Raw genomic sequence first — 57671 nt, forward strand, 5'->3', positions numbered from 1 at the left:
GCCAGTTGCTCAGCAGCGTGCCGATATCGCCAAGGGCGAACGGGGCTTCGAGCAGCAGCTGGCGATCGGTCTTGGTCGGTGCGATCAGCAGCCAGAGCAGCGGCACGACGAAGAACAGCGCGAAGACGATGAGGATCAGCACGCCGAAGGCGCGGCCGAGCCAGGCGCCGGGCGTGAGGTCGCGCATGCGGGTGCCGACGATTTCGGAGTTAGGCGCGCTCAAACAGGCCACCCTTGAAGACGAAGTAGATGGAGAGAGCGACGGCGACGGCCAGCAGCACCAGCGAGATCGCCGCCGAACCGTTGAAATCGTTCTGTTTGAAGGCGTAGAGGAAGGCGAGCTGGTTCAGCGAATAGTCCTGCCCGACCACGCCACGACTGGCCTGCGCTAGGACGCGCGGCTCGACGAAGAGCTGGGTGCCGCCGGCAAAGCTCATGATCACCATGTAGGCGATCCACTTGCGCATCAGCGGGATCTGGATCGACCAGGCAATCCGCACCGGCCCGGCGCCATCGACGCGGGCGGCCTCGATGACGTCCTTCGAGATGTTGTTGAGCGCGCCATACATGATGACGATCCAGCCGCCGGCGCCGGTCCAGAAGGCGATCACCGCGAGGACGACCGGCAGGCGGCTGGCGTCAACGGCGCCGACGAAGCTCTCGATGCCCAATGCCTGCAGCAGCCACGACACCGGGCTGACCGTGGGGTCGAGGACGAACAGCCAGAGCATGACGCTCGAGGCGCCGGCCAGCGCGCCCGGGATGTAATAGACGAAGCGCATGGTGCCGGAGAACCAGCGCAAGCCAATCGAGTGGACGAGGATGGCGAGGGTCACCACCAGCACGACCAGCAGCACCAGCCAGACGATGATGAAGATGCCGACATGCTCGACCGCCGGCCAGAACCGGTAGTCCTTGAACACTTTGAGGAAGTTGTCGAAGCCGACAAAGGCGCCCTTCTTGGTGAAGGCGAGATAGATGGCGTAGAGCGCCGGCAGGATGCCGAAGGCGATGAGGAACAGCGTGTAGGGGGTGGCGAACAGCACGCCGATACGTCCCTGCGCGCGCTCGACGCTCATGCCCTTTTTCGGGCGCTCGAGGGCGACAGCAGCAGTGGCAGCGCTATTGTCGATCGTGCTCACTTGGCGGCTCCAGGCACTAGACGGACAAGGCCGGGGGCACTTTACGCGCCCCCGGCGAACTCAGGTTTCAGGATCACTCGACGGTGTAGCCGACGACCTGCGCTTCGTTCTTCATTTCCTGCTGCCAGTCGGCCGACAGGTCGGTCATGGTCTTGCCGGCCGCGAGGCCGGGGGTGACGATCTTGGCCCAGGCGGTTTCGGGCGAGAAGTTGGGGTAGCCCCAGCCGTTCCAGACGCTCGAGGCGGCAGCCTGGATGGCGGCCTTGAAGTCGCCGGCATAAAAGCCGCTCGCCGCCTGCGCATCGAGCCAGGCATCGGCCGCCGCCTGGTAGGCCGGCAGGCCGCCGGTCCCCGCGACCTTGGTGTCAGAAGTGACGAACTTGAGGAAGGTCTTCACCGCCTCGGGGTTCTGGGTGTGGCTCGAGGCGTACCAGACGCCGCCACCAACGTTACCGGTGACCGCGGCGCCGTCGGCCCATTTCAGCGGCGGCGCGGCGACCCAGTCGCCGGCCTTGGCGTTGACGCCACCCGGGTTCTGAAACAGCGCGCCCGAGTACCAGGCCGGGCCAGGGATGGCGACGAGGTTGGCGGCGCTGGCGACGAAGCTGGCGCCGAACACGCTGTCGAGCGTCAGGGTCTTGTTGGCCACCATGTGGTCGATGAGGTTGGAGACCTTCACCGCATTCGGCGCTGAGGTGTCGGACTTGAAGGTCTCGCCCTCGAGCTGGAAGATCGGCGCCTCGCCGCTCCAATAGTAGATATAGGGACCCTGGAAGGCGTCGCCGAAGCCGCCGAGGAAATAGCCCGGATGCTCGGCGGCGAGCTTGTCGCCCAGCGCCTGGTACTCTTCCCAGGTGGTGGGGGCGGCGTAGCCGAACTGGTCCAGGAGGGTCTTGTTGTACCAGAACAGCACCGGCGCGAGGTCGTTACGGAGGCCATAGACCTTGCCGTCGACGGTCACCGGGTCGAGCGCGCCGGGGGTGAAGCCATCGAGGAAGGCCTGGTCGAGGAAGCCCTCGTTCAGCACCTGGGCGAAGGCCTGCGCGCCGTTGTTCTCGCGGGCGGCCCAGGCGGCATCGTTGTTCTGGGTCGAGAAGACCACGTCCGGCCAGCCTTCATTGGCCTGGTCGGCGAGGCTGATCTTGGTCTGGAAGGTGCCCGAGGCGCCCGACGAGCCGTCGTCGAGCACCAGATTGACCGGCACTTCCGGATGGGCGGCGATGAACGCCTCGACCGCCGGCTGGCGGGTGGCGTCGGCCCAGACGGTGATGGCACCGTCCTGGGCAAGGGCAGCGCCGGCGACGAGGATCGCCGAGAGCGCCACAGTGGTGCGCAGAAGATTCATAACGAGGTCTCCTCCCTGGATGACTTTGGGGTCGTTAGCTGTTGGCTTCAGGCCGCGCGCTGCGCCTTGGCGACGCGCGGATTGAACGGGGCTTCGCCGAGCTCGGAGCGCGGCAACAGGTTGGGGCGGGCCCACTCGCGGCGGGCGGTTTCGTTCAGCACCAGGCCATGGCCGGGGCGATCCGGGGCGTAGGCCCAACCGTCCTTGATCTCGACCGGCTGGTCGACCAGGTGGTCGAAATTCTGGAACGAGTATTCGAGCCACTGCACTTCGGGCAGGGCGCAGGCGGCATGGATGCCGACCTCGAGGAAGGTGTTGCCGAGGCTGACCGGAATGCCGCGGTCGGCGGCGAGCCAGCCGATGCGCATCACGTCGGTGACCTGGCCGTGCACGTTGAGGATGTCGGTGGCGTCCTGTTCCATCAGCAGGCGCTTGCCGTGGGCATCGAGATATTCGCCCGAGTTGATCAGCGTCCAGTTGGCCGCGTCCTTCAGCATCCTGAGGCCGGCATAATCGTTGCGCAGGATCGGATCCTCGACCCAGAGCAGCTCGTGGCCGGCATCGCGGATGGCGGTGAGCTTGACCAAGGCTTCCTTGGCGCCCCAGGCCTCGTTGCTATCGATCATCACCAGGGCGTCCTTGCGGACCACCTGCTTGAGGATCTTCAGGCGGTTGAGGTCCCAGTCGAAATCCGGGTTGCCGACCTTGATCTTGAAGGCGCGGTAGCCAATCGCGTCGGCATGGGCGAAGAAACGGGCGAACTCGTCGTCCGAAAGGTGGTAGTCGAGGCCCGAGGCATAGGCCTCGACCTTGTCGCGCCGGCTGCCGAGCAGCTGGTGCAATGGCAGGTTCACCTGTTTGGCCGTGAGATCCCACAGCGCGACCTGCAGCGCCTCATGGAAGGGCAGGGTGTAGGCACGCTGGTTGCCGCCACGCGGCCGGCCGACACGATGCACCAGCCCAGCCGGCGGCTGGCCTTCGAGACCGGGCCAGGCTTCCGAGCGGAACACCCGCTCGATCTCGGCCTGATCCGGCAGCGGATAAAACAATGTCTGGATAAACCCCAGCCCGACCGCGCCGGTATCGGCAATCAGTTCGAGCGCCGCTATGTTCACATCGTCGGCGCGGACCTGGCTGTCGCCGATAACGCGGTCGCGGGCAAACTGGAAACGGGTGATGCGGAATTCGGAAATGCGCATAGGCTGGCGATCTCTGATCGACTAACATGAACATCTGATATATCAGACGGTGACGCTAATAGACCAATGAAAGCGGGCGCACAAGTGGCTGTGAATGAGGGTGCCGATATCGGCCTGGCCGAGGCGCAGCCGGGCGGACGGCTGAGCGATCTGGCCTATACGCGGATCCTGGAAAACCTGTTCGACCGGCGGTTGCCGGCTGGGGCCTTCGTGTCGCAGAACGATCTGGTGAAGCTGCTCGGCATCCCGGTGGCGCCGCTGCGCGATGCGCTGAGGACCCTCGAGGTCGAGGGCATCCTCACCATCCACCCGCGCTCCGGCATCCAGTTCGTCAAGCCCGGGCTCGAGCTCACCAAATCGACCTATCAGTTCCGCACCATCATCGAGCGGGCGGCGGTGCGAGCCTTCGCCGAGCAGGGCGACGAGGACCTGATCCGCGAACTGGGCGACCGGCACCGCACCGTGTCCCGCCACATCGAGACGTCAGGCCTCACGGCGGAGACGATGGAGGAGCTCGAGGCGCTGGAGACGCTGCTCCACAACTCGATCATCGCGATCCTCAGGAACGCGCTGATCGAGACCAGCTACCGACGAATGCACACCTATCTCAAGCTGGTGCGGCTCGACCGCAAACTCACCGCGCCGCTGGCGCAGCGCTCGATCCGCGAGCATCTCGAGATCATCGAAGCGTCCGAAGCGCGCGACCCCGACCGCGCCGAAGCGGCGCTGGTGGCGCATTTCAACGCGGCACTGCAGCGGCATCTCGGGATGTTTGTTTAGGGGTGGCTTAGCCGCGACAGACGGCCCCCTCCCATCCTCCCCCATGAAGGGGGAGGTGCCCCGCCGGTGTGTTTTGCATGATCTAAGACAGAGCCTCGACTCTTCACCTCCCCCTTCATGGGGGAGGCCGGGAGGGGGCCGTCCCTATCAGTCGGGTTCAGGCCGCAAACGTCCTATGCGTCGAGCCCTGGAAATGCGCTTCCATCGCCGCTATGGCGCCGGCGACGTCGCGCTGCTCGAGCGCGGTGATGACGCGCATGTGCTCGTCGACGGTATCGACCAGGTAGCCGCGGAAGCCGGGGCGGCGGTGGACGCGTTGCGCCATGCGGATGTTTTCCTGCAGGCGCTCGTGCGTATCGAGGATAGCGCGGTTACCGAGCGAGGCGACGATCTCGCGGTGCATGCGGCCGTCGAGTTCGAGGAACGGGGTCTGTGCCGCCTCGAACGGGCTGCCATCGGTGAGGCTGATGCGGCACTTCTCGTGGTTGAGGCGCATGCCGGCGAGCCAGGCGTCGGAGACGGTGTCGCCGAAGCTTTTGAGCGCGAAAATCTCGATCATGATGCGGAACTGGTAGTTCTCGCGGATGAACGCCACCTCCGGGTAGACGATCTTGATGCCGGCGCGCGGCTTGATCTCGACCAGCCCGAATTCCTCCAGCAGCACCAGCGTTTCGCGCAGCGGCGACAGCGACAGCCCGAGCAGCTCGCAGAGTTCGGATTGGGTCACCACCATGCCGGCTTCGAGCGTGCCGTCATTCATCGCCTTGCGGAAGCGGCGGTACCCTTCGTTGTCGTTTCGGACGTCAGACATGTTCACCGGTGAATTGGTCGAGAGGCGTGTTCGCACTTTAGTATATCAACAGGCGATTTGGAAATCTCAGCAAAACGCCAGAGAACACAGGTTTCTGCGGAGCTTGCAAGCTACCAGATCACGCCTACGGGGCGTGTTGGAGGGCGTTCTGGACGAGTCGGTACCTTGACTTGAGATATCATTGCCGCTCAATAATATCTCAACGGAGGGGTCGCATGAAGCTGGTGATGGTGTCGCGGTCGACGGGCAGGGGCTGCTAGGTGGCCGCGGTCGAGCTCAAAAACGTGCGCAAGTCGTTCGGAACGGTCGACGTCATCAAGGGCGTGGACCTGACCATCGACAAGGGCGAGTTCGTGGTGTTCGTCGGCGCCTCGGGCTCGGGCAAATCGACGCTGCTCAGGATGATCGCCGGGCTCGAGACGGTGAGCGATGGCGATATCCTGATCGACGGCAAGGACGTCACCTTTGCCGAGCCGTCGGAGCGGGGCATCGCCATGGTGTTCCAGTCCTACGCGCTCTACCCGCACATGAACGTCTACGACAACATCGCCTTCAACCTGAAGCTGGCGCGCTTCGGCAAGGACGAGATCGACAAGCGGGTCAAGGAAGCCGCGCGGATTTTGCGGCTCAATGAGCTGCTCAGCCGTTCGCCGGCGCAGCTGTCGGGCGGCCAACGCCAGCGTGTCGCCATCGGCCGCGCCATCGTGCGCAACCCCAAGGTGTTCCTGTTCGACGAGCCACTGTCGAACCTCGATGCGGCGTTGCGCGTGCAGATGCGGCTCGAGATCGAGCGGCTGCACCGCGAGCTCGGCACCACGATGATCTACGTGACGCATGACCAGGTGGAGGCGATGACCCTCGCCGACCGGATCGTGGCGCTCGATAATGGCCGTATCCAGCAGGTCGGGCCGCCGCTCGATCTCTATGCACGCCCCAACAACCTGTTCGTTGCCGGCTTTATCGGCTCGCCCAAGATGAACCTGTTGCCGGCCAAGGTGCTGAGCGCCGCCGACGGCAAGGCGACGATGGGGCTCGACACCAGCAGCGGAACCAAGGTCGACCTTACGACCCGCGGCGCCAGCATCGGTGACGCGGTGACGCTCGGGGTGCGGCCGGAGACGCTGGAAGTGGTGGCCGCCGGGGCCGCGGTGCCCGCCGGGCTGACCGCGCTGCCGGCGCGGGTCGAGTCGGTCGAGCGGCTCGGCAACATCACATACGCCTATCTCGATGGAGGAACGCCGGAGGTGATCACCGTGCAGGTGATGGGCCATTCCGATCTCCAGCCGGGGCAGGAGGTCCAGGTCGGGCTGCGGTCCGACCAGGTGCACGTGTTCGACGCAGCGGGCGCCGTCATGGCGTCGGCCGTCGGCAGATAAATCCGGCGCGAAAGCCGGACTATACAGGAGGAGAGACTATGCTTCGTATAAGGACCGCCGCGCTTGCCGGCGGCGTCGCGTTGAGCCTGATGGCCGGCGCCGCGATGGCCCAGGATGCGGTGACGCTGAACGTCTGGTCGGACACGCCGCGCCTCACCATGTTCGATCTCTATGACAAGACGCACGACAACGTGATGCTCAACGTCACCACCGTGGCGCCGGCCGACCTGATCGCCAAGATCCAGCTGGCTTTGCAGGCGAAGAGCGAAATCCCCGACGTGATCTTCATGTCGGATATCGGGTACACCGCGCAGCTCTCGACCCGCCGCTCGAACTACCTGCTCGATCTCACCGACAAGGTGCCGCAGGCGCTGCAGGACGAGTTCTACCCGAACGGCAACTCGCCCTGCCATGTGAACGGCAAGCTGCTCTGCATGCGCAACGACCTGGCGCACATGATCGTCTGGTACGACAAGCCGGCGATGGAAGCGCTCGGCAAGGCCGTGCCGACCACCTGGGAAGAATTCCAGAAGCTCGGTGAAGAGCTGGCGCCGCAGGGCCTCAGCCTCGGCACCGGCGTCGAGGCGTTTCCGCTCTACTCCATGCTGGTCTCCGATGGCTGCGACATGGTGATGCCGGTCGAAGGCAAGGAAGACACCGTCAAGATCGATCTCACCACCGACAAGTGCCTGAAGCCGGCGCGCATGGTCGATGCGATGCTGGCCAATGGCAGCCTGACCAAGGTCGGGCCGTTCGAGCCGGATTTCGTGGCGCTCGCCAAGGGCGGCAAGATTCCGCTGATGATCGGGCCGACCTGGTTCGGCGAATACGTGATCAAGCCGACCTATGAATGGCCGGCCGGCAAGCTCGCCGCGGCGCTGCCGCTGAAGTGGGACGACCAGAGCCAGCCGCTGACCTGGAGCTGGGGCGGTGGCACCTATGGCGCCTGGAAGGACACGGCGCATCCGGCCGAGGCGGTCGACCTCGTCACCTGGATGTCGACCGACATCGCCAACCAGACCGCCGCGGTGACGCTGCCGGGGCACCGGCCGTCGGCCGAAGCCTGGGGCGCGCGCCTCGCCGCTGACGCGTATTACGCCGATCCGAACGTCTTCAAGGTGGAAGCCGATGCGGCGGCGTTCAGCCATCCCGGCTATGTGAGCCTCCGCTTCTCGGTCAGCGACGCGATCGCCAAGGTGGTGGTGCAGCCGCTTTCGAGCGGCGGCACGGTGGAAGGCGCCCTGCCGGCGCTGCAGACCGAGCTGACCAACCTCGCCAAGCTCAACGGCTACCAGGTCGAATAACGAACAGACCGGACGCGTCCTGACGGGCGCGTCCGGTTCATGACGCGGGGCAGCAATGAGCGCTACGGCAATGGCATCGGATGTGAGGGCGGCGACGAGCGATCGCGCCCGCAAGGAAAAGCAGAAGGCACGGCGCGATACGCGCATGTCGTATCTGCTGCTGGCGCCTTACCTGCTGCTGCTGATGATGTTCGGGCTGTTTCCCATCGCCTATGCCTTCGGGCTCAGCTTCTTTGACACCATCGAAATGGTGTTCTGGGGCGTCACCAACTACCAGTTCGTGTTCGACGATTTCCGCGTGCCGGCGAGCGTCGTCAATGTGCTGGCCTTCGTCGCCATCTGGGTGACCATCACCATGATCGGCGTCGCGGCGCTGTCGCTGATGCTGGACAGCATCAATCGCAAGACCGCCAATACGCTCAGGACCATCTACTTCCTCCCCGGCGCCGTCACTTCATCGGCCATCGTGGTGCTGTGGCTGTTCGTGCTCGACCCCTCGGTCAGCCCGTTCCAGCCGGTGCTGCACAGCTTGGGCTGGGGCACGCGCGCCGACGTGATCTCGGGCATCGGGCTCGCCGGGGTGTTCGCCGTGATGGCGTATTTCTCGGCTTCGGGCGGCTGGATCGTGGTGTTCGGCGGGGCGCTGTCGAGCCTCCCCACCGAGGTGATGGAGGCGGCGCGCATCGATGGCGCCAACCGCTTCCAGCTCGCCACCCGCATCAAGCTGCCGATGATCTGGCGCTCCCTGGTGCTGATGGGAATCCTGAGTTTTGCCGGCGGCCTGCAGCTCTTCGTCGAGCCGCAACTGATGGGGCTGGCCGGGCCGCAATTCGCGCAGAACGACTGGTCGCTGAACCAGATGGCATTCCAGTACGCCTTCCGGATGGGCGATTTCGGCGCCTCGGCGGCGCTCAGTTCGCTGCTGGTCGGCTCGTCCATCGTCATCGCGCTGGTGATCGTTTTCGCCACCAAATTCTACAAGATCGATTGAGGGCGGAATGAGCAGCAGAACCGCACCGATGCGCCTCAACCTCGGCCGTTTCGTCGTCTTTGCAACGCTGGCCTTCGCGGTGTGCTTTTACGGCATTCCGCTGCTCTGGCTGTTCATCGCCGGCACCCGCTCGGAAGCGTCGCTGCTCACCGATCCGCCGTTTGCGCTGGGCACCTGGGAAGCGTTCAGCCGCACCTGGACCAATCTCACCACCTACAACAACTTCCAGATCCTGACCTGGGCCGGCAATTCGCTGATCTATTCGGTGGGCGGCGTGCTGCTGTCGCTGATCGCCTCGATCCCCGGCGGCTATGCGCTGGCGCAGTCGGAGTTCCCGGGCCGCAAGCTCATCCTGACGCTGACGCTGATCGCCATGATCACGCCGTCGACCGCCGTGGTGCTGCCGATCTTTCTCGAGCTGAACCTCCTCGGCCTCAGCAACACCTATGCCGGGCTGATCCTCGCGAGCGGCTTTTTCCCGTTCGGCGTCTATCTCACCTATGTCTACTTCTCGACCTCGCTGCCCAAAGGCGTGATGGATTCCGCCCGGGTCGATGGCGCCAACCGGTTCCAGCTGTTCACCCGCATCGCGCTGCCGCTGGCCCGGCCGATCATCGCGCTGGTGGCGTTCTTCAGCTTCCTCGCCATCTGGTCGAACTACTTCCTCGCCTTCGTGCTGCTCAGCGACGACAAGCTCTACAACCTGCCGGTGGGGCTGACGGCGCTGGTGAGCGGCTCAGGCGCGCTCAGCAACCTGCCGTCCAACGATGTGCCGATCAAGAAGCCGGAGGTGGTGCTCGCCGCCATCCTCGTGGTGCTGCCGGTGCTGCTGATTTTCATGGCCGCGCAGCGGTTCGTACGCTCCGGCATGCTGTCGGGCGCGGAAAAGGGTTAGCGGCCAGGTCCTGCCTGGGCTGGCCGCCAAGCATCTATTTAGGAGGATTGAATGAAGATCACGGGGTTCACGGCATGGCTGGTCGAGCACGAGCCGGGACCGAAATTCATCTGGCGCGACGGCATTCCCGGTTCGCACGGTGACATTCCGCGTGGCTCCAAGCCGCATAAGGCGGTGATCCGCATGGAGACCGATGCCGGAATCGACGGCGTCATCGAGATGGGCCGCGGCGAGGCGGTGATCGACCTAGTGCGCCGCCGCTACCACGAGTTCATCGGCGAGAACCCGCTGCTCACCGAACGGATGTGGCGGCTGATCTGGGAGATCGACCGGATCGAGGAGATCCACATGCGGCACCTCGGCATGCTCGACATGCTGTGCTGGGACGTCAAATCGCAGCACGCCAAGATGCCGATCTACCAGATGCTGGGCGGCGACAACCGGGTGGTGCCGGCCTACGCCTCGACAGTCACCTGGCCGACGATGGACGAGTACGAGCGCTACATCAAAATGAGCCGCGATGTCGGCTTCAAGGCGTTCAAGCTGCATGCCTGGGGCGGCCCGGTGAAGCGCGACATTGAGCTCTGCAAGAACCTTCGCAAGTGGGTCGGGCCCGATGCGGACCTGATGTTCGACGGCTCGGCCGGCTGGGACTATGTCAACGCGCTGGAGTTCGGCAAGGCGATCCAGGATCTCGGCTTCCTCTGGTACGAGGAGCCGATGCGCGAGTTCCATCTCGGGGCCTACACCAAGCTCTGCGAGAAGCTCGATATCCCGATCCTCGCCGCCGAAACCTCGGACGGCGTACATGGCAACATGGCGACCTGGATCGAGAACAAGGCGCTCGACATGACGCGCGTCTCGACCTTCTACAAGGGCGGTTACACCGGCTCGATGAAGGTGGCGCATCTGAGCGAAAGCCACGGCATGCGGGCCCAGGTGCATGGCATGGGGCTGGAGAACGCGCAGATCTGCGCCGCCATCTCGAACAACGACTATTATGAGCAGCTCGTGATGAACGAGGAGCAGATCAAGGGCCTCGACAAGCTCGGGCCGCTCGCGATCGTCGATGGCGACCTGACGGTCAGCGACGAGCCGGGCATCGGTTACGAGTTCGACTTCAAGAAACTCGACGAGACGGCCCTGACGAAGGTCTCAGTCAGCGAACGGTTGACGCCGCGTGGGGCTGAGGTACCATGGCACTGATATATCAGATTACGTAACTGAGCTATCATTGGGAGGAGAGACTTATGACGGCCAAGTTCGATAGACGATCAGTCCTGAAGCTGGGCGGCGGTATGCTGGCCGCTTCGGCGCTGCTGCCGCACCAGGCGTTCGCCCAGCAGACGGCGATCAACTACTGGCACACCTTCACCAGCCAGTCGGAAGCTGCAGGGTTGCAGGCGGTGCTCGACCTGTTCAAGGCCGCGCATCCCGACGTTGCAGTGACGCCCGAGAACATCCCCAATCCCGAGTTCATGGCCAAGATCACCGCGGCCGTGGTCGGCGGCAGCCGCCCGAACGTGACGATGGTTTCGTCCGAGCGCTTCGAGGACCTGCTCGCCATGGGCGCGCTCAGCGACATGACCGACCGCATTGCCGGCTGGGAGCGGCGTGGCGACTTCGACGACAAGCGTTTCGCCTCGATCACCAAGGACGGCAAGACCTATGGCGTGCCGGGCTTCACGTTCGTGGACTGGGGCTACTATCGCAAGGACTGGTTCGATGAAGCCGGCCTTGCCGCGCCGACCACCTATGACGAGTTCCGCGATGCGGCGATCAAGCTGACCGACGCGTCCAAGGGCCGTTTCGGTTTCGGCTTGCGAGGCGGCCCCGGCGGCCAGAATTTCGTGGTCAACGTCATCGAAGCGTTCGGCTCGCCGGTGAAGAAGGAAGACGGCACCATCGGGCTCGACCGCGATATCGTCGTCAAGGCGCTCGACTGGTATGCGGGGCTGCTGGTCAAGGACAAGGCCGTGCCGCCGAGCGCCGCCAATGATGGCTTCCAGCAGGTCATCAGCGGCTTCCAGACCGGGCAGACCGCGATGATCTGGCACCACACCGGCTCGTATCAGGACATTGCGAGCAAGCTGAAGCCGGGCGTCGAATTCGGCACCTTCGCGATGCCGGCTGGCCCGGCAACCCGGGTGGCGCGCCTCGCCTACGCCTATAACTGCATCACCAACGACGAAAACGCCGACGCCGCCTGGGAATGGATCAAGTTCTGGGGCGAGCCGGATGCCGCCGTCGCTTTCCTCGAGAAGACCGGCTACATGCCGGCCTCGACCGTCGCGGCGCAGGACCAGCGCATCGTGGGCAACCCGATGTACAAGGCCGCCGCGGATACGCTCGGCTTCGGCATCCCGCAGCCGAGCTTCCCGGGTGCGGCCGGCTGGGCGCAGAACACCGTGCTGCCGGCGCTGCAGCAGATCCTGATCGGCCAGGCGACGCCCGACCAGGCTGCCGATCAGATCATCGAGGGGCTGGCTGCGGCCATCGCCTGATCCCTGGCGGCCGGTGCAAGCCGGCCGCCTTCTCCCCCGACCCGATCAACGCCAAGTCTAAGTTGTCGCGCTTCCGAACCGGAAAAGTCTGCAACTTTTCCTGGAAGCCCTCCAAGGAGCCCCGATGAGCCGAGGCCGTGCCATGGCTGCCCTGCCGCCACCGCGCTCCACCTGGGACGCGATCAATCCGCTGCGGCTGCTCGGCGAGCTCTCCGAGACGCGCTACTGGATGTATCTGCTGCTGCTGCCCAGTGCGCTGCTGATCACCGCAATCGTGCTGTTCCCCACCGTTTACGGCTTCCAGCTGAGCTTTACCGAGATGCGGCTCAACCGGCCGGCTGGCAACGGCGCGTTCGTCGGGCTCAAGCACTACCAGCGCATGCTGGCCGACCCGATCTTCTGGCTGTCGCTGCGCAACACCGCAGTGTGGGTGACCTTCTCGATCCTCATCGAGTTCGTTGTCGGCCTCGTCGCCGCGCTGGCGCTCAACCGCAACCTGTGGGGCGGCAAGGTGCTGGCGGTGCTGATCCTCGTGCCCTACTTCCTGCCCAACGTGGTGGCGGGCAACATGTGGGCCCTGATGCTCGACAGCCGGGTCGGCGTCATCAACGACATTCTCGTCAATATCGGCCTTCTCCAGGAATACAAGGCGTGGTTTGCCGACCCCAACACGGCGATGGCAACGGCGATCTTCGTCGAGGCCTGGCATAGTTTTCCGTTTTTCACGCTGCTGATCATGGCGGGCCTCAAGGGCATCCCAACCGATCTCTACAAGGCGGCCGATATCGATGGGGCAGGAGCGTTTGCGCAACTGCGGCTGATCACACTGCCAATGCTGCGCACCATCATTGCGGCGGCGGTGATCCTGCGCGTCATCGGCCTCGTCAACTCACCGGATCTGCTGCTGATCCTGACCCAGGGCGGGCCCGGACGGTCGACGCAGGTGCTGTCGCTCTATGCGTTCCAGAACGCCTATTCGGATTTCAACTTCGGCTATGCGGGCGCGCTGTCGGTGGTGATGTTCGTACTGCTGATGCTGTTTGCCTGGGCCTATATCCGGCTCAGCAAGGTCAACCAGGACTAGCGCCATGGCCCAGACCCGCTCCGGCTCCAACCTCATCTGGAACATCCTCAGCTACGCGGTGCTGATCCTGCTCGCCGTGCTCAGTATCGGTCCGCTGCTCTGGATGCTGCTGACCTCGTTCAAGGTCGAGGACGACATCGTGACCCGCACGATGGTGTATCTCCCCACCCGCTTCACGCTCGAGAACTACATCAAGCTGTGGAACCAGTCGGGCTATCCGGTCCTGGTGATCAACAGCCTCGTCACCACCACGCTGACGGTGGCGATCTGCCTGTTCACCGGCACCATCGCCTCATACGCCTTCTCGCGCTTCAACTTCCCCGGCCGCACGCCGCTGATGCTGGGCTACCTCGTGGTGCGCATGTTTCCGGCGGTGCTGATGATCATCCCGCTGTTCATCGTGATGCGGAACCTCGGCCTGTTCGACACCAGCCTCGGCCTCGCCGTCGCCTATACAAGCTTCCTCCTGCCGCTGTTCGTCTGGATGCTGAAGGGCTTTTTCGACGCGGCGCCGACGGAACTCGAAAGTGCGGCACGGATCGACGGCTCGACCCGCATCGGCGCGATGTTCCGCATCGTCATCCCGATCGCGCGGAATGGGCTCGTCGCCACCTGTGTGTTCGTGGCGATCGCCGCATGGAACGAGTATCTGTTCGCCCTGATGCTCACGTCCAGCACCGGCTCGCGCACCTGGCCGGTCGGGTTGCAGCTGATGGTCGGCGAGTTCCAACTGCCCTGGGGCATGCTGGCCGCCGGCGGCATCATTTCCATCATTCCAGTGATTGTGCTGTTCGCCCTCGTGCAGCGCGTCATGGTTGCCGGCATCACCGCCGGCGCAGTCAAGGGTTAGTGCCGATGGCCACTCTGTCGATCAAAGGCGTGCGCAAGAGTTTTGGCGCGGTCGAGGTGCTGAACAATATCGACATCGAGGTCGAGGACGGCGGCTTCCTGGTGTTGCTGGGCCCATCGGGGTGCGGAAAATCGACGCTCCTGGCGATCATTGCCGGGCTCGAGCCGAGCTCGGGCGGCGACATCCTGATCGGCGACAAGAACGTCAACGACGTGCACCCCAAGGACCGCAACATCGCCATGGTGTTCCAGTCCTACGCGCTCTACCCGACCATGCCGGTGCGCCGGAACATCGGCTTCGGGCTCGAGATGCGGAAGGTCGACGCGAAGGAGCGTGAGGCGGCGGTGCAGCGGGCGGCGGAGCTGTTGCAGATCGAGCACCTGCTCGACCGCAAACCGGGGCAGCTTTCGGGCGGGCAGCGGCAGCGCGTCGCCATGGGGCGGGCGATCGTCCGCAACCCCGACCTGTTCCTGTTCGACGAGCCGCTGAGCAACCTCGATGCGAAGCTCCGGGTCGAGATGCGGACCGAGATCAAGCGGCTGCACGACCGGCTCGGCACCACCACGGTCTATGTGACGCACGACCAGGTCGAGGCGCTGACGCTCGGCACCAAGGTGGCGGTGATGAAGGGCGGGGTGATCCAGCAGCTCGCCGACCCCGAGACCATCTATGACCGGCCGGCCAACATGTTCGTCGCCGGCTTCATCGGCTCGCCGACAATGAATTTTCTCACGGGCATGCTGGAGCACGGCGATGGCGGGCTGGTGCTGCGCCACGCCGCCGGGTCTCTCGCACTCGTCGGGCTGGAGCAGGACGTGGCGGCGTTTGTCGGTCGTGAAGTGGTCGCGGGCATCCGGCCGGAGACACTCAACGCCGGGCAGGGCGCGGCGGGACTTCAAGGCATCGTCGATGTGGTCGAGCCGACCGGCCCGGACACCATGGTGATCGTCAGCGTCGGCGGGCAGCTGCTTACGGCGCGGCTCGGGCCCAAGGTGCGGCCGAAGCCGGGCGATACGCTCAACCTCAGCGTCGACACCGCCGCCATCAACCTCTTCGACCCCGTAACGGGCAACCGGATCTAGCCAGCATGAGCAGCGCCTCCAGCACGCCGTCGATCGAGGCGGCCGATATCCTCCCCTTGCCCGAATGGGCGCTGCTGCAACGGCAGATCTTCGCAGTGCTGAACGAGGCGGCGATCGAGTTCGCCGACCGCTACACCCGGCCTGACGGGACGCTGATCTGGCGCGATCGCTGGCCGGGCATGGATGGCTCGGACGACCCCTATGAGGGGTTCATGAACATGCCGCTGTTCTACGCGCTGGGCGGCTCGGATGAGGTGTACAAGCGCTCGCGCACCATCTGGGACGGCATCACTTGGCAGTGGACCGAGTACGGGCAGATCCATCGCGAGTACGACGCCTATTACGACTGGATGCACCACGGCGAGAGCAACCTGTTCTTCTATTTCTTCGGTCTCGCGGATCCGGCCGTGCCCAAGGACCGCCAACGCACCCGGCGCTTCGCCGGCTTCTACAATGGCGAGGATGCCGAGGCTGAGAACTGGGATGCGGAGCGCAAGCTGATCCGCTCACCGATATCAGGCAGCCGTGGCCCGCGCTTCACGCAGACGGCAGAGGATTGGTCGACGCATCGCGAAATCCTCGATGACTACCTGCCGCCCTTCGAGGATCTGCCGGGGATCGACAAATACGGCCTGAAGACGCCGTGGTCGGACGATGCGACCTATGCCGAAATCCTCACCCGCATCAACCTGCGGCAGTCGCGTGGCGACGTGCCGCTCAACCTCGGCGCCACCTCGCTGATGACGCATGCTTTCGCCTATACCGGCGAGGAGAAATACCGGGCCTGGGTGCTCGATTATCTCGCGGCCTGGGAAGAGCGTACGGCGCGCAATGGCGGAATCACGCCCGACAATATCGGGCTCTCAGGCGAGATCGGCGAATATAACGACGGCAAGTGGTGGGGCGGCTATTACGGCTGGCGCTGGCCGCATGGCTCGTTCTCACTGCTCGAGCCGCTTTGTGTCTCTGGCGTCAACGCGGCGGTCCTCACCGGAGACATGGCACATCTGAAGCTGGCGCGTTCGCAGCTCGACATGCTGTGGGGGCTCAGGCGCGAGGAGGGTGGCCAGCAGCTGGTGCCGAACCGGCACTATGACGAAGGCTGGCGCGACTATCGCCGCTTCCACCCGATGTACGGGGTATACCTGTGGAACGTCTCGATGGCTGAGGAGGACGCCGAGCGGGCCGAGCGCGGCTGGGCCGGTGACCTGTTCGACGCGGTGAACCCGGCCTATCACGGCTATGGCAAGACCAATGGCGGCCATATGGGCTTCAACGGCAATACCGCGCAGTGGTTCAGGTTCATGCGCGGCAACGACCCGGGCTATCCCGAGGCGGTGCTGAAGGCCGACCTCCAGACCATCACTGAGCAGATCGCCAACTATCGCAAGGCCGAGAATGATCCCGAGACGATGGATCACTACCGGGAGTCGATGACCATCCATATGTGGCAGCAGCTGACGCCGATGGTGGTGGAAGCGCTGACGCAGCTGACGCTGGGCGGGCCGATGCACGTCTATCACGGCGGGCTGCAGGTGGCGCGGTTCCGCTATTTCGACGCAGCCGGCAAACGCCCGGGCTTGCCGCAAGGCGTCGCGGCTTTGGTCGATGGGCTCTCACACGACGGCGCGACGCTGACGCTGGTCAACACCGACGCCGTGCATGCGGCCGAGGTGGTGATCCAGGGCGGGGTGTTCGGGGAACACGACATTACGTCTGTGCAGCTCGGCGATGCCGCGCCGGTGGCGGTCGGCGGGCGGTGGCTTACCGTGAAGCTCGCAGCCGGCGCGACGGCGCGGCTGACGCTGGGCATGCGGCGGTTCGCCAATGCGCCGAGCTATGACACGCCGTGGGTGCGGGCGGCGGATGGGCCGGCGCCGTTGCTGGAGCGGGAGGAGTAGCGCCAGCAACATCGTGCGCGCTGCACACCCCACCCCATCCCTCCCCGTCAAGGGGAGGGTGCCCGCTGGTGGCCATGGCGGGATCCAGCCACAAACTGGATGCCACCTCCCCCTTGACGGGGGAGGCAAGCGAAGCTTGGGAGCGAGAGCGACCTAGCGTAGCTCGGAGGGGGTGCGCGGAGGCACGGTGTTTGTCGGGACGGTGCTACCCCCGCCGCTGCGCCAGGTAGATATGATCGCACGCCAGCACCGTCTCACCACGCTGGTTGAGCACCCGCACCTGCTCGGTCACCCGTCCGTATTGCGGGCGCTTCGGATCGTCGTCCAGCGCCGCAATGGTCAGCTCGGTGTGGATGGTATCGCCGATGAATACCGGCTTGGGGAAGCGCAGGCGTTCGTAGCCGTAGGTGAAGGCGAGCGGGTTGATTTCGGTGGCGGTGAGGCCGATGCCGATGGCGAAGGTCATGGTGCCGTGGGCGATGCGCTGGCCGAATTCCGAGCCTTTCATGAACTCGGCGTCCATGTGGTGCGGGAAGAAATCGCCGGTATGGCCGGCGTGGACGACGAAGTCGGTCTCGGTGATGGTGCGGCCGCTGGTCTTCCTGATCTCGCCGACGACATAGTCCTCGAAGTGGCGCGGCCGCTCCATCAGAAACTCTCCCGAAACAGCCGATCGAGATCGGCGAGGATGGTCGCGGGCGCCTCACCCGCCAGCAGGCCGGCATTGAGCCGCTGCGATGCGGCGTCCTGGAACGCCATGTAGCCATTGTGGCGCGGGCGGACATAGGCGCCCTCGAGGGTTTTGCGGGTGCCGCGATAGAAGTTGCCGGCGGCGGCGTTCATCGCATCGTCTTCCCAGGCCGTGGCATGGCCGGGCTGGCCGCCGGAGCCGGCATAGAGGGTGCGCTGCACCTCCGCAGAGGCGACCCAGTAGGCGTAGTCGATGGCGGCTGCCTTGTTCTCGGAGAAGGCGGAGACGGCGATGCCGGTGCCGCCGAGGGCCGACCCTTTGGCGCCGGGCAGCGGGATATCGGCAAAGGTCAGCTGCTGCGGGCGGAAACCCGGCACGGCGTAGCTGACATAGCCGTAGCCGAGCGGCATCAGCGCCACCTGCGCATCCGGACGCGCCATCGCCTCGGAGGCGGCGATGGGGTCCATGGAGAAGTCGGCGGGGTCGAGGTGTTGCGCAACTTCGGCCAGCATCTCGATGGCGCGGATGCCGGTAGCCGTGTCGACCAGCGGGCCGTTCTCGACTGCGCAGGGATGGCCAAGATTGGCGGTCAGGGTGAAGAAGCTCATCATCGAGTGCGGCGGCAGCAGCGGGAAGACGACGCGTCCGGCCTTGGCCAGCGCCACGACATCGTCCCAGTGCTGCGGCGCATCGATAAGGTCGGCGCGATAGGCCATGACCTGCGTTGCGGCATCGATCGGGAACGCCCATTGGTGCCCGGCATACTCGTAGCTCGGGTAGGACGCGCCGACCGAGCCTTCGGCCAGCGCCTGCCGCTCGGCCTCGCGGCCGGGCACATCGAGCGGGGCGAGGCAACCTTCCTCGACGACCTGGCCGACATGCGGGTGATCGATGACGATCATATCGTACTGGCGCGCCAGTTCCTCGACCGGGAACGACTCGAAATCCTGGAGGCTCCGCTTGTCCCATTCGATGGTGACGCCGGTTTTCTCGGCCCAGGCTCTGGCGGTCGCCACCATCGGATCATAGCCACGCGGATGGCTCCAGGTCATGCCCCTGAGGATAGTCACAGGCCGAACTCCTTGCGGATTTTGTCGCTTTGCTCGCCGATCAGCGGTGCGGCGCGATGCGTCTGGGTGCGCTGGCCGTCGATGCGGAGCGGCGAGCGGGTCGTGAGAATGGAGACGCCGTCGTCGCGCGTGACGGTCTGCAGCATGTCGAGCGCCTTGAACCCTTCGCTCTCCATGAGCTCGGGCCATTCGAGCACCTTGGCGCACCAGATATCGGCGGGCTCCAGCACGGCGAGCCATTCGGTGGTGGTGTGGGTCGCCAGCCGTTCGGCGATGATGCGTTTGATCTCGTCGCGGGCGCTGAACCAGCTTTTGGGATCGGCCGCGAAGGCGTCGAGCGCCGGCAGTTCGAGCAGGTCGCGGATCTTGCCGAGCGGCGTCATGGCGAGGGCGAGCCAGCCATCGGCGGTCGGGTAGACGCCGTAAGGCGCGGAGAGATAGGCGTGGGCCGAGCGGAAGCCGGAGCGCTTCGGGGTGCGACGGCCATCGTTGAGGTGAGTGGTCAGCACCTCGAACTGGAAATCGACCAGCGCTTCGAGGAGGCTGGTTTCGACGTGTGCGCCTTGTCCGGTGCGCCCTTTCTTCACCAGCGAGGCGAGGATGCCCTGCGCCACCGCGGCGCCGGCCAGCATGTCGGCGATGGCGAGGCCGAACGGCACCGGACCCTGATCGTGATCGCCATTGAGCCACATGACGCCGGAACGGGCCTGCGCCAAGAGGTCCTGGCCGGGACGCTGCACCCACGGTCCCTCGTCGCCATAACCTGTTATGGAGGCATAGACGATGCCGGGGTTGAGCGCCTTGACGCTGTCATAATCGAGGCCGAGGCGCTCGATGACTCCGGGCCGGAAGTTCTGCAGCATCACGTCTGCCTGGCCGAGCAGCTTTCTGAGCGCCGCGATGTCATCGGGGTTTTTGAGGTCGAGCGCCAGGCTCTCCTTGGACCGGTTGATGGCGTGGAAGATCGTGCTATCGCCGCCGATCTCGGTGTCACTGAGATAGAGCCGGCGGCTGAGGTCGCCGCCATCGGGGCGTTCGATCTTGATGACGCGGGCGCCCAGATCCTGCAGGCGCAGCGAAGCATAGGGGCCGGAGAGGAACTGGCAGAGATCGACGACGAGCACGCCGTCGAGAGGGAGGCTGGTCATTTCTCAGCGGTCTTTTCTGTTTGGCCGCTGTCGCGAGCCTGCCCTTCGAAGTCGGCTGCGTTGCGGTATTTCACGGTCTGCAGATGCTCGCAGTAGAGCACCAGTTCGCCTTCGCCCTTGAACACTTCATAGCTGGCGCGGATCAGGCCGAGCTCCTTATATTTCGGGCGTTTTTCCAGGTTGGTGCGGATCGTGTAGATGGTGTCGCCGATGAAGGTCGGCTTGATGAACCTCAGCTTGTCATAGCCATAGCTGAAGGCATTGATGCAGTTGGTGGCGACGAGCCCCAGCCCGGCCGAAAAGACGAAGGCGCCGGCGACGAGGCGGCGGCCGAACTGGCCCTCAGTGGTGGCGAAGATCTCGTCGGCCACATAGGGGTGCATGTCGGTGACCAGCGCGTTGAACTGCATGCTCTCGCCCTCCGAGATGGTGCGGCGGAGCGAGCGGATTTTGTGGCCGACCTCAAAGTCCTCGTAGAACCAGTTCTCGGCGTTCCACACCGGTAGCCGGGCGTGCTCGGCGGGCATGGTGGTCGGGTTGGTCGAGTGAACACCGACGGTCGGCGTGCTCATGGCGCGGATCTCACTGGGGTGGCGGGCTTCGCGGCGGACTCGAAGGCGGCTTCGGCCAGCGCCATGGTGTGCCAGGCGTCTTCGACACCGGTGACGAGACGGTCGTCCTCGCCGGCGGCGTAGCGCTGCAGATTGCTCATCGTGCCGATGAAGGCGTGCGGGAACCATTTTCCGGCGAGTGGCACCTGGGTCCAGTCATCATCCCGCTGGGTGATCCAGAGTTCGTCCGGTTCGCCCTCGGGGTAATTGAGCAACAGGCCGAGCTTCACCATAGCGGCGCCTTCAGTGCCGTCGATACGGAAGCTCGCATCCTGGAAGCGGCGGCCCCAATCATGGTTGTGATTGATCGAGAAGGTGACGCGCTGGTCGGGCGCGAAATCGAACAGCGCCGAAGTGCGAGTCTGGGCCAGTGTCGTCGACGGGTGGCCGAGCGTCCGGGCATGGACGCCGGTGGGGTTACCGAGCAGGGCGCGGAGCGTGTCGAGGTAGTGGATCGAGTGCACCGCGATCTCGACCCGGGGCATACCGTTGAGAAACGGGAACAGCTGCCAGGGGGTGACGAGGTTGAGGTGCACCTCGACATCGATCAGCCGGCCGAGCCAGCCACGCTGCAGCGCGTCGGCGACGGCCAGCAGCATCGGCGAAAAGCGGAGCTGGAAGTTGACCGCGGCCTTCAGCGACTTGGCCCGGCAGAGGTTCAGGATGGCGGTAGCTTCGGCGAGGTTGCGGCCCATCGGCTTCTGCAACAGCACGGCGGCGCCATCGGGCAGTTTTGGCAGCACGTCGAGATGGGCAGCGGGGGGCAGGGCGAGGTCATAGACCGCATCGGGCGTGGCGATCGCCTCATCGAGCGAGGCGAAGGCGCGGGTGCCCCATGCCTCGGCGACAGATCTGGCGCGGTCGGCATCGAGGTCGAACACCCCGGCGACCGGCAGGTTGGCGAGCCGGTAGGCCGGCAGGTGCGCGTCGGTGACGATGCCGCCGGCGCCGATGATAACGATCGGTCTGGGGTTGCCCGGCGGGGGCCAGTTTTGCCTGAGGGCTCCGACGTCGATGCTCACCTGCTCCTCGCTCGGACCATTCTTATGTGAATGGGTATTTCACATGTGGGCTGTCGGGGCAACGCTGATATATCAGATGCGGTAGATTCTCTCGGCGTTGCGGTGGAAGAGTTTTGCCTGCTCGTCCGGGCTGGCGCCGGCGACGATTTCCTTGGTCGCAGCCACCCAGCGGCTCAGGTCGGCAGTGAGGGTGAGCACCGGATAGTCGGAGCCCCAGACGACACGATCCCAGCCGAAACTTTCGATGATGTGCTCGACGAAGGGGCGGAGCGTGGCGGTGGCCCAGTCCGGCCCGGCATAGGCGACGATACCGGAAATCTTGGCCACGACATTGGGCAGCGCCGCCAGCGCCTTGATCTCGCGCCGCCACGGGTCGAGCGCTTGGGCGGCGACATCGGGAACGCCGCAGTGATCGAGCACGAACTGCACCCCGGGGCAGCTCTCGACCAGCGCACGGCCGACCGGCAGCTGTTTGGACAGGACGCAGAGGTCAAAGGGCAGGTGCTTGTCGGCAAGGCGCCGGAGGTTGGCGCGGAACAGCTGGCCTTGGCTCAGCTCATCGGGCGAGGTGTGGAGGACACGGCGAAAACCTTTGACGCCTTTGAGCGCGGCAAGGCGGTCGAGGTAGGCGGGGAAGTCCGAGCTCTCGGGACGGCACGCGGCGATGGCGCCGACGACCAGCGGATTTACCTCGAGGGCGTAGCGGGTTTCGGCCTCCATATCGGCTTCGGCCACATCCACTTCCATGTGTAACGCCGCCTCGATGCCGAGCTTTTGTGCTTCAGCCGCAAAGGCTTCGGCCGGCCAGGCGCGGTTCAGCGCGCCGGCGCCGTCAAGCCAGGGGTAGGTGAAGCGATCCATGTGCACCAGGTGCAGGTGGGTATCGACGATGCGCATGCTTGACCTCCCATTTACTCTTCTCCGACGATAATGAGATGCCGCAGAAGCGGCTATTACGCGTTCGTCGACAGCCAGTTAGGCGCGTGTCGTGATCGTGGATGCCGCATTATCGCCTCATAGTCGCCGCCGTTTGGCGGTTGCTTGGCGTGCGACATTTTGATGGAAGCAACCATCGGATGGGAAGTGTCCCATCGGGATGGGAAGTGTCCCATCGGGCAACGGCGGGTCGGCCGGAGCTCACCACAGCAGCCGCCCGGGCCACGGGCGGGGGTGAGTTTCCGGGCAGCCGAGGGCAGGGGTAGTCGGGACTGTTACAGCGGCGGGTAAGAATCGGTCTGGCCATGCTGGCCCTGGCGCCATTGCTGGTGCCGGGAGCGTCGGCCTTTGAGTTCTTCGGCATCAAGCTGTTCGAGGATCAGAGCGAGATCGACGCCGATGCGGTGATCGGCGATCCGCAGACCTATACGGCAACACTCGAAACCACGGCGACCGGCGACGTGGCGAACGCCATCCGCGGTGCCTCGGCGCTGATCGCCGACCAGGCGACGCCAGCTTCCGGTGCAGCAGGGCTGTTGGCGAGGGCACGTAGCGATTATCGGCGCATTCTCGCGGCGCTCTACAACCAGGGCTATTACGGCGGGGCGATCAGCATCCTGGTCGGTGGCAGGGAAGCAGCAAACCTGCCAGTCGATACCGACCTGCCCGATCCGGTGGCGGTGGTGCTGAAGGTCGATGCCGGCCCGCTGTTCCGCTTCGGCAAGGTCAAGATCAGCAACCGCGCACCCATCGCCAGCGAGGCCGGCGACGAGGTCGAGCAGCCCGAGATCGCAGGCTTCGGCGCGGGTCTCGTGGCCCGGGCCACGGTGGTCGGGCGGGCCGAGCAACTGGCGGTCGATGCGTGGCGGCAGCAGGGCTATGCCGAGGCGGCGGTGGTCGACCGGCAGGTGGTCGCCGACCATCAGAGCGACACCGTCGATGTCACCATCACCGTGGCGCCGGGGCGGCACGCGACGGTCGGGCCTGTGGGGGTCACCGGGACGACTCGCATGGATCCGGAATTCGTCGCGCAGCAGACCGGGCTGATCGCCGGTGCGGATTATGACCCCGACGATATCGCGCGGGCCGAAAAGCGGCTGGCGCGGCTCGACGTGTTCCGCGCCATGCGGATCGAGGCGGCAGGCGCCATCGGCAATGACGGAGTGCTGCCGTTCAACGTCATCGTCGAAGAGCAGGCGGAGCGGCGCTTCGGCGTCGGCGCCACCTACTCGACCATTGACGGGCTGGGCATCGAGGGCTTCCACCTGTGGCGCAACCTGTTCGGGCGGGCCGAGCGGCTCAGGCTCGACGCCAAGGTCGCGGGCATCAACTGGCCGATTGCCACCGAGGAGTTCGACTACGCTTTTGGCGGCACTTTCACCAAGCCGGGCTTCCTCAACCCGGACAACGATCTCGTCGCTGCAGTGTCGGCCGAGCGCAGCGTTTTGCCGGCCTATACCGAGACTTCGGCTTCGGCGCGGGTGGGGCTGACGCAGTATCTGTTCGACCAACTGACGCTGGACGGCTCGGCCTTCTACGAGCGCTCGTTGTTCGAAGACGATTTCGGCACCCGCAACTTCTCGCTCGCGGGGCTCACCGGTGGGCTGATCTGGGATGCGCGCGACAACCCCCAGGATGCAACCGAGGGCTTCTACGTCAATGTGACGGCGGAGCCGTTCTACGAGTTCTACTACGGCAACCCGGCGTTCCGGACGACCGCCGAAGTGCGCGGTTACCTCAGCGTCATGGGCGATAAGCAACTGGTGCTGGCCGGTCGCGCCAAGGTCGGCGCGCTGGTCGGGCCGGCGATTGATGAAATCCCGCCCGATCGGCTGTTCTTTGCCGGCGGTGGCGGGTCGGTGCGCGGCTATGGTTTCAAGAGCATCGGCGTCGATGGACCTGGCGATACGGTCACCGGCGGCAAGTACCTGATCGAGGGCTCGCTCGAGGCGCGCTACAAGGTCACCAACGATATCGGCATCGTCGCCTTCGTCGATGGCGGCTATGTCGCGGCGGAGGAGTTCCCGGGCCTCGACCAGTTGCGCCTCGGTGTCGGCGCCGGCGTTCGCTACTATACCGGGCTCGGGCCGCTGCGGCTCGATGTGGCGGTGCCGCTCAACAAGCGGCCCGGCGATCCGGATTATGCGCTCTATGTCGGCATAGGACAGGCGTTTTGAAACGGGTTCTCGCCACCGGCATGATGCTCGGCTTCGGCCTTCTGGCCGCGATGCCGCTGGTCGCGCAGGACCAGGGCCAGATGAGCGCCGAGCAGCAGAAGGACTGGTTCGTCGGCTTCGTCGAAGGGCAGTTGTCGACGCCGGAGCGGCAGATTCGCATCTCCAATATCGATGGCGCACTGTCGTCGACCGCCTCGATCCGCGAGGTCACTATCTCCGACAAGGAGGGGGTGTGGCTGCGGGTCAACAATGCGGCGATCGACTGGGACCAGGGGGCGCTGTTCACCGGCCGCCTGCTTGTCAGGTCGCTGACCGCCGACAGCATCGAGTACCTGCGCAACGCCATCCCGAGCGGCGACCCGAACCTGCCGGCGCCGGAAGCGGCACCGCTGGCGATCCCGGATTTCCCGGTGGCGATCCAGCTCGACAAGCTGAGCATCCCCAAGGTGACGTTCGGAGAGAACGTCTTCGGGCTCGGCTCGGAGATTTCGGTCGACGGCAACTTCCGGCTGGAAGGCGGCTCGCTCGATACCGCGCTCAATATCGTGCGGCTCGACGGGCCGGGCGGCAAGCTCGATGTCGCCGTCGCCTACAAGCGGGCCGATAACAGCATCGATGTCGGGGTGACGCTGACCGAACCGCCCAACGGTATTCTCGCCAACCTCCTCAATATCGAGGGCAAGCCCGAGATGGCGCTGGCGGTCAACGGCTCCGGGCCGGTCGCTGACCTCCGGACGACCATGACGCTCGATGCCGGCGGCAAGCGGGCGCTCGAGGGACTGGCGACGATCGTCCAGAAGCCCGAAGGCATGGAGGTGGATGCCGATCTCGGCGGACCGATCGGCATGCTGGTGGCGCCGGCCTATCAGCCGTTCTTCGGGGCAGAGACCTCGCTCAAGGCTTCGGCGCTGCTGCGCTCGGCTGGCGGGGTCGAGATTTCGGGGCTGAAGCTCAGCGGCGGGCAACTGGGGCTCGAAGCCTCGGGAACCACCACGGCGGATGGCTTCCTCAGCCGGCTGAACCTCGCCGCGACCATCGCCGATCCCGCCGGCAACCGCGTCATCCTGCCGGCGCCGGGCGCAGCGACCAGCATCGACAGCGCCACGCTCAACGTGGATTTCGGCGGCGCGGGCAGCGACGACTGGTCGGCCGACCTCGTCGCCAACGGCTTCGCCAATGGCGGACTCAGAGCGAGCGAGATAACGCTGCGCGGCAACGGCATTGCCAGCAATCTCGAAGATCCGGCCGGTCGCCGGCTGACCTTCAATGCCGACGGCATGGTCTCGGGGATTGTCTCCGCCGATGCCGATGTGCAGGCGGCTCTGGGCGACAGTGCCGGGCTCGGGCTCGCCGGGTTGTGGAATGCCGGCGAGCCGCTGCAACTGGCGCAGTTCCGGCTGGTCGGCAAGGCGCTGAGCCTCGGCGCCGCCGGCACCATCGACGACAATGTGTTCGACGGCCAGGTGGCGATCGAGACCAGTTCGATCGCGCCGTTTTCGGGCGTCGCCGGGCGCGACCTCGATGGCGCAATGCACTTGACCGCTACCGGCACGGTGAGCCCGCCGATCGGCGGCTTCAACCTGCGGCTCGACGGCACCGCGGATAATCTCGCGCTCTCCGAGCCGGCGCTCGACCAGGTGCTTGAAGGCACGGTGAAGCTCAGCGGCCGCGTGGCGCGCACCGCAGAGGGGCTCGAGGCGGAAGCGTTCCGCATCGCCAACGACAATGTGCAGATCGCCGCCGACGGCACGTTTGCTACCGGCGCGGCGGATTTCAGCTTCAGTGCGGCGCTTGCCGACCTGGCGCTGGTTTCCGACCAGGCGAAGGGCGCGCTGACGCTCACCGGCACGGCACGGGGCAAGGGCGCCATCGCGCTCGATATCGCGGCGAAAGTGCCAAGTGGCGCGCTGGCCGGCAAGTCGCTGTCGGACGCGGCGTTCGGTTTCACCGGGCAGCTCGCCGAGGACGGTACGCTGACCGGACAACTGAAGGGCGATGCGTTCCTCGAGCGGTTCCGCGTCGCGCTGGGTGGCGATGTCGCGGTGGACGCCAAGACCAAGCGGCTGACCGGGTTGCGCTTCGAGGCCGGCCCGACGCTGATCAGCGGCGACGTGGTGCAGGACGCCGATGGGCTGCTGACCGGCGCACTGAAGCTCGCCTCGCCAAACGTCACCACGGCCGCGGCTCTGCTGCTGGTCGATGCCACCGGCAGTGCCGATGCCTCGATCATCCTGACGCCCGCCGCCGGCAAGCAGAATGCGGAGATCGTCGGCTCGATCGCCAAGCTCGCGACCTCGGACATCGAGATCGGCGCCGCCGAAATCCGCGCTTCGGTGTCGGATCTGTTCGGCGTGCCGGCCATTGATGGCACGGTGAACGGCCGCGCCATCGCCGCCGGCGGCATCAGCATCGACACGCTGCAGGCGCAGGCCTCGCGCAGCGGTGACGCTACGGCGTTCGATCTCACGGCGGCGCTGGCCAACCGCACCAATGTCGCGCTGGCCGGCAGCCTCGCGCCGCTCGAGGCGGGCTATCGGCTGGCGCTCGACCGGGCCGAGCTGACCCAGGGACAGTTGCGAGCCCGCCTGGCGCAACCGACGGCGCTGGCCATTGCCGGTGACACTGTCCGCCTCGATGCGGTGCAGCTCGATGTCGGCGGTGGGCGCATCTCGGCCACCGGCAGCGCCGGCGCCAAGCTCGATATCGCGCTCGAGGTGCAGGCCCTGCCGCTGTCGATCGCCAATGCCATCGCGCCCGACCTCGGCCTTGCCGGTACGCTGAACGGCAGCGGCCGGATCACCGGCTCGGCCTCCGATCCGGCTGCCAGTTTCAGCATTTCCGGCTCGGGCGTCTCCGCTGCGGCGATCAGCGAGTTCGGCATTACGCCGATGCAGTTTTCGGGACGCGGCAGTTTCGCCAAGCAGACGCTGGTTCTGGAGAGCGCCTCCGCCCAGGGCGCCGGCGGCCTGCAGCTGACGGCCAGTGGCCGGGTGCCGCTCAATGGGCGCGGCCTCGCGATCGACGTGCAGGGCTCGGCGCCGCTGGCGCTAGGCAACCGCTTCGTCGCCGACCGCGGCGGCCAGCTCAGCGGCACCGCCAACCTCAACGCGCGGGTGACCGGCAGCCTCAGCTCGCCGCAATTCGCCGGCACGGTTTCGACCAGCGGCTCGGGTTACATCGATCCGGCGCTGAACCTGAGGCTGGTCGATATCACCGGCCGCGCCAGCCTCGCCGGCAACCGCATCAACATCGACAGCCTGACCGCCGGGCTTGCCACCGGCGGCTCGCTGTCGGTCGGCGGCTCGGTCGGGCTAGGGGCGGGCAATCCGGCCGATATCGCGGTGCGGCTCAACTCAGCGCGTTATGCCGATGGCAGCATGTTCGTCGCCACCGTCTCGGGCGATCTGGCGCTGAAAGGCCGGCTCGACGCCAGCCCGATGCTGTCAGGCAATGTGATGATCGAGAAGGCCGATATCACCATCCCGGATTCGCTCGGCGCAGCCGGGACGATCATCGACGCCAAACATCTTAATGCGCCGAAGCCGGTGCTGGTGACGCTGAAGCGCGCTGCCGTGACGGCGTCGGGCGCACCGCTGCCGCAGCGGCGGCCCTCGGTGGTGCAGCTCGACGTCAATGTCAGCGCCCCTAACCAGATCTTTATCCGCGGCCGCGGATTGGACGCCGAAGTCGGTGGCTCGGTGCGGCTCACCGGTTCGGTCAACGACATCCGCCCGGTCGGCGGCTTCCAGCTCAATCGCGGGCGGCTCGCCATTCTCGGCCAGCGCGTCACCTTCGAGGAAGGTTCGGTGACGCTGGTCGGCGATCTCGACCCGTTCCTCGATTTCACCGCGCGCACCGAAGGCGATGGCATCACGGTGTTCGTCAATGTCACCGGCCGGGTCTCGGAGCTCGATATCGGCTTCAGCTCCAACCCGGTGTTGCCGGAAGACGAAGTGCTGTCGCGGCTGTTGTTCAAGCGCTCGATGGGTGAGTTGACGCCGATCCAGCTGGCGAAGCTCGCCGGCGCCGCGGCGGAACTGGCAGGGGGCGGCGGTGGTTCGCTGGTCGACTCGCTCCGCGCCAAGGCCGGGCTCGACGATCTCGACGTGGTCACCAACGAGGACGGCAGCCTCGCGGTGCAGGCGGGCGCATACCTCCAGGACAACATTTATCTCGGCGTCCAGGCCGGGGCGGACGGCAACTCGCGGGTGACGGTGAACCTCGACATCACCAAGGATATCCGGGCCAAGGTTTCGACCGGCACGGACGGCGACTCCAGCTTCGGCGTGTTTTATGAGAGCGATTACTAGGGCTTGCATCGTGTCTGCGGCCCCACCCCCTCCCGTCCTCCCCCATCAAGGGGGAGGTGTCGGGCTGGTGGGTTGGCTAGATTCTGCTCCAAGCACTGAACGGCACCTCCCCCCTTGTGGGGGAGGATGGGAGGGGGGAGAGCCACACGCACCGGCGCACTGTGCCCCCCCACCCTTGTTCCTCCCCGCAAGGGGGTGGTTGGATACAATCCTCGCGGCCAACTCCTCTGAGGTACGTGCCCAAGCATTTCCACCAAAGTCGAAGCAAACACTAACATGTCAGCGCTTGCGCAAACGTTTGCGAGCAAGTAGCTTCCTTGGGCCCGCGGATGAGGTCAAACAACCCGCGTCGGGCGCTCAGAGGAGGATAGATTCATGGATAGACGCAGTTTCCTGTTGTCTTCGGTGGCGCTCAGCGCGCTCGCCGTTGCTGCTCCTGCTGCCTTCGCGCAGGACAAGCTGACCATCCTGGGCTCGGTGCCCAGTCTCGGCTTCCCGTTCTTCGTGCACATGCTGAACCAGATCAAAGTTGAGGCCGAAGCACAGGGCGTCAACATCATCGAGAGCGACGGCCAGAACTCGGCGCCCAAGCAGACGGCCGATATCGAGGCGGCGATCGTCCAGAAGGTCAACGCCATCGTCATCTCGCCGCTCGACGTCAATGCCCTGGCGCCGGCGATCGAGCAGGCGGTGCAGGCCGGCGTGCCGGTGGTGACCATCGATCGTCGCGTCGATGGGGTCGAGGGCATCCTCGCCCATGTCGGCGCCGACAACGTCAAGGGTGGCGAGGCTGAAGCGCAGGCGCTGGTCGATGCCTTCCCCAATGGCGCGAAGATCTTCCACCTGCAGGGCCAGCCCGGCGCCGGCCCGGCGATCGATCGCAACAAGGGCGTGCACAACGTCATCGACCCGATCAAGGACAAGTACCAGATCATCTTCGAGCAGACCGCCAACTTCGCCCGCGCCGAAGCGCTGTCGGTCACCGAGGCGGGCCTTGCTGCCAACGGCAAGCCCGATGCGATCATCTGCGCCAATGACGACATGGCGCTTGGCGCCATCGAAGCCTGCGCGGCCCGTGGCTTCACCGACGTGAAGATCTACGGCTTCGACGCGCTGCCCGAAGCGCTGGTCGCGGTGCGTGACGGCACCCTCGCCGGCACCGTCGAGCAGTTCCCGGGCGAGCAGTCGCGCACCGCGGTGCGGATCGCGGTGGCCTACGCCAAGGACAAGACCGAGCCGGCCGAGAAGCTGGTGCTGCTGACCCCGGTGGTCATCGGCAAGGACAATCTCGACAAGGCCGAGCGCATCGGCGAAGCCGGGTAAACTTCCTCCCGCCAACTGGCGCGCCAGTGGTGCGATGTGCAAGCATCGCGGCCATTGGTGCGTCAGAGGCACTAACTATTGGGGAGGGGACCGATGGCTGCAGTTGCCGCCGCGGAACAACTCGCGCCGCCGCTTCTTGAAGTGGTCGGCGTCTCCAAGCATTTTGCCGGCGTTGTGGCGCTCAACGACGTTTCGCTCGAGGTGCGGCGGGGAGAAATCCTCGGGCTGCTCGGCGAGAACGGCGCGGGCAAATCGACGCTCCTCAAAATTCTCTCCGGGGCGCAGCCGCCGACCAGCGGGCGTATCGTGTTCGATGGCGCGGACTACCGGCCGCACAGCCCGGACGCCGCCAAGCGCGCCGGCATCGTCACCATCTACCAGGAGCTGAGCCTGATCCCGACGCTGTCGGTGGCCGAGAACATCTTCATCGGCCGGGCGCCGCTGGGGGCCTTCGGCATTATCGACTGGCGGCGGATGCGGCGCGAGACCACCGGCATCATTGCCCGGGTGGGGCTCGGCATCGACCCCGACACGCCGGTGTCGGCGCTGTCGGTGGCCGAGCAGCAACTGGTGGAGATTGCGCGGGCGCTCTCGCTCGAAAGCCGGCTGATCATCATGGACGAGCCGACCTCGGCGCTGACCGAGACCGAGGTCAGCCAGCTGCTGCGGATCATGAAGCAGCTGCGCGCCGAGGGCGTCGCCATCATGTTCGTGACACATCGGCTCGAGGAGGCCTCAGCGATCTGCGACCGGATGACGGTGCTGCGCGACGGGCGGCTCGCCGGGCATCTCAATCGCACCGATACGCCGATCCCGATCCCGCAGATCATCGAAAAGATGGTGGGGCGGGCGGCATCGGAACTCTACGCCCGGCCGACGCAGCGCAACGCCGCCGGCGCGGTGCGGCTCAGCGTCAGGGGCTTGCGCACCGTGCGCGACCCCGAGGCACCGCATGCCATCGTGCTCGATGGGGTCGATATCGATCTCAAGGCCGGCGAAATTCTCGGCGTGGCCGGGCTGGTCGGTTCCGGCCGGACCGAGCTGGCGCGCGCCATCTTCGGGGCCGACCGGATCGCTGCCGGTACGGTGACACTCGATGGCAAGGCTATTGCGCCGGCTTCGCCCGCCGACGCGATCGAACTGGGCATCGGGCTGGTGCCGGAGGATCGGAAGCACCAGGCGATCTTCTCCATGCTGGGCATCCTGCAGAATTTCTCGGTGGCGGCGCTCAGGGCCTATTCCAACGGGCTGGGATTGATGGCCGAGGGCAAGGAGCGCGCGGCGCTGGCCGAATACAAGAAGGCGCTTTCCATCCGCATGGCATCGCCGGAGCAATCGATCGACGGGCTGTCGGGCGGCAACCAGCAGAAGGTGATTCTCGCCCGCTGGCTGGCGCGCGACCCCAAAGTGCTGATCGTCGACGAGCCGACGCGCGGCGTCGATGTCGGCGCCAAGGCGGAGGTGCACCAGATCCTGGTGCAGCTCGCGGCGCGCGGCATCGCGGTGATGGTGATCTCGTCCGAGCTGCCCGAGGTGCTGGCGGTGAGCGACCGGATCGTCACCATGCGGCAGGGGCGGATCACCGGCGAGATGCCGGCAGTGGACGCGACGGAAGAAAAACTGATGGCGCTGATGGCGCTCGACCAGCGGCAGGGGGAGACCAGATGACCACGACAACCGAACCCGCCGAAAAGAAAGGCCCCAACACCTTCGGCATCCTGAAGCGCTTCGGGCCGCTGCTGTTCCTGTTGGCGCTGGTGGTGGTGTTCACGGCGCTGAAGCCGAGCTTCATCGACCCGATCAACGTCTTCAACATCATGCGGCAGATCTCGATCACCGGGCTGATCGCGCTGGGGATGACCTTCGTCATTCTCACTGCCGGCATCGACCTCAGCGTCGGCTCGCTCCTCGCCTTCTGCGGCATGGTGGCGGCCGTGGTGGCGAAGGGCGGCACGGCCAACTCGATGTCATTGTCAGCCGGTGGCGGGCAAGGCTTTGGCTGGTTCGCGGCGCTGCTGGCGGCAGTGATCGTCGGCTCGCTGGCCGGCGGCGTGCAGGGGCTGGCGATTACCCGGCTGAAGGTGCCGCCGTTCGTCGTGACGCTGGGTGGCCTGACGATTTTCCGCGGGCTGACGCTGACCCTCTCGAATGGCGGGCCGATCTCGGGGTTCGACGCCTCGATGCGCTGGTTCGGCACCGGGCTGGTCGGGCCGGTGCCGGTGCCGGTGATCATCTTCGCCCTGGCGGCGCTGCTCTGCCACCTGGTGCTGCGTTACACCCGCTATGGCCGGGCCGTCTACGCAGTGGGGGGCAATGCCGAGGCGGCGCGGCTCTCGGGCCTGCGCGTCGATCGCATCCTGATCTCGGTCTATGTCATTGTCGGGTTCTTTGCCGGGCTCGCGGCGTTCGTCCTCTCCGCACGGCTCAACTCGTCCGAGGCGGTGGCCGGCATCGGCTACGAGCTGACGGTGATCTCTGCGGTGGTGATCGGCGGCACTTCGTTGTTCGGCGGCATCGGCAGCGTTGGCGGCACCGTGGTCGGCGCGGCGCTGATCGGCGTGCTGCAGAACGGGTTGCAGTTCAACAATGTCTCGTCCTACACGCAGTCCATCGTCATCGGCCTGATCCTGATCGTCGCCGTGGCCTTCGACCGCTGGCTCAAGTCGAGGTCGCGCGGCTAGGAAGGGGTCCCGGGAGCAGCAATGGTCACCATCAAGGACGTTGCCAAACGCGCGAACGTCTCGTTCACGACCGTCTCCCATGTGATCAACAACTCCCGCCCGGTGAGCGAGGACGCGGCCCGCCGGGTCAACGCCGCGATTGCCGATCTCGGCTATTTCCCGTCCGACGTGGCGCGCGCCCTGCAGTCGAGCCGGACGCGGACCATCGGGATGATTGTCACCACCACCTCGAACCCGTTCTTCGGCGAGGTGATCCGTGGGGTGGAGCGGGCCTGCTTCAAGCATGGCTACACGTTGATGATCTGCAACACCGACGACGTGGCGACCAACCTCGTCGCCTATATGCGGACGCTGTTCACCAAGCGGGTCGACGCGGTGGTGGTGATGACCACCAATGCCAGCCCGGAGTTCTTCCGCCGGCTCGGACAAATCAAGCGCGTGCCGGTGGTGGCGATCGATGCACCGGCCGACACGGTGGCGTCGGTATTTTCCGACGACTCGATTGAAGGCGGACGGCTGGTCGGCGCCTATCTGGCGAAAGCAGGCTTCCGGCGCATTGTCTGCGTCTCGGGGCCGGAGAGCCACCCGCGTATGGCCGATCGCATCGCCGGGCTGACGGCGGGGCTCGCGGCGCATGGCATAGCGCTCGACGGGGACTGGCTGGTCCGCACCGACCTCACCATGGATGGCGGGCTCGCAGCAGCGCGTCAGATCCTCGGGCGACCGGGGCCGCGACCCGAGGCGATCTTTGCGCTCAGCGACATCATGGCGATCGGGCTGCTGCATGGGCTGCACGATGCGGGGGTCGAGATCCCCGGCGAAATCTCGGTGGTGGGCTATGACGACATCGAGTCGGCAGCGCATTTCTTCCCGCCGCTGACCACGGTGCGGCAACCGATCGCCGACCTCGGGGCGCAGGCGGCGGAAGCAGCGATCAACCACCTCGATCGCGGCGTGCCGCTGCCGCGAAGCACGCAGCTCAAACCGGAACTGATCTTCCGGCAGTCGGCTCGGCGGTTGGACTGAGACGGGCTGACATTGCCACCAATGCCGCTGCCCATCGTGGCTCTCCCCTCATCCGGCGCTACGCGCCACCTTCTCCCCGACGGGGAGAAGAATCCGGATAGCTCAGCGGTCGCCCCTTGTTCCTCTCCCCGTCGGGGAGAGGGTGGATCGGCCGAAGGCCGAGACGGGTGAGGGGGGTAGCCACCGAGCTATCCAGCAGCCAAGGCACTGCAATTCAATCGTGAAATGCTCTAGCTTCGCGCCATGGCCGAGACCAAGCTCAACAAGTACCGCGGGAAACGCGACTTCTCCAAAACCATGGAGCCCGCCGGTGGCGCTGTTGCGTCCGGCAGTACGCGCTTCGTGGTGCACAAGCACTCGGCCACCGCCGACCACTATGACCTCCGCCTCGAGCATGATGGGGTGCTGCTGAGCTGGGCGGTGCCGCGCGGCCCGTCGCTGAACCCGGCCGACAAGCGGCTGGCGGTACATACCGAGGATCATCCGATCGAATATATCGACTTCGAGGGAGTGATCCCCGAGGGCGAGTATGGCGGCGGGCCGATGATCGTCTGGGATACCGGCGACTGGGCGCCAATGGAGGATGTCGACGCCGGCCTCAGGAAGGGCGGTTTCAAGTTCCGGCTATGGGGCGAAAAGCTGAAGGGCGGCTGGATGCTGACCAAGCTCAAGGGCCGCCCCGGCGACAACGACAAGGAAAACTGGCTGCTGTTCAAGGAGCACGATCCGGCCGTCGATACCGAGACCGATATCCTCGCCGAGCGGCCGGAAAGCGTGAAATCCGGGCTGACCACCGAGCAGTTGCTGGAGGCGGCGAAGCCGAAACCGATCAAGTTGCTGAAGGCCTCCGCCGTCACGGGCGCGGTGAAGGCGCCGCCGCCCGAACAGGTGGAGCCGCAGCTCGCCGCCTCGGCCACCGAGCCGCCGCAGGAGACGCGGGCGGCGCAGTGGGTGCACGAGATCAAGTTCGACGGCTACCGCACTATCGCCCACGTGATCGACGGCAAGGTGAAGCTGATCACCCGCAGCGGCATCGACTGGACCAAGCGCTATGGCGACCTGCCCAAGGAGTTTGCGAAGCTTCCGGTCAAGCAGGCGATCATCGACGGCGAGATCGTGGTGCTGGACGACAAGGGCATCTCGCGCTTTTCTGCGCTGCAGGATGCGCTGTCGGAGGGCGCCGGCAGCAAGCTGCATTTCTATGCGTTCGACGTCATCTATCTCGACGGTTACGACCTCAGGGGAGTTGGGCTGACCGACCGGAAGCAGCTGCTGGCGCAGATGCTGGGCGGGCATATCAGCGGGCGTTCGGCGATCCAGCTCAGCGACCATGTCGCGGGCGACGGCGAGGCGCTCTACGAACGAGCCTCGGAACTGGGGCTCGAGGGCATCGTCTCGAAGCGCACCAACGCCACGTACCAGTCGGGCCGCACCTCGACCTGGGTGAAGGTGAAGGCCAAGCCCGTCGGCGACTTCGTCATAGCAGGTTATACCGTGTCGGCGGCCGCCGAAGGGCTGGCCTCGCTGGCGCTGGCCGAGTTCGTCGATGGCGAGCTCGAGTATCGCGGCAAATGCGGCACCGGGTTCGATGCGCCGATGCTGGCGCAGCTATTGCGCCGGCTCGAGCCATTGCAGGATCCGGCGCTGAAGCTCGAGGGGGCGCCCAAGGACATCATCTGGGTGCAGCCGGTGCTGCGCTGCAAGGTGCACTATGCCAACATCACCTCGGACAAGCTGCTGCGGCACTCGGTGTTCAAGGGCCTGATCGAGACCGAGCTCACCGCCTCGGCGGCGCCACGGCAGCGGCTGATCACCGATGCCGACCTCGCTTCGATTACGATCACCAACCCGGAGCGGCGGCTGTTCGGCAAGAGCGGGCCGACCAAGCTCGATATCGCGGTCTACTACGCGGCGGTTGGCGATTTCATGCTGCCGCATCTGTTCAACCGGCCGGTGTCGCTGTTCCGCTGCCCGACCGGGTTGTCGAAGGACTGCTTCTTCCAGCGCCACGCCTTCAAGGGCATGCCGAAGAGCATCAACGTATTCGAGACGCAGAATTCTGACGAGGAGGACAAGACCTACCTCACCATCGAGGACGCCAAGGGCTACCTGGCGCTGGCGCAGTTCGGGGTGGTGGAGTTCCATGCCTGGGGCAGCCACCTGACGCATCTCGACAAGCCCGACCGAGTGACCTTCGACCTCGACCCAGGCGAGGGGATCGAATTCCGCGAAGTGGTGGAAGCGGCGGTGCACCTGCGCGGTGAGCTCGAGGCCTTCGGACTGGTGCCATTCGTCAAGACCTCGGGCGGCAAGGGGCTGCACCTGGTGGTGCCGATCGAGCCGAAGCAGAACTGGAAGCAGGTGCACGCGGTGACCGGCGAGATGGCGGCGACGATGGCGAAGACGGCGCCCGATACGTTCGTCACCACCATCGGGGCGCAGAACCGCAAGCGCCGCATCCTGATCGATATCCATCGCAATGCGCGCAGTGCCACGGCGGTGTCGCCCTATTCGCTCAGGGCGCGGACCAATATGCCGGCCTCGACGCCGCTCGACTGGCGCGACCTCGAAAGCATCGACGCTCCGGTGGATTTGAACTACTCTACGCTTCCGGGATTATTAACCACGTCCGGCGATCCGTGGGCCGAGATTAACCTGTCAGCCCGCCCTCTGCCTGCATCATCCAAGGCTGGACGTAGTACGCGCGCGTAGGAGACGAAGGTGGCACCCAGGGCAAGCTGGAAAGGCTATATCAAGCTGAGTTTGGTCAGCTGTCCGGTGAAGATGTATCCGGCGACGAGCGCGTCGGAACGGATCACCTTCAACCAGCTGCACAAGGACACCCATAACCGGATCAACATGAAGCCGGTTGATCCCGAGCTGGGGCTGGTGGAGCGCAGCGACCTCGTCAAAGGCTATGAGTACGAGGACAAGCAGTACATCATCATCGACGAGAGCGATCTCGAAGCGGTGCGGATCGAATCCAACCACACCATGAATATCGAGGCCTTCGTCGACGAAGACGAGGTCGACGTCATCTACCAGGACGCGCCCTATTACCTGGCGCCGGATGGGGCGATGGCGGAAGAGACCTTTGCCGTGCTGCGCGAAGCCATGCGCCAATCGGGCAAGCTCGCCATCGCGCGGCTGGTGCTGACCAACCGCGAGCGGGTGATCACCATCGGGGCGCGCGAGAACGGCATGTTCGTCACGGTGCTGCGCAACCCGAGCGAAGTGCGCGGCACGGCCGAGTACTTTGGCAACATCCCCGAGGTGAAGCCGGAGGCGGAGATGCTGCAGCTGGCCGAAAAGCTGATCGAGCAGAAGGTCAAGCCGTTCGATCCCAAGGATTACGAGGATCGCTACGAAGTCGCGCTGATGCAGATGATCCGCGAGAAGCTCAAGGGTCACAAGCCGATCATCGCGGCAGCGCCGGAGCGCGGCAATGTCATCAACCTGATGGACGCGCTGAAGGCGAGCCTGGGTCAGGCCAAGCCCGCCGCGCCGAGCAAGGCCAAGGCCGAGCCGGCAGCGCCGGCCAAGAAGCCATCGCTGAAGGAAGCCGTGGCGGCGTCGAAGGCGGCAGCCTCGAAGCCTGCGGCGGCGAAGAAGAAGGCCTGATCCGGTGCGCTTGGCGCCAAGCGAACCGGGCTGGCGGATCACCCCGCATCACCTGTAGAATCAGCTGATGCGGAAATCGGACAGCACTGTCGGTATCGTGGGAGCGCTCAGTGCGTTTCCGCGACGGCTGGCGGCGCGGGCGATGGGGACCAAGGGCAGCCGGCTGCGGCGTGGCCTGACCCGCCATACCGGCACGCTGGTGCTGGGTCGGACACTGCTGGACAAGCTGTCGGACACCGAGATCGAATTGAAGGTCGCGAGCTTGCGCGAAACCGACGCGACGCTCCTCAGCGAGAACGGCTTTCTGCGCTGGTTGGGGCTGTTGAGCGCGCCCGAGCAATCCAACCTCAGCCGGCAATCGCTGCTCGATCAGAGCAAGCTCGATGCCCGCGCCTTTGATCTCCTGGTGCTGTTCGACGCCTTCGAGCATCACGCCGAACCCTTCTCGTTCCGCGACCTGATCCTGTCGCGCAAATATGCCGGGCTCCTGGCCGGCGGCGCCACCTGGGGGGCGATTGCGCGCTCGGTGCATCGCTCCGGGCCGGTGCAGTCGCTGACGGCGATGTCGCTGCATCCGGGCGGGCCGAAGCGCATCCGGGCGCTGATCGGCGATCAGCCGGCCGAGCTCGATGGACAGCGGCTGCTGGCGCTGGCGCCGATCGAGGACGAGTCCGAGGAGTACTTCTCGCTCGCCGAGGCGGCGGAAGCGGCGGGGCTATTTGCCGAGGCGGCGGTGCTCTACGGCCATTGCCTGTCGATCGATCCCAACGACTCGGTGGCGGCCTATAACCGGGCCAACTGCCTCAAAGCAGCGAACGACAATTCCGAAGCGGCGAACGCCTATATGCAGGCGATCAAGCGCGACCCGGATTTCGTCGAGGCGTGGTTCAACTATGCCGGGCTGCTGCGCGAGGAAGGCAAGATTGCCATCGCGCGTCAGCACCTGAAGACGGCGATCGACATCGACCCCGACTATGCCGACGCGATCTACAATCTCGCGACGCTCGAATACGATGCCGGCGACCTCGGCGAAGCGCGGCGCTGGTGGGTGCGGTATCTCGAACTCGACCAGGACTCGGAGTGGGCGAAGACCGCCTCGCGCGGTATCGCCTATGCGGACCTCCACACACGGAAATCGGCTGGCTGATGACGACCAGTTTTCTCTTTGACGGCCCCGAGGATGCTCGGGTGACGATCCTCCTGGCGCATGGCGCCGGGGCGCCGATGGACTCGGCCTCGATGAACGCCACCACCAAGGCGCTGGCTGCGGCCGGCTTCCGGGTGGCGCGCTTCGAGTTCGGCTATATGGCGGGCCGGCGGACCGACGCCGGCAAGAAGCCGCCGCCGAAAGCCGAGACGGTGATGCCGGAATATGTCGCGGCGATCGACGACCTCGGGCCGACCACCGGGCCGCTGCTGATCGGCGGCAAATCGATGGGCGGGCGGGTTGCCAGCATGATCGCCGATGCCGAGTTTGAGGCCGGCCGGATCGCCGGGCTCGTCTGCCTCGGCTACCCATTCCATCCGCCGGGGCGGCCGACGCAGTTGCGCACCAAGCACCTGATCGGGCTCAAGACCCCGGCGCTGATCTGCCAGGGGACGCGCGACGAGTTCGGCGTGCCGGACGAGGTCGCGACCTATGGGTTGTCGCCGCAGATCGAGGTGAAGTGGCTCGAGGACGGCGACCACGACCTGAAGCCGCGCAAGGCGATTTCGGGGTTCTCGACCGCCGATCACCTGAAGACCGTGGCCGACAGCGTCACGGCATGGGTCGGGCGCATCGCGCCTTGAAGGTCGCCACCTTCAACATCAACAACGTCAACCGGCGACTGGACAATCTCCTCGCCTGGCTGGACGAGGCCGAGCCCGACGTCGTCTGCCTGCAGGAGCTGAAAGCGCGCGACCATCAGTTCCCGGCAACGGCTTTGGCCAATGCCGGCTATGGGGCGGTGTGGCGGGGCGAGGCGAGCTGGAACGGCGTCGCCATCCTCGCCAAGGGCGTTGAACCAGTGCTGACGCAAGAGTCGCTGCCGGGCGACCCCGAGGACACGCAGGCGCGCTATATCGAGGCGGCAGTGAACGGCGTGGTGATCGCCTCGCTCTACGCGCCCAACGGCAACCCGCAGCCGGGGCCGAAATTCGATTACAAGCTGAGCTGGGGCGAGCGGCTGATTGAACATGCGGCGGAGCTGTTCGACAGCGGCGTGCCGGTGGTGCTGGCGGGCGACTACAATATCGTCCCCGAGCCGCGCGACATCTATGTCACCACCTCGTACCGGGATAACGCGCTGGTGCAGCCGCAGAGCCGCGAGCAGTTCCAGCGGCTGCTCGACCAGGGCTGGACCGACGCGCTGCGGAAGAAATTCCCCGATACGACGCTCTACACCTTCTGGGACTACATGCGGAACCGCTGGCCGCGCGATGCCGGGCTCAGGCTCGACCACATGCTGTTGAGCAAGCAGCTTGTGCGCAAGCTCGGGGCTGCAGGGATCGACCGCGAGGTGCGGGGTGAGGATGGCGCGAGCGATCATGCGCCGGTGTGGATCGAACTGAAGGTGTGAGGGCCCTTGCATCGGGCTTGCGGCCCCACCCCCTCCCATCCTCCCCCATCAAGGGGGAGGTGTGGACCGGTGGATTTGGCTGGATCGTGCCTCACACACCGAACGACACCTCCCCCTTGATGGGGGAGGCCGGGAGGGGGTGGGGCCCCACGCACCAACCTCGCCGTGTCCGACGTTTAAGTTGACTGCAAACATCAGAATTAGTAGCGCATACCCCATTGTTTTGAGCGATGGGTTCGACGATGGCGCCGCTGAAGCTGATCAAGGGCACAGTCATTGGCCGGCAGATGGTGACGCCGGGCATGGTACGGGTGACGCTGGGCGGCCCCGATATCGCGGCGCTGAAATCGACCGGCGTCGGCGACGAGTATGTACGGCTGTTCTTCCCCGATCTCGCCACCGGCGAGCTGGTGCTGCCCGAGGTGGATGCGCAGGGGTTCTGGAAATATCCCGAGGGCAAGAAGCCGGCGCATTGCGAGTGCTACACCATCCGCTATTTCCGCGATGGCGAGATCGACCTCGATTTCGTGGTGCACGAGAATGGCAGGGCGAGTGAATGGGCGCAGGCGACCAAGCCCGGTGACGAGATCGTGCTGCGCGAGCCCTACGGCATCTACGAGGCCCCTGCCGATGCGGACTGGCAGCTGTTCGTCTGCGATGCCACCGGGCTGCCGGCGCTGGGCCGGCTGCTCGAGGGGCTGGCCGAGACCGTCGAGGCGCGGGTGATCGTCGAGGTGCCGGACAAGAGCCACGAGCAGCCGTTCGAGAGCAAGGCCAAGCTGAAGATCGTGTGGCTGCATGGCGCCGGCAACGGCATCGCGGCGAGCCAGCTCGAAGACGCGGTGAGGTCGATGACTTTCCCTGCCGATCGCTCGGTCTATGTGTGGGTGGCCTCGGAAGCCAAGACCGTGCGGCCGATCCGCAAGTACCTGCGGCACGAGCTGAAATGGCCGGCGACGCGCTACTCGATCACTGGCTACTGGACCGACAAGCTGGCGGAATGGGAGCGCAACTGGGGTGCGCTCGATCCGGCGGTGAAAAAGCAGATCGACGACCTGTGGCGCTCCGGCCGCGACGCGCAGGACGTGCGCGACGATGTCGAAGCGGTGATGGAGAAGTTCGGGCTTTAGCTCTTCCCTTCTCCCCTCCAAGGGGGCGCAATAGCGCCTCCCGAGGGAGAAGGTGGCGCGAAGCGCCGGATGAGGGGTGAGGCGGTGCAAAGCGCGCTCGCTGAGAAGCTGAACCCCTCACCCTAGTTCCGCTACGGACCTTCGGTCCGAGCTGCACTACCCTCTCCCCTCAGGCGGCTGATTTGGCTCAAGCTGCAAAACTGCGGATCGCCGCCGTCACCGCCTCGGTAATCCCCGGGTCGCTGAGCGAATGGCCGGCATTGTCGACCACCCGCACCTCCGCGTCGGTCCAGATCGCCGCCAGGGCGTGGGCGGTGCGGGGTGGGCAGAGCAGGTCGTAGCGGCCCTGGACGATGATGCCGCGGACGCCGGCGAGGCGGTGGGCGTTGGCAAGCAGCTGGTCGGGGGCCATGAAGCTGTCATGGCTGAAATAGTGCGCTTCCATCACTGCCGTCGCCGGGATGCGGCTCGACGGGGTGAAATCCAGGCGCGTCGTTGCCGGGCGCACTTCGGAGAGGATGCGCTCGGTATCACCATAGGCGCGAGCCGCCGGGCCGTGGACTGCGACATCGGGGTCGAGGATGCGCCGAAAATAGCTGTCGACCGGCGAGAGGCGCTCCTCCGGCGTGAGGAGGCTGAGGAAATCCTCGTACAGCGCTGGATAGAAGGTCGAGAGGCCGGTGCCGAAGGCCCATTCCAGCTCGGCGCGGGTGCCGAGGAAGGTGGCGCGGAGCACAATGCCGAGCACCCGTTCGGGGTGCGCCTCGGCATAGGCGAGGGCGAGCGTCGCGCCCCAGGAGCCGCCGACCACCAGCCAGCGTTCGAAGCCGAAATGCATGCGGATGCGCTCCATGTCGGCAACCAGATGGGCGGTGGTATTGGCCTCGCGTGACCGGGCCGGGGTGGAGCGGCCGGCGCCGCGCTGGTCGAACAGCACGGCGCGGAAGCGGTTGCGGTCGAAGAGCTGGCGGTGCGCCGGCTGGCAGCCACTGCCAGGCCCGCCATGCAGGTAGACCGCAGGGATGCCGTCGGCGGCGCCGAGGGTCTCGATGTAGAGCTCGTGCCCGTCGCCGACGGGGAGGCGGAGGGTGGCGAGGGTGGTAGTGAAGTCGTCCAGCGGCACGAAGAAGCGTCCTCGATCTGCGAAACACACTCGATGTCATCCCTGCGAAAGCAGGGACCCAACCATCCGCCTCGCGGGCTGGTTCCGGACGAGGGCAGAGCCCTCGCCGTGGGGTCCCAGCTTTCGCTGCGATGACAGCCGGTGGGTGTGGTTAGCACGCAGCCAGAGCTTTGGCTCTCGGCACGTGCCTCACAATTCCTGCTGGTCAGGCTCCAGCGTGCCACCCGCGAAGTTGCGGTAGATGTAGCGGTTCGTTCCGGTAGCAGACTCCGCTTCGGCCGTCCTGAATATCTCGTGGTGGCGCGGCGACAGGCTGCAGGCGGGGTCGGTGTTGGCGGCGCTGCCGGTGAGGGCAAAGGCCTGGCAGCGGCAGCCGCCGAAATCCTGTTCCTTGAAAGCGCAACTCTGGCACGGCTCGGGCATCCAGCCGGTGCCGCGATAGCGGTTGAAGGCGTCGGAGTTCTGCCAGATCCAGGCGATCGAGTGGTTGGAGCGGACGCTTTCGAAATCGAGCTCAGTGATGGTCTCGGCGGCATGGCAGGGCAGCACCTTGCCGGAGGGGGTGATGTTGAAGAACTGCCGGCCCCAGCCGCCCATGCATTTCTTCGGGCGGTCGGCATAATAGTCGGGAACGACATAGTCGATGTCGAGAATGCCCTTCAGGCGTTCCGAGGCTTCCTCGACGATGCGGGTGGCGTCGTCGATCTGGGCGATGGTCGGCATCAGGGCGGCGCGGTTCTTCAGCGCCCAGCCGTAATACTGGACGTTCGCCACTTCGATGCGATCGGCATCGAGCGCCACGGCCATGTCGATCATGCCGGGCAGCTGGTGGAGGTTCTGCCGGTGCATCACGGCGTTGACGGTGAGCGGCAGGCCGAGTTCGCGGGCCCAGCCGGCGGCTTCCAGTTTCTTCGAATGCCCCTTGAAGCCGGCGATGCGGTTGGCGAGTTCGGGCTCATTCCCCTGGAAGCTGATCTGGATGTGGCAGAGGCCGGCATCGGCGAGTGCCGCCAGTTTGTCGCGGCTCAGCAGCACCGCCGAGGTGATGAGGTTGGAATAGAGCCCGAGCTCGGTGGCGTGCCGGATCAGCTCGGCGAGATCCTTGCGAACCGTCGGCTCGCCACCGGAAAAGTGCACCTGCAGCACGCCGATTTCGGCGAGTTCGGTGAGCACCTGCTTCCACTCGTCGGTGCTGAGCTCGTTGCCGGCGCGCTCCATCTCGACCGGGTTGGAGCAGTAGCCGCATTGCAGCGGGCAGCGATGGGTGAGCTCGAGCAGCACGGCGAGCGGAATGCCGTAGGTTTCGGCCGCAGACTTGTTTTCGAGGATGGCGAGGCCATCCGTTGGGTCGGCGAAGACGGGGCTGGTATCGAGCAGGGTGGGGCTCATGGCGTGGCCCTCCGGGCCTCGACGACGAAGCCGGAGCCGGCGAGGTCCTGCAGCATGGCGATGACATCGGCGCCGATCTCTTCGCGCGGCGCGGCGTAGGCAGCCGCCAGCTGGTCGATGATGGCGGCGACGCTGCGCTGGCCGTCGCAGAGCTGCAGGATTTCGACGGCGATCTCGTCCGGAGCCATGACGCGCTCGGGCACCAGCAGCACCCAGCGCTGGCGAGTCTCGTCGTAGCGGAGACGGGTGCCGCGGGCGAGGGTGGGGATGCTGTCCTCGGCAACGATAAGCCGGCGCCGGGCCGCCGGAGCGGTGGCGGTGCTCATGGCGACGCCGGAACGAAGGCGCCGGGCGGCACGTGGCCCTCGACATAGGCGTGGTAGAGCGCGTCGAGCTGCACCCAGAGCACGTTGGTCTTGAAGATCAGCGCATTGCAGACCAGCTGGCGCTCGTAGGGGGTTTTGGCGTGCTGTTTGACATAGTTCAGGGCGAATTCGGAATCGCGCGGCGCCTGGGTGAGGCGGCGGCTGAAATAGCTCATCACCTCGGGGTTCACGAAGTCATAGTGCTTCAGCATGCCCGAGATGCGCTCTTCATGCAGGTTCGGTGCGAATAGCTCGGTGAGCGAGGAGGCGATGGCCTCGAGCGGCGATTTCTCGCGTACGAAATGCACATAGGCTTCGACGGCAAAGCGGGTGGCCGGCAGGATGCCCTCGGCGCTCTCGACATAATCGGTGTCGAGGCCGAGGCCCTCGGTCAGCTTGATCCAGCGCTCGATGCCGCCCTCGGTGCCGATGTCGCCGTCATGGTCGGCGATGCGGTGGCGCCATTCGATGCGGGTGTCGCGATCGCGGAAGCGCGAGATCACCACTGCGTCTTTGATCGGGATGGTCGACTGGTAATAGTAGCGGTTGAGCGCCCAGGCCTGCACCTGGCCCTGGTTGAGCTTGCCGCCATGGAGCAAGGCGTGGAACGGGTGGAGGCTGTGATAGCGGGTGGCGCCGATGAAGCGCAGCTGTTCCTCGAGCTGCTCGGGCGTATCGAGCGGGGCGTCTGCGGCGACTGAGAAAGCCGTCAGTGCAGTCATAGCGTGATCTCCATCCCGTCGGCCGGTATCTGCCAGCCGGCCTGTTCCACCGCCTGACGCTCGGGCGAGCCGGGCAGCAGGGCAGGGTTTGAATTGTTGATGTGCAGGAAGATTTTCCGCGCGATCCCGAGGCCATCGAGGGCAGGGATGGCGGCAGACATGGCCATGTGGCCCATGCGCTGGCCGGTCTTTGCCGACAGACCGAGGCGGATCATCTCGTCATCGGTGAACAGCGTGCCATCGAAGAACACCAGCTTCGCGCCGCGCAGGTAGGTTTCGACCTCGGGGGTGAGGGCAGCGCAGGCCGCGAGGAAGACCAGGCTCTCGCCGCTCGCCCGGTCGCGGATGACGAAGCCCAACGTATCGCCAGCTTCGTTGGCGCTGGTCTCCTCGACGAACAGAGCGGCCTTGCCGGGGGCGATGAAGGGGAGGATTTCGAGACCGGACGGCGTGCCATCGGGCAGCGCCGGCTCGAACGCTGCGTCGTGTGTAATGGCGATGCGGGGGACCAGCGCCGGCTTCAGCACGTTGAAGATCGAGTTGTCGGCGAGCAGGTCCAATACGCGCTGGTGACCGTAGAGGTTGAATGCCGTGCCCTCGCGCAGGTTCAACAGCCCGGCGATGGCGTCGACTTCACCATTCGAGAGGATCACGCCGGCGATTGGGCTATGGCGTAGCGCGCGCGGGTGGAGCGTCGGGGTCTGCGTGAGCTGCTGGCGGAGGTCGGGCGAGGCGTTGATCAGGAACCAGTGCGCCCGGTCGGCGCTGACGGCGATCGAGGCTTGCGTGGCCCGGAGCTCGGCATGGCTGGTGCGGGCGGCATGACAGTTGTCGCAGCCGCAATTCCATTGCGGCACCCCGCCACCCGCCGCGGTTCCCAGGACAATTATGCTGAGCATGAGGCCCGTCCCCGCGGCAGGATCGACGTGATTACTTGCGGGTCGCGCAAGCGTACATGTTGATTTCCATGCTCACCGGCACTTCGACCAGCTTGGGCTTCTTCCAGGACTTCATTGAAGTTCTCCTCACGATTCACGGCTTGGTGCCGCGAGCGAGGAGTTTAGGGAGAACGCCGGGGCCCGCACTCTATCATGCTGATAGATAAGGCCTATTGGTTAGAATTCGGAGAGAGAAGCGCGATCGAGGAAGGGCGGCGTGGGGCGAATACCGGGCAGCGCCAGGGTTTCCCCCGCGGCCTGCAGTGCATCGATCAGGCTCGCATAAGGCTCCTGCCGGCGGTATTGCGAGGCGACCAGCGCCACGATGCGCCGGGCATCGGCATTGATGCGGTAGAGCCGCACGCCGTCGAGCGAGGCGTTGCCGCTGACGGTGGAGAGCGCCGGGGCGAGGCAGATGCCGGAGCCGGCGCGAACCAGCCCGATCGCCACTTCGAAGCTGCGGCACTGGGCGACGACGCGATGCTCGGGCAGCATCTGGTCGTACCAATCGGCGACGCGCTTGGCGTGCTGGGTGCCGAAGATGAACTGGATCGAGCGGTTGAGCATGGCCCAGTCTGGCGGCGCCAGTTCGCGCGGGTCGGCGATGTCGTCGAGGTTCAACTGCTCGGGGACGACGAGCACATAGGGGTCTTCGATGATGGGGATCTGCAGGAAGCCGACACTGGCCTCGGCCACCGAGTTGGCGGCAAGCAGGCCGATGCTGACGCGGCGGCCATAGAGCATCTCGAGGATGTCGGCGGGGGCGCTTTCCTGGATGTCGAAGTCGATATCCGGGAATTTGGACTGGGTGCTGGTCAGCGCCGCCGGCAGTACGACGCGCAGCACCGAATTGATGCCGGCGAGGCGGACGGTAACGCGGTGGCCGCCGCTGAACTGGCCGAGTCCATCCTCGAGATCCTGCATGTTGCGGAGGATCTGTTCGGCGCGGGGCAAGAGGTAGGTGCCGGCCTCGGTCAGCGTCATCTCGTTGGAGTGACGCCGGAACAGCCTTGTGCCGACAGTGGTCTCGAGTTTCGACAGCTGCTGCGACAGCGAAGGCTGGGCGAGGCCCAACTGCTTGGCCGCACGGGTCAGGGTTTCGGAATGGGCGACGGCCCAGAAGATGCGGAGCTGATGCAGGGTGATTTCCGGACGACGGGCGCGCAACGCGGTGCGCTGGCGCCCGGTCTGCAGCAGGGCGCCGAGATCCGCGGGGAGGGTCCGATCTTCGTCGTCGTCGGTCATATCGCTATTCCTAATGCAGGATTGGGCTTAGCGCGAGACGGCAGTCGGATGGCCAATGATGAGGATTGGGGGCGGGGGTGGGACGGCGCCGCCGATCGGCTGGCGCGGGCTGACCCCCACCCCTGTCCCCTCCCCGCAAGGGGGAGGGAGACCAAAACACTGACATCGAGGCAATCGTCTCCCTCCCCCTTGCGGGGAGGGATTAAGGGTGGGGGTCAGCCCGCGCCGGCGGCAGTAGCAGGCGTTACAGCGTCCCCTTGGCCTTCAGTTCACGCACCGCATCCTGCATCGCCGCTAGCGTGTCGTTGATCACGCCGGCATCGTGCTCGCTGGAGAGGAACCAGGCGCCACGTTCGAGAGCGCGGACGCCGCGATACATCAGGGCGGTGGTCAGCGCGATGTAGGCGGGGCGGTTCATCCCGGCGAGATCGCGGAAATCGCGGGCCGGCTTGTCGAGGCCGAGGGCGACGTGGAAGACCTGCGGGAAGCCGACCACCGAGGCGGTGACGCCGGCCGAGGCGAAGATTTCCTTGAAGCCTTCCTGCAGCGCAGTGCCGGCAACGCCGATCTTCTTGTAAAGCGCTGGGGTCAGCGACTTCAGCGTCGCGGCGGTCGCCGCCATGGCGATCGGCTGAGCGTTGTAGGTGCCGCCATGAACGACGCCGCCCGAGGTGAACATGTCCATCAGGTCGGCGCGACCGGCAATCGCTGCCACCGGGAAACCGTTGGCGATGGCCTTGCCGAAGGTCGAGAGGTCCGGGGTGACGCCGAACAGTTCCTGCGCGCCGCCGGGAGCGAGGCGGAAACCGGTGATGACTTCGTCGAAGATCAGGATGGTGCCGGTCCTGGAGCAGGCTTCGCGGACGCCTTCGAGGTAGCCGGGGAGCGGGTGCACCGCACCCTGGTTGCACATCGCCGCTTCCATGATTACGGCGGCGATATCGCCCTCGGCGAGGCGCGCCGTGAGCAGTTCGAGATTGTTCCAGGGCAGGACGACGAGGGTATCGGCAGTGTCCTTGAGCTGGCCCTTCGAGCCGATCACCGGGACCGGCGCATCGGCCGGACCGGCCGCGTCGAGGGCCGGCGCGGTGGACCACAGCACGTTGTCGAACCAGCCGTGATAGTGGCCTTCGAACTTCAGGATCTTGGTGCGGCCGGTGGCGGCACGGGCGAGGCGCATGGCCGCCTGGTCGACCTCGGAGCCGGAGGAGCCGAAGCGCATGCGCTCGGCCGACGGCACCAGTTCGCAGACAAGGCGGGCAGCCTCGGCTTCGATGGCGGTCTGTCCGGCGAACAGGATGCCGTTGTCGATCTGCGACTTCACCGCATCGACCAGCGCCTGCGGCTTATGGCCGAGGATCATCGGGCCCATGCCGAGGTAGTAGTCGATCAGCCGGTTGCCATCGACGTCGTAGAGATAGGCGCCTTCGCCACGCTCGAACACCAGCGGGGTGGGCGAGATGTTGAGGCGGAAATTGCTGTTCACGCCGCCGGAGATCCACTGCGAGTTGGTGCGGATCGCCTCGACGGATTTATCGAAGCTGAGCGGGCGTGACTGAGCAGCCGATGGTGCGGCAGGGGATGTAACGGTCAACGCGGGACTCCTCAATCTTCTAAGTCCAAGTGGCCCCAGGGCCTGAAAGTTGTAAATGGCCGCCGGTTTCGCGAGGCGAAAAAATGGGCGGAAAGCCGATAAAGCCGGCACTAGTGCATTTTGATTTGGTCGCGCTTTCGAACCGGAAAAGTCTCACAACTTTTCCTGAAAGCGCTCCTATGCTTTGGAGTTCTTGGCGACGGCAATGCAGTCGATCTCGTAGCGGAGCGCCGCGCCGAGGCAATTGGTGATGGTGGTGCGGGCCGGGAACGGCGCCTGGAAATACTCGGGATAGATGCGGTTGTAGAGCGCGAGGTCCGCGTCATCGCGCACATAGTTGCGGGTCTGGACCACGTGGGCGAGGTCGCTGCCGGCGTCTTCCAGCACCTTGCGCAGGTTCTCGATCGAGCGGCGCATCTCGCCCTCGAAACTGTCCGAGACGATCTTGCCGGTGGCGTCCACCGAGGCCTGGCCGGAAACAAAGATCAGTTCGCCGACCTTGGTGGCCGGGCTGAATGGCAGATGCGAGCGCGGGGTATCCGGCGCGCTGGGATATTCGATCATCATGGGCTCCAAGAAATCTCAACTGATCGGGAAGACGGACTTCCGAAGCCGCTGGTAGGGCAGGGTCTTGAGGGCACTGGTGCAGGGGCCCGGCGTGGTGACGGTGTAGCTGCCCTTGGCGATCTTGTCGTAGGCGCGGCGGTGGGCGACGGCCGCCTTGACGCCGATCACCGACAGCTGCTCGGGAATGATGCCCTGCGAACGCAGCTGGCCGAGATCGAAGGGCGGGGTCTTGCGGCTCGACAGGAGGATCTTGATGCCGTTGGCCTCGACCACTGCCGAGGGCCCCATATTGTAGTGGATGCCCTGCATGGCGGCGAGGTGGCTGTGGCGATCCTCGAGGGTAAAGGCGCCATCGGAGCGGCTGACGAAGCTGACTTCGAGCTCCACCGGACCAGGGTCGAGCCGACTGCCCTTGCCGCCGATCGACAGGGTGCGCCTGTCGCCCGGTTTGGCGCCATCGAGCGCGCGAACCGCGGCGGCATCGGCGATGGCGACGGCGGCATTGGTGATGCCGTGGCGGAGGAAGCCGCGCAGCACCGGGGTGCAATCGCCGGGCGCGCCACCACCGATATTGTCGGAGGGCTCGACGATGACATAGGGCCCGCCGGGCAAGGACTTCACCTCAGTGAGTGCGGCGTCGAGATCCCATTCGGTGGGGATGCCGAGCTCGCGCAGCTCGATGGCGAGGTTTTCCAGCCGGTCGAGAGCCGACTTGGCGTCGGCATCGCTGCCGGTGGTGGTGACCGAGAAGGCGACGCCGGCATCGGGGATGTCGGAGAACGAATAGCCGGCGACGACGTTGACGGTCCAGATTTTCGGGTTTTCGGCTTCGATCTGGCGGGCCAGCGCTTCGAGGTCGCGCATCGGGCGGTCGGCGGTGCCAACGCCGGTCGGGGCCCAGATGATCGGAGCGTTGCGGGCGAGCATGTGCGGCAGCGCGCCCTCGCGCAGTGCGCGGGCAAGGAGCTGGGCCGAGCGCACCGCGGACTCATTGGCGTCGGTATGCGGGTTCTCGCGGTAGGCGACGAGGCCATTGGCGTTCTTCGCCATGGCGGCGGTGAAAGTGGCGTGAAGATCGAAGACGCCGAACAGCGGCAGCGTCTCGGCGCCCGGCACCTGGCGGATGCGCGCCAGCAGCTCGCCTTCCGGATCGACGCTCTGGGTAGTGACCATGGCGCCGTGCAGCGCCAGCCAGATACCGTCGAGACCGCCGTCGGCGAGCGCCGCTGCGAGTCCGGCGCGCAGTTCGCTCCAGAACAGCTCGAACACCGCGTGGTCGGCTGTGCCGGAGGGGAGGGCAGAGAAGTCGGCGACCGGCACAACCTCCCAGCCCTCGGTTTCGGCGACCTCGAGGAAACCATCGATGGTCGAGCCGTCGCCGCGCCGCGCCGTTACTGCGCTGCCGCGGTTGATGGTGAACTCGCTAAGCCCGGTGATTTCGTCGACGAAGGTGTGGGTCTCGTGGAACAGGCCGGCGAGGAGGATGCGAGGCTTGGTCATTTGGAGCTCGGATGCGGCGCGTGATGGGTCATTTCGGCGGTGATTTCGGCAAGGCTGGCGACGAGGAGCTTGCCCAGCCGCTCGATATTGTCGGGCTCGTAACGAGCCGAGGGGCCGGCAATGCTGACGGCGGCAATAGCGTCACCGCCGGGCCCGAAGATCGGTGCGGCGACGCAGGCGCTGCCCATCTCGTTCTCTTCGAACTCGGTGGCCCAGCCGAGGGTGCGGCAGCGCTCGAGCACCGTCTCGAGCGCCTCGGGGTCGGTGATGGTGCGCGAGGTCGCGGCCGGCAGGTTGCCGACCGAATAGATGATCCGGCGGAAGTTGAGCGGCTGATGCGCGAGGAGCGCCCGGCCGCAGGCGGTGGAGTGATAGGCGGCGCGGGTGCCGGAATAGGAGGAAACGCGCAGCGACTGGCTGCCCTCGAGGCTTTCGACGATCACCGCGTCGGTCGGGCCGGGAAGCGCCAGGTTCACCGTCTCGCGCGTCGTGGCGCAGAGCCGGATCAGGTGCGGGCGGGCGATGGCGGCGATATCGAGCCGACGCTCGACCGCCTTGCCGTAGACCAGGTGCTGCAAGCTCAGCCGATAGGCCCCGGCCTTGGCGTCGCGCTCGGTGAGCCCGACATCGACGAGCGCGCTGACCAGGTTGAACGCGGTGGTCTTGGCGAGGCCGGTGCGGATCGCCAGGTCGCGCAGCGATACCCAATCACCGCCGGCCATGGCGTCGAGCAGCGCCTTGGCGCGAGCGACCGACTGAATACGGGCTTCGGCGGTGGGGAGGCTGGTCTGCGCGTTGTCAGGGGCGCTGGTTCTGGGCATTGGCACGGTCTCTCGCGGCTGGTTCCACATTGTAGAACAGTCGCCGGATGGCTGTTACCGGCGCAATAAGACACGAGCGCCGGCATGGCGCAAGCAGTTAGACCAGCTTTTGTCGAGATGCGACCTCGGTAGAGTTGACAGCTCGGCTGCCAACATCTTTACATTCTCCGCGGCCAACGAAAGGCCGTTCCATCATATAGGATGGATGGCAGGGAGCGGATGTGTTGCGGGTCTTTGTAGCGTCGCTGGCCACCGAAACGAATACGTTCTCGCCGCTGTTCGTCGATCGCAGCGCGTTCGAGGAAGCCTTCTACTGCCCGCCCGGCACGCATCCGGATACGCCGACGCTCTGTTCGGCGCCGATGGTCGCAGCGCGACGCCGGGCGAAGACCGACGGTTTCACGCTGATCGAGGGCACCGCCACCTGGGGCGAGCCGGCAGGGCTGGTCTCGCAAGGCGCCTATGAGAGCCTCCGAGACGAAATCCTCGACCAGCTCAGGGCGGCGATGCCGGTCGATATCGTGCTCTATGGCCTGCACGGTGCCATGGTGGCGCGCGGCTATGACGACTGCGAGGGGGACCTGCTGGCGCGGACGCGCCAGATCGTCGGGCCCGACGTGGTGGTCGGCGCCGAACTCGACATGCACCATCACCTGACGCGACAGCGGGTCGACAATGCCGACGTACTGGTGGCGTTCAAGGAGTTCCCGCACACCGATTTTCTGGCGCGCGCCGAGGATCTGGTGGAGCTCTGCCTCCGCACGGCGCGCGGCGAGATCGAGCCGGTGACCGAAGTGTTCGATCTTCGCTCGCTTACCGCCGCGTTCATGACCAGCCGTGAGCCGGGGCGGAGCTTTGTCGACAAGCTGATAGAGCTCGAAGGCAAGGACGGCATCCTGTCGATCTCGGTGACGCACGGCTTCGCGCCCGCCGATGTCGCCGATGTCGGCTGCAAGGTCTTCGTGGTGGCCGATGGTGAGGGCAACCGCGCCAAGGCCAAGGCGCTGGCCGAGCAGCTGGGGCGCGAGATCCTCGGCTGGCCGCCGGGCGCGGCAGCGCCCTATCACTACAAGCCCGAGGAGGCGATCCAGCAGGCGCTGGCCGAGCCGGGTCAGCCGATCGTCTTTGCCGATCGCTGGGACAACCCGGGCGGCGGCGTTGCCGGGGATTCCTCGGTGATGATCGACACACTCTTGGCGCATCCGGAGATCCCGTCGGCCATCGGCGCGCTGTGGGATCCGATCGCGGTGCAGTTTTGCCGCGCGGCGGGCGTCGGCGCGGCGATCCGGCTGCGCTTCTGCGGCAAGGTGTCGGAAACCTCCGGCCATCCGGTCGATGCCGACGTGGTGGTCAAGGCCGTGTCGGACAACCTGCTGATCCCGTTCGAGCAGAGCTGGGTGTCGCTCGGGCCGGCCGCGGCGATCAGCATCGGCAATGTCGATATCGTCCTCGCCACCGGGCGGTCGCAAACCTTCAGCCCACCGGCTTTCACCAAGCTCGGCATCGACCTCGCGGCCAAGAAGGTCGTGGTGGTGAAGTCGTCGAACCACTTCTATGCCGCATTCTCCAAGATCGCGGCGAAGATCCATTATCTCGATACCGGCGGGCCGTTCCCGAGCGATCCCAAAATGATCCCGTACACCAAGCTTCGCCGCCCCATCTATCCGCTGGACCCCCACCCATGGCTCTGATCCCTCGTCTCGACCTCGCCGCCCTCGATCGCCAGCCGCTCGACCCCTTGACCAAGGGGCTGCCGTTCGATGCGCCGCAGCTGACGGTGGGCGAGGTCGGCCAGCAGGGCTGGAACGTGCTGAAAGGCGACATGCCGCTGCCGCTGGCGGTGATCCGGCAGGAGGTGGTGCGCGCCAACAGTCAATGGATGAGCGCCTTCACCGGGGACAACGACCTGGTGATCGCGCCGCATGGCAAGACCACGATGTCGCCAGCTTTGTTCGACCTGCAGGTGGCCGATGGCGCCTGGGCGATCACCGTCGCTACGGTGCAGCAACTCAGCGTCTGCGTGCGCTTCGGGGTGAAGCGGGTGCTGATCGCCAACCAGCCGGTCGGCACGCAGGCGATCGATGCCTGCTTCAGGGCGCTGCAGGGCGACGGGTTCGAACTCTACTGCCTCGCCGACGGGCTGCCGGGGCTGCAACTGCTGGCCGACGGCGCGAAGCGCAACCCGCCGCCCAAGGGCAACCCACTGCGTGTGCTGGTCGAGATCGGCTTTCTCGGCGGGCGCACCGGAGCGCGGACCCGCGAACAGGCGATGGAAGTGGCGCGCGTCGTCGCGTCGACGCCGGGGCTGGTGCTGGGCGGGTTCGAGTGTTTCGAAGGCCTGCTGCCGACACCGGAGGCGGCCGATGGGCTGATCGACGATGTGGCGGCGCTGGCGGTCAGCGCGCTCGCCGAAGGGTTGTTCCGCGATGGCCAGCCGGTGGTGGTGAGCGCCGGCGGCTCGGCCTTTTTCGATCGCGTCGGCACGCGCTTCAACCAGGTGGCGTTCGCGCGCCCGGTGGTCAAGGTGCTGCGCTCGGGCTGCTACCTGACGCACGACTCGATTTCCTACGCCGCCGCGTTCGAACGGATCATCAACGACACCTCGCTGAAGCTGCCGGAGGGGCGGCTCGAGGCGGCGCTGGAAGTCTGGGCCTATGTGCAGTCGCGCCCCGAGGACGGGCGCACCGTGCTGACCATGGGCAAGCGCGACATCAGCTTCGATGCCGGCATGCCGGTGCCGCTGCGCTGGTTCCGGCCGGGCCGGATGACGAGGCCCGAGGCGATGCCGGCGGGGCACACGGTGGTGGCGCTCAACGACCAGCACTGCCACATGACCACGCCCGCCGACAGCCCGCTCGAGGCCGGCGACATGGTGGCGTTCGGCATCGGGCACCCGTGCACGACCTTCGACAAGTGGCAGATGCTGGTGCTGGTCGACGAGGACTACGGCGTCACGGCCGCCCTCAAGACGTTCTTCTGACCGATCAACCAAGGGGTAAGCGATGAGCAAGTCTGGTGGCGACTATATCGTTCTTCCTGTGATGAAGGCCCTGCAGGTGCTGGATTACGTGGCGCGGCAGGGGCACGACGTGACGCTGACCGAGACGGTGCAGGAACTGAAGCTGCCCAAGACCACGGTGTTCCGCTACCTGCAGACGCTGTCGGCGGCGCAGTTTCTCGAGCACGACCTGAAGCGCGACCGCTATGGCGTGGGCAGCAAGTTCCGCTCGCTGGCGCGGGTCGACCAGGAGTTGCAGGGCTTGCGCGATATCGCCCAGCCGGAGATGCGGACGCTGATGGAGACCTTCCACGAGACGGTGAACCTCGCCGTGCTGTCGGAGAACGAGGTGGTCTACATCGATATGCTGGAGCCCGGCCGGCCGTTGCGCGCCAATGCGCGGATCGGCCACCGGCATCCGGCGCACTCGACCTCGCTGGGCAAGGCCATGATGGCCTTCCTGCCCGATGCCGACGCGCTGGCGCTCAGCAGCGAGCTGCCGCAGCGGACCATCAACACGCTGACCGATGCCGACAAGCTCAGGCGGCAGGTCGATGACGTGCGGCGGCGCGGCTACGCCATCGAAGTGGGCGAGAACGAGGACGGGCTGATGTGCATCGGCGTGCCGATCCTCGACCGGACCGGCTACCCGGTGGCGGCAATGAGCCTCTCCGCGCCGGAGCGGCGGATGAAGCCGGAACTCACCATGGTGGCGGCCGATGCGCTGAAGGGCGCCGCCAAGCGGATTTCCACACATCTGTCGGCGCAGCACTAGGGCGTTTGCGGCGCGCCGGAGAAGCTGGTGGGCTCGACCCTTGACCAACCCACCGGCTGTCATCCCAGCGAGCGCTCATAGGCGCTAAGTTAGGGGCGCGCCCCACCCACCGGGTCATTCCCGCGAAAGCGGGAACCTCTGTTTTCTCGCCGGCGGCACTATCGCAAACGGAGTTCCCCGCTTTCGCGGGGATGACACCGAGTTTGGGGGACAGGCAACCGAAATCCTACCTTAGCGCCTATGAGCTTTCGCTGGGATGACATCGTAGGTGGGGTGATCGTGTTGGGTTAGCCGAGAGGTCCTTCACCCTTTCTCCCAGCCACTCCTAAGGTCGATACTCCCACTCGCCGTTGTTCCCTCTGACGAAACTCCACGTCATTGACACCATTTTGGGCCGTTAATAGCGTGATGATCTACGGGTGCGCCCTGTGATCGCAATGGCTTAGCGCTCCGTTTCCGAGACTATTCTGAAGTTCTTCGCCTTTGGAGAACCGATACGACTGTTCACCGCGCCAAACCTCATTTGGCGGGACGGGATGGCGTTGCCGGAGATTGGCTTTGCGTATTGCCGTTATTCACGTCGCCCAGGAAACCAACGACTTCAATCCGGTCCTCACCACGATGGCGGACTATGAGGCGTTCGGCATCTACGAGGGTCGCGACATCATCGAGAAGCTGCGCGGGCTCGGGCAGGTCGGCGGCTTCCTGGAGGTGATCGAGAAGTCCGGTCTCGACATCGAGATCGTGCCGATCATCCGTGCCTGGGCGGTGGCCGGCGGGCGGATCGACCGGGCCTCTTACGATTATTTCGATGACAAGATCCGCGAAGGACTCAAGGCGGCGCTGGCCGAGGGGCCGATCGACGGGTTGGCGCTGCAGCTGCATGGGGCCTGCGCCGCCGAAGGGATCGACGATGTCGAGGGCGAACAGGCAGCGCTCTGTCGGCAAATCCTCGGGCCGAACGTGCCGATCGTCCTGGGGCTCGATCACCACGCCAACGTGACGCAGAAGATGGTCGACAGCGTCGACGCCATCGTCGGACACCGGACGCAGCCGCATGACACGTTCGATACCGGGGTGATCGGCACCGAGCTGCTTCTCAAGATCCTCACGAAGAAGCTCAGGCCGACCACGGCGTGGCGGAAGATCCCGCTGGTGTCGCACCAGGAGCAGTTCCTCACCTCGAAGGGGCCGATGCAGGTCTGGTTCGACCGGGCGCGCGCCATGGAAGCAGATCCGCGGGTGCTGCAGGCGTCGAACTACCCGATGCAGCCCTGGCTGGATGTGGCCGAGGGCGGCTGGGCGACCATTGTCGTCACCGACAACGACCAGGCGCTGGCCGAGAAACTGGCGGACGAACTGGCCGATCTCTGCTGGTCGCTGCGTGACGACTTCCAGGTGCGCGAGGCGGTGTCGATCGACGATGCGGTGCGCATGGCGGATGCCGAGCCCGAGGGTATCGTGGTGCTCTCCGACACCGGCGACACGGTGTTCGGCGGCTCGGCCGGCGACAGCAACCTGATCCTCGAGGCGATGCTCCGGCTGAAGATCAAGAGCAAGGCGCTGGTGCCGCTGATCTCGCCGGGTGCGGCGAAGACCCTCAGCGAAGCCGGCGAGGGCGCTCAGGTGACGTTGCTGCTCGGCGGCGATGCGGCGACTGAGTTCTTCACCCCGCTCGAAGTGACGGGCACGGTGCGGACCGTCGGCGGCGGCATGATCCACATCACCGACGGCCACCAGAACGAGGTCGATCTCGGCCAGGCGGTGATCTTCGATGTCGGGCCGATCACCATGATGATCACCGAGCTGCGTGGGCTCGCCGGCAACCTGCCGCAGCTCTACGAGGCGATGGGGGTGGACCCGCGCGACTACAAGATCGCGGTGCTGAAGACAGCGTCGAACTTCCAGTATTTCGCGCCGCTGACCTCGCGGGTGATCCGCGCCGATACGCGCGGCCCCGGCCAGTCGGATGTGTTCACGCTGCCATGGAAGCGGGTGCCGCGGCCGATGTACCCGCTCGATCGGGTCCCGGACTGGCGCGCCGTGTCGTCGCAGCCGGGACC

Annotated in this window: 49 protein-coding genes (2 of these 49 only partly in view); 27 read left to right on the forward strand and 22 right to left on the reverse strand. The window is 65.8% G+C overall.

The window, feature by feature from the left end; all coding sequences use genetic code 11:
- The 4 genes from ASC89_RS15010 to ASC89_RS15025 all read right to left on the reverse strand — a co-directional run.
- A protein-coding gene (locus tag ASC89_RS15010) for a carbohydrate ABC transporter permease (RefSeq protein WP_197421304.1) crosses the window boundary here: on the reverse strand, positions 1-223 show its start. Its footprint begins 692 nt before the window's first position; only the first 223 of its 915 coding nucleotides appear in the window; it begins with the start codon at positions 221-223; the stop codon falls past the left edge of the window.
- A complete protein-coding gene (locus tag ASC89_RS15015) occupies positions 210-1142 on the reverse strand; it encodes a carbohydrate ABC transporter permease (RefSeq protein ID WP_055999143.1) in 933 nt (310 codons plus the stop codon). The genes ASC89_RS15010 and ASC89_RS15015 overlap by 14 nt, the downstream gene beginning before the upstream one ends.
- Positions 1143-1215: 73 nt before the next feature.
- Positions 1216-2487 (reverse strand): ABC transporter substrate-binding protein, encoded by a 1272-nt coding sequence (locus ASC89_RS15020; protein ID WP_055999146.1) that lies wholly within the window; start codon positions 2485-2487, stop codon positions 1216-1218.
- Between the two features lie 47 nt (positions 2488-2534).
- On the reverse strand, positions 2535-3686 hold the full coding sequence (locus ASC89_RS15025) for a mandelate racemase/muconate lactonizing enzyme family protein (RefSeq protein ID WP_055999149.1): 1152 nt from the start codon (positions 3684-3686) through the stop codon (positions 2535-2537).
- A gap of 84 nt (positions 3687-3770) precedes the next feature.
- Here ASC89_RS15025 and ASC89_RS15030 point away from each other — a divergent pair, with 84 nt between their 5' ends.
- A complete protein-coding gene (locus ASC89_RS15030; RefSeq protein WP_244488470.1) occupies positions 3771-4466 on the forward strand; it encodes a GntR family transcriptional regulator in 696 nt (231 codons plus the stop codon).
- A gap of 157 nt (positions 4467-4623) precedes the next feature.
- On the opposite strand, the gene ASC89_RS15035 is transcribed toward ASC89_RS15030, so the two are convergent.
- Positions 4624-5277, reverse strand: a complete 654-nt coding sequence (locus ASC89_RS15035) for a GntR family transcriptional regulator (RefSeq protein ID WP_055999157.1) — start codon at positions 5275-5277, stop codon at positions 4624-4626.
- 260 nt (positions 5278-5537) lie between these two features.
- Here ASC89_RS15035 and ASC89_RS15040 point away from each other — a divergent pair, with 260 nt between their 5' ends.
- From ASC89_RS15040 to ASC89_RS15085, 10 genes are all read left to right on the forward strand, one after another.
- Positions 5538-6653: an ABC transporter ATP-binding protein gene (locus ASC89_RS15040; protein WP_055999160.1), complete on the forward strand. Its 1116-nt coding sequence runs from the start codon at positions 5538-5540 to the stop codon at positions 6651-6653.
- 38 nt (positions 6654-6691) lie between these two features.
- Positions 6692-7957 (forward strand): ABC transporter substrate-binding protein, encoded by a 1266-nt coding sequence (locus ASC89_RS15045; RefSeq protein WP_055999163.1) that lies wholly within the window; start codon positions 6692-6694, stop codon positions 7955-7957.
- A gap of 70 nt (positions 7958-8027) precedes the next feature.
- Positions 8028-8948, forward strand: a complete 921-nt coding sequence (locus ASC89_RS15050; RefSeq protein ID WP_055999166.1) for a carbohydrate ABC transporter permease — start codon at positions 8028-8030, stop codon at positions 8946-8948.
- Positions 8949-8955: 7 nt separating this feature from the next.
- Positions 8956-9843 (forward strand): carbohydrate ABC transporter permease, encoded by an 888-nt coding sequence (locus ASC89_RS15055; RefSeq protein ID WP_082528290.1) that lies wholly within the window; start codon positions 8956-8958, stop codon positions 9841-9843.
- A 51-nt stretch (positions 9844-9894) separates the two neighbouring features.
- The gene (locus ASC89_RS15060; RefSeq protein ID WP_055999170.1) at positions 9895-11049 is read left to right on the forward strand and encodes an enolase C-terminal domain-like protein; all 1155 of its coding nucleotides are present in this window, start codon (positions 9895-9897) and stop codon (positions 11047-11049) included.
- 44 nt (positions 11050-11093) lie between these two features.
- Entirely contained in the window at positions 11094-12347 is a 1254-nt protein-coding gene (locus tag ASC89_RS15065) for an extracellular solute-binding protein (RefSeq protein WP_055999173.1), read from the forward strand.
- A gap of 124 nt (positions 12348-12471) precedes the next feature.
- Positions 12472-13431 (forward strand): carbohydrate ABC transporter permease, encoded by a 960-nt coding sequence (locus ASC89_RS15070; protein ID WP_055882709.1) that lies wholly within the window; start codon positions 12472-12474, stop codon positions 13429-13431.
- A 4-nt stretch (positions 13432-13435) separates the two neighbouring features.
- Positions 13436-14281 (forward strand): carbohydrate ABC transporter permease, encoded by an 846-nt coding sequence (locus tag ASC89_RS15075; protein ID WP_055999178.1) that lies wholly within the window; start codon positions 13436-13438, stop codon positions 14279-14281.
- 5 nt (positions 14282-14286) lie between these two features.
- Positions 14287-15363, forward strand: coding sequence for an ABC transporter ATP-binding protein (locus ASC89_RS15080; RefSeq protein ID WP_055883286.1), 1077 nt, complete (start codon positions 14287-14289; stop codon positions 15361-15363).
- Between the two features lie 5 nt (positions 15364-15368).
- A complete protein-coding gene (locus tag ASC89_RS15085; protein ID WP_055999185.1) occupies positions 15369-17264 on the forward strand; it encodes a DUF2190 family protein in 1896 nt (631 codons plus the stop codon).
- Between the two features lie 205 nt (positions 17265-17469).
- Here the strand turns inward: ASC89_RS15085 and ASC89_RS15090 are convergent, their stop codons facing one another.
- The 6 genes from ASC89_RS15090 to ASC89_RS15115 form a co-directional block, all read right to left on the reverse strand.
- Positions 17470-17913 (reverse strand): MaoC/PaaZ C-terminal domain-containing protein, encoded by a 444-nt coding sequence (locus tag ASC89_RS15090; protein WP_055999189.1) that lies wholly within the window; start codon positions 17911-17913, stop codon positions 17470-17472.
- The gene (locus ASC89_RS15095) at positions 17913-19007 is read right to left on the reverse strand and encodes an extracellular solute-binding protein (protein WP_055999192.1); all 1095 of its coding nucleotides are present in this window, start codon (positions 19005-19007) and stop codon (positions 17913-17915) included. The genes ASC89_RS15090 and ASC89_RS15095 overlap by 1 nt, the downstream gene beginning before the upstream one ends.
- Positions 19008-19021: 14 nt before the next feature.
- Positions 19022-20173, reverse strand: coding sequence for a CaiB/BaiF CoA-transferase family protein (locus ASC89_RS15100; RefSeq protein WP_055999195.1), 1152 nt, complete (start codon positions 20171-20173; stop codon positions 19022-19024).
- Positions 20170-20745 carry a MaoC family dehydratase gene (locus tag ASC89_RS15105; RefSeq protein WP_055999198.1) on the reverse strand — a complete coding sequence of 192 codons (576 nt, stop codon included), beginning with the start codon at positions 20743-20745 and terminating at the stop codon, positions 20170-20172. Before ASC89_RS15105 ends, ASC89_RS15100 begins: the two co-directional genes overlap by 4 nt.
- Positions 20742-21806, reverse strand: coding sequence for a Gfo/Idh/MocA family protein (locus ASC89_RS15110; RefSeq protein WP_055999201.1), 1065 nt, complete (start codon positions 21804-21806; stop codon positions 20742-20744). Before ASC89_RS15110 ends, ASC89_RS15105 begins: the two co-directional genes overlap by 4 nt.
- 72 nt (positions 21807-21878) lie before the next feature.
- Positions 21879-22703: an amidohydrolase gene (locus ASC89_RS15115; protein ID WP_055999204.1), complete on the reverse strand. Its 825-nt coding sequence runs from the start codon at positions 22701-22703 to the stop codon at positions 21879-21881.
- A 344-nt stretch (positions 22704-23047) separates the two neighbouring features.
- On the opposite strand from ASC89_RS15115, the gene ASC89_RS15120 reads away from it, so the two are divergent.
- The 12 genes from ASC89_RS15120 to ASC89_RS15175 all read left to right on the forward strand — a co-directional run bounded on the left by ASC89_RS15120 (position 23048) and on the right by ASC89_RS15175 (position 41571).
- Positions 23048-24919, forward strand: coding sequence for an autotransporter assembly complex family protein (locus tag ASC89_RS15120; RefSeq protein WP_055999207.1), 1872 nt, complete (start codon positions 23048-23050; stop codon positions 24917-24919).
- Positions 24916-29229, forward strand: coding sequence for a translocation/assembly module TamB domain-containing protein (locus tag ASC89_RS15125; RefSeq protein ID WP_156384641.1), 4314 nt, complete (start codon positions 24916-24918; stop codon positions 29227-29229). The genes ASC89_RS15120 and ASC89_RS15125 overlap by 4 nt, the downstream gene beginning before the upstream one ends.
- A 375-nt stretch (positions 29230-29604) precedes the next feature.
- Positions 29605-30552, forward strand: a complete 948-nt coding sequence (locus ASC89_RS15130) for a substrate-binding domain-containing protein (protein WP_055882732.1) — start codon at positions 29605-29607, stop codon at positions 30550-30552.
- 93 nt (positions 30553-30645) lie between these two features.
- The gene (locus ASC89_RS15135; protein WP_055999213.1) at positions 30646-32220 is read left to right on the forward strand and encodes a sugar ABC transporter ATP-binding protein; all 1575 of its coding nucleotides are present in this window, start codon (positions 30646-30648) and stop codon (positions 32218-32220) included.
- Complete coding sequence (locus tag ASC89_RS15140) at positions 32217-33233, forward strand: ABC transporter permease (RefSeq protein ID WP_055999223.1); 1017 nt, start codon at positions 32217-32219, stop codon at positions 33231-33233. Before ASC89_RS15135 ends, ASC89_RS15140 begins: the two co-directional genes overlap by 4 nt.
- Positions 33234-33254: 21 nt before the next feature.
- Positions 33255-34259 carry a LacI family DNA-binding transcriptional regulator gene (locus ASC89_RS15145; protein ID WP_055999226.1) on the forward strand — a complete coding sequence of 335 codons (1005 nt, stop codon included), beginning with the start codon at positions 33255-33257 and terminating at the stop codon, positions 34257-34259.
- 243 nt (positions 34260-34502) lie between these two features.
- Positions 34503-36971: a DNA ligase D gene (ligD, locus tag ASC89_RS15150; protein WP_055999229.1), complete on the forward strand. Its 2469-nt coding sequence runs from the start codon at positions 34503-34505 to the stop codon at positions 36969-36971.
- Positions 36972-36980: 9 nt separating this feature from the next.
- On the forward strand, positions 36981-37880 hold the full coding sequence (locus tag ASC89_RS15155) for a Ku protein (protein ID WP_055999232.1): 900 nt from the start codon (positions 36981-36983) through the stop codon (positions 37878-37880).
- Positions 37881-37947: 67 nt separating this feature from the next.
- Positions 37948-39027, forward strand: coding sequence for a tetratricopeptide repeat protein (locus ASC89_RS15160; RefSeq protein WP_055999235.1), 1080 nt, complete (start codon positions 37948-37950; stop codon positions 39025-39027).
- Positions 39027-39671, forward strand: a complete 645-nt coding sequence (locus ASC89_RS15165; RefSeq protein ID WP_055999238.1) for an alpha/beta family hydrolase — start codon at positions 39027-39029, stop codon at positions 39669-39671. Before ASC89_RS15160 ends, ASC89_RS15165 begins: the two co-directional genes overlap by 1 nt.
- Positions 39668-40441 carry an exodeoxyribonuclease III gene (locus tag ASC89_RS15170; protein ID WP_055999991.1) on the forward strand — a complete coding sequence of 258 codons (774 nt, stop codon included), beginning with the start codon at positions 39668-39670 and terminating at the stop codon, positions 40439-40441. The genes ASC89_RS15165 and ASC89_RS15170 overlap by 4 nt, the downstream gene beginning before the upstream one ends.
- A 242-nt stretch (positions 40442-40683) precedes the next feature.
- Complete coding sequence (locus ASC89_RS15175; RefSeq protein ID WP_055999994.1) at positions 40684-41571, forward strand: siderophore-interacting protein; 888 nt, start codon at positions 40684-40686, stop codon at positions 41569-41571.
- A gap of 187 nt (positions 41572-41758) precedes the next feature.
- Here the strand turns inward: ASC89_RS15175 and pip are convergent, their stop codons facing one another.
- From pip to ASC89_RS15230, 11 genes are all read right to left on the reverse strand, one after another.
- The gene (pip, locus tag ASC89_RS15180; protein ID WP_244488471.1) at positions 41759-42694 is read right to left on the reverse strand and encodes a prolyl aminopeptidase; all 936 of its coding nucleotides are present in this window, start codon (positions 42692-42694) and stop codon (positions 41759-41761) included.
- 189 nt (positions 42695-42883) lie between these two features.
- Positions 42884-44083 (reverse strand): pyrroloquinoline quinone biosynthesis protein PqqE, encoded by a 1200-nt coding sequence (gene pqqE / locus ASC89_RS15185; protein WP_055999244.1) that lies wholly within the window; start codon positions 44081-44083, stop codon positions 42884-42886.
- Complete coding sequence (gene pqqD / locus ASC89_RS15190; protein WP_055882757.1) at positions 44080-44409, reverse strand: pyrroloquinoline quinone biosynthesis peptide chaperone PqqD; 330 nt, start codon at positions 44407-44409, stop codon at positions 44080-44082. The genes pqqE and pqqD overlap by 4 nt, the downstream gene beginning before the upstream one ends.
- Positions 44406-45170: a pyrroloquinoline-quinone synthase PqqC gene (gene pqqC, locus ASC89_RS15195; protein ID WP_055999247.1), complete on the reverse strand. Its 765-nt coding sequence runs from the start codon at positions 45168-45170 to the stop codon at positions 44406-44408. Before pqqC ends, pqqD begins: the two co-directional genes overlap by 4 nt.
- Complete coding sequence (gene pqqB, locus ASC89_RS15200) at positions 45167-46069, reverse strand: pyrroloquinoline quinone biosynthesis protein PqqB (protein WP_055999250.1); 903 nt, start codon at positions 46067-46069, stop codon at positions 45167-45169. Before pqqB ends, pqqC begins: the two co-directional genes overlap by 4 nt.
- 31 nt (positions 46070-46100) lie before the next feature.
- Positions 46101-46184 (reverse strand): pyrroloquinoline quinone precursor peptide PqqA, encoded by an 84-nt coding sequence (gene pqqA / locus ASC89_RS15205; protein ID WP_055046352.1) that lies wholly within the window; start codon positions 46182-46184, stop codon positions 46101-46103.
- 101 nt (positions 46185-46285) lie between these two features.
- The gene (locus ASC89_RS15210) at positions 46286-47353 is read right to left on the reverse strand and encodes a LysR family transcriptional regulator (RefSeq protein ID WP_082533403.1); all 1068 of its coding nucleotides are present in this window, start codon (positions 47351-47353) and stop codon (positions 46286-46288) included.
- 244 nt (positions 47354-47597) lie between these two features.
- On the reverse strand, positions 47598-48947 hold the full coding sequence (locus ASC89_RS15215; RefSeq protein ID WP_244488472.1) for an aspartate aminotransferase family protein: 1350 nt from the start codon (positions 48945-48947) through the stop codon (positions 47598-47600).
- 177 nt (positions 48948-49124) lie between these two features.
- A complete protein-coding gene (locus tag ASC89_RS15220) occupies positions 49125-49511 on the reverse strand; it encodes a RidA family protein (protein WP_244488473.1) in 387 nt (128 codons plus the stop codon).
- Between the two features lie 18 nt (positions 49512-49529).
- Positions 49530-51014 (reverse strand): M81 family metallopeptidase, encoded by a 1485-nt coding sequence (locus ASC89_RS15225; protein WP_055882764.1) that lies wholly within the window; start codon positions 51012-51014, stop codon positions 49530-49532.
- Positions 51011-51835 (reverse strand): IclR family transcriptional regulator, encoded by an 825-nt coding sequence (locus tag ASC89_RS15230; protein ID WP_055882766.1) that lies wholly within the window; start codon positions 51833-51835, stop codon positions 51011-51013. Before ASC89_RS15230 ends, ASC89_RS15225 begins: the two co-directional genes overlap by 4 nt.
- Positions 51836-52059: 224 nt before the next feature.
- On the opposite strand from ASC89_RS15230, the gene ASC89_RS15235 reads away from it, so the two are divergent.
- The 4 genes from ASC89_RS15235 to ASC89_RS15250 all read left to right on the forward strand — a co-directional run.
- Positions 52060-53526 (forward strand): M81 family metallopeptidase, encoded by a 1467-nt coding sequence (locus tag ASC89_RS15235; RefSeq protein ID WP_055999256.1) that lies wholly within the window; start codon positions 52060-52062, stop codon positions 53524-53526.
- Positions 53517-54815 carry an amino acid aldolase gene (locus ASC89_RS15240; RefSeq protein WP_055999259.1) on the forward strand — a complete coding sequence of 433 codons (1299 nt, stop codon included), beginning with the start codon at positions 53517-53519 and terminating at the stop codon, positions 54813-54815. Before ASC89_RS15235 ends, ASC89_RS15240 begins: the two co-directional genes overlap by 10 nt.
- A gap of 22 nt (positions 54816-54837) precedes the next feature.
- Entirely contained in the window at positions 54838-55608 is a 771-nt protein-coding gene (locus tag ASC89_RS15245) for an IclR family transcriptional regulator (RefSeq protein WP_055999262.1), read from the forward strand.
- Positions 55609-56166: 558 nt separating this feature from the next.
- Positions 56167-57671, forward strand: partial view of a M81 family metallopeptidase gene (locus ASC89_RS15250; RefSeq protein ID WP_055999265.1) — the 5' portion only. 16 nt of this gene lie beyond the right edge of the window; the window shows 1505 of its 1521 coding nt (coding positions 1-1505); it begins with the start codon at positions 56167-56169; its stop codon lies off the right edge, out of view.

This window comes from Devosia sp. Root413D1 (assembly GCF_001425235.1).
GTDB lineage: Bacteria > Pseudomonadota > Alphaproteobacteria > Rhizobiales > Devosiaceae > Devosia_A.

Bases quoted from the DNA above. Each gene is read 5' to 3' on its own strand.
- ASC89_RS15240 (WP_055999259.1), top strand. From the start codon at position 53,517: ATGGCTCTGATCCCTCGTCTCGACCTCGCCGCCCTCGATCGCCAGCCG.
- ASC89_RS15160 (WP_055999235.1), top strand. From the start codon at position 37,948: ATGCGGAAATCGGACAGCACTGTCGGTATCGTGGGAGCGCTCAGTGCG.
- ligD (WP_055999229.1), top strand. From the start codon at position 34,503: ATGGCCGAGACCAAGCTCAACAAGTACCGCGGGAAACGCGACTTCTCC.
- pqqD (WP_055882757.1), bottom strand. From the start codon at position 44,409: ATGAGCACCGCCACCGCTCCGGCGGCCCGGCGCCGGCTTATCGTTGCC.
- ASC89_RS15140 (WP_055999223.1), top strand. From the start codon at position 32,217: ATGACCACGACAACCGAACCCGCCGAAAAGAAAGGCCCCAACACCTTC.
- ASC89_RS15075 (WP_055999178.1), top strand. From the start codon at position 13,436: ATGGCCCAGACCCGCTCCGGCTCCAACCTCATCTGGAACATCCTCAGC.
- pqqA (WP_055046352.1), bottom strand. From the start codon at position 46,184: ATGAAGTCCTGGAAGAAGCCCAAGCTGGTCGAAGTGCCGGTGAGCATG.
- ASC89_RS15230 (WP_055882766.1), bottom strand. From the start codon at position 51,835: ATGCCCAGAACCAGCGCCCCTGACAACGCGCAGACCAGCCTCCCCACC.
- ASC89_RS15100 (WP_055999195.1), bottom strand. From the start codon at position 20,173: ATGACCAGCCTCCCTCTCGACGGCGTGCTCGTCGTCGATCTCTGCCAG.
- ASC89_RS15145 (WP_055999226.1), top strand. From the start codon at position 33,255: ATGGTCACCATCAAGGACGTTGCCAAACGCGCGAACGTCTCGTTCACG.
- ASC89_RS15080 (WP_055883286.1), top strand. From the start codon at position 14,287: ATGGCCACTCTGTCGATCAAAGGCGTGCGCAAGAGTTTTGGCGCGGTC.
- ASC89_RS15130 (WP_055882732.1), top strand. From the start codon at position 29,605: ATGGATAGACGCAGTTTCCTGTTGTCTTCGGTGGCGCTCAGCGCGCTC.
- ASC89_RS15105 (WP_055999198.1), bottom strand. From the start codon at position 20,745: ATGAGCACGCCGACCGTCGGTGTTCACTCGACCAACCCGACCACCATG.
- ASC89_RS15135 (WP_055999213.1), top strand. From the start codon at position 30,646: ATGGCTGCAGTTGCCGCCGCGGAACAACTCGCGCCGCCGCTTCTTGAA.
- ASC89_RS15095 (WP_055999192.1), bottom strand. From the start codon at position 19,007: ATGACCTGGAGCCATCCGCGTGGCTATGATCCGATGGTGGCGACCGCC.
- ASC89_RS15050 (WP_055999166.1), top strand. From the start codon at position 8,028: ATGGCATCGGATGTGAGGGCGGCGACGAGCGATCGCGCCCGCAAGGAA.
- ASC89_RS15115 (WP_055999204.1), bottom strand. From the start codon at position 22,703: ATGCGCATCGTCGATACCCACCTGCACCTGGTGCACATGGATCGCTTC.
- pqqB (WP_055999250.1), bottom strand. From the start codon at position 46,069: ATGCTCAGCATAATTGTCCTGGGAACCGCGGCGGGTGGCGGGGTGCCG.
- pqqE (WP_055999244.1), bottom strand. From the start codon at position 44,083: ATGAGCCCCACCCTGCTCGATACCAGCCCCGTCTTCGCCGACCCAACG.
- ASC89_RS15025 (WP_055999149.1), bottom strand. From the start codon at position 3,686: ATGCGCATTTCCGAATTCCGCATCACCCGTTTCCAGTTTGCCCGCGAC.
- ASC89_RS15065 (WP_055999173.1), top strand. From the start codon at position 11,094: ATGACGGCCAAGTTCGATAGACGATCAGTCCTGAAGCTGGGCGGCGGT.
- ASC89_RS15245 (WP_055999262.1), top strand. From the start codon at position 54,838: ATGAGCAAGTCTGGTGGCGACTATATCGTTCTTCCTGTGATGAAGGCC.
- ASC89_RS15020 (WP_055999146.1), bottom strand. From the start codon at position 2,487: ATGAATCTTCTGCGCACCACTGTGGCGCTCTCGGCGATCCTCGTCGCC.
- ASC89_RS15070 (WP_055882709.1), top strand. From the start codon at position 12,472: ATGAGCCGAGGCCGTGCCATGGCTGCCCTGCCGCCACCGCGCTCCACC.
- ASC89_RS15045 (WP_055999163.1), top strand. From the start codon at position 6,692: ATGCTTCGTATAAGGACCGCCGCGCTTGCCGGCGGCGTCGCGTTGAGC.
- ASC89_RS15035 (WP_055999157.1), bottom strand. From the start codon at position 5,277: ATGTCTGACGTCCGAAACGACAACGAAGGGTACCGCCGCTTCCGCAAG.
- pqqC (WP_055999247.1), bottom strand. From the start codon at position 45,170: ATGACTGCACTGACGGCTTTCTCAGTCGCCGCAGACGCCCCGCTCGAT.
- ASC89_RS15210 (WP_082533403.1), bottom strand. From the start codon at position 47,353: ATGACCGACGACGACGAAGATCGGACCCTCCCCGCGGATCTCGGCGCC.
- ASC89_RS15175 (WP_055999994.1), top strand. From the start codon at position 40,684: ATGGCGCCGCTGAAGCTGATCAAGGGCACAGTCATTGGCCGGCAGATG.
- ASC89_RS15120 (WP_055999207.1), top strand. From the start codon at position 23,048: ATGCTGGCCCTGGCGCCATTGCTGGTGCCGGGAGCGTCGGCCTTTGAG.
- ASC89_RS15225 (WP_055882764.1), bottom strand. From the start codon at position 51,014: ATGACCAAGCCTCGCATCCTCCTCGCCGGCCTGTTCCACGAGACCCAC.
- ASC89_RS15165 (WP_055999238.1), top strand. From the start codon at position 39,027: ATGACGACCAGTTTTCTCTTTGACGGCCCCGAGGATGCTCGGGTGACG.
- ASC89_RS15220 (WP_244488473.1), bottom strand. From the start codon at position 49,511: ATGATCGAATATCCCAGCGCGCCGGATACCCCGCGCTCGCATCTGCCA.
- ASC89_RS15085 (WP_055999185.1), top strand. From the start codon at position 15,369: ATGAGCAGCGCCTCCAGCACGCCGTCGATCGAGGCGGCCGATATCCTC.
- ASC89_RS15060 (WP_055999170.1), top strand. From the start codon at position 9,895: ATGAAGATCACGGGGTTCACGGCATGGCTGGTCGAGCACGAGCCGGGA.
- ASC89_RS15090 (WP_055999189.1), bottom strand. From the start codon at position 17,913: ATGGAGCGGCCGCGCCACTTCGAGGACTATGTCGTCGGCGAGATCAGG.
- ASC89_RS15055 (WP_082528290.1), top strand. From the start codon at position 8,956: ATGAGCAGCAGAACCGCACCGATGCGCCTCAACCTCGGCCGTTTCGTC.